At 57.4% G+C, this 56,189-nt stretch carries 54 protein-coding genes, 2 tRNA genes and 2 pseudogenes (1 of these 58 running past the window's edge); 27 read left to right on the top strand and 31 right to left on the bottom strand.

Annotation, left to right across the window (positions count from 1 at the left end):
* Both GTU67_RS00290 and GTU67_RS00285 read left to right on the top strand, forming a co-directional pair.
* Positions 1–182: the final stretch of a cupin domain-containing protein gene (locus tag GTU67_RS00290; RefSeq protein WP_185778207.1), read on the top strand. It extends 484 nt beyond the left edge of the window; only the last 182 of its 666 coding nucleotides appear in the window; its start codon lies off the left edge, out of view; its stop codon occupies positions 180–182.
* A complete protein-coding gene (locus GTU67_RS00285) occupies positions 179–1,018 on the top strand; it encodes a DMT family transporter (protein WP_185778206.1) in 840 nt (279 codons plus the stop codon). The genes GTU67_RS00290 and GTU67_RS00285 overlap by 4 nt, the downstream gene beginning before the upstream one ends.
* 115 nt (positions 1,019–1,133) lie before the next feature.
* Here GTU67_RS00285 and GTU67_RS00280 read toward each other — a convergent pair whose 3' ends face one another.
* From GTU67_RS00280 to GTU67_RS00265, 4 genes are all read right to left on the bottom strand, one after another.
* On the bottom strand, positions 1,134–1,538 hold the full coding sequence (locus GTU67_RS00280; RefSeq protein WP_185778205.1) for a group II truncated hemoglobin: 405 nt from the start codon (positions 1,536–1,538) through the stop codon (positions 1,134–1,136).
* 91 nt (positions 1,539–1,629) lie between these two features.
* Positions 1,630–1,977 (bottom strand): hypothetical protein, encoded by a 348-nt coding sequence (locus GTU67_RS00275; protein WP_185778204.1) that lies wholly within the window; start codon positions 1,975–1,977, stop codon positions 1,630–1,632.
* A gap of 233 nt (positions 1,978–2,210) precedes the next feature.
* Positions 2,211–2,420, bottom strand: a complete 210-nt coding sequence (locus GTU67_RS00270) for a cold-shock protein (protein WP_093970346.1) — start codon at positions 2,418–2,420, stop codon at positions 2,211–2,213.
* A 91-nt stretch (positions 2,421–2,511) separates the two neighbouring features.
* A complete protein-coding gene (locus GTU67_RS00265; RefSeq protein ID WP_185778203.1) occupies positions 2,512–3,216 on the bottom strand; it encodes an SDR family oxidoreductase in 705 nt (234 codons plus the stop codon).
* A gap of 111 nt (positions 3,217–3,327) precedes the next feature.
* Here GTU67_RS00265 and GTU67_RS00260 point away from each other — a divergent pair, with 111 nt between their 5' ends.
* Positions 3,328–4,197, top strand: a complete 870-nt coding sequence (locus GTU67_RS00260; protein WP_185778202.1) for a LysR substrate-binding domain-containing protein — start codon at positions 3,328–3,330, stop codon at positions 4,195–4,197.
* Here the strand turns inward: GTU67_RS00260 and GTU67_RS00255 are convergent, their stop codons facing one another.
* Entirely contained in the window at positions 4,198–5,196 is a 999-nt protein-coding gene (locus tag GTU67_RS00255) for a response regulator (protein ID WP_185778201.1), read from the bottom strand. It lies immediately after the preceding gene.
* Between the two features lie 2 nt (positions 5,197–5,198).
* Positions 5,199–8,099: an MHYT domain-containing protein gene (locus GTU67_RS00250; RefSeq protein ID WP_346726939.1), complete on the bottom strand. Its 2,901-nt coding sequence runs from the start codon at positions 8,097–8,099 to the stop codon at positions 5,199–5,201.
* 175 nt (positions 8,100–8,274) lie between these two features.
* Here GTU67_RS00250 and GTU67_RS00245 point away from each other — a divergent pair, with 175 nt between their 5' ends.
* The 5 genes from GTU67_RS00245 to GTU67_RS00225 all read left to right on the top strand — a co-directional run bounded on the left by GTU67_RS00245 (position 8,275) and on the right by GTU67_RS00225 (position 11,185).
* Complete coding sequence (locus tag GTU67_RS00245; RefSeq protein ID WP_185778200.1) at positions 8,275–8,583, top strand: hypothetical protein; 309 nt, start codon at positions 8,275–8,277, stop codon at positions 8,581–8,583.
* The gene (locus GTU67_RS00240; protein ID WP_185778199.1) at positions 8,567–9,382 is read left to right on the top strand and encodes a GAF domain-containing protein; all 816 of its coding nucleotides are present in this window, start codon (positions 8,567–8,569) and stop codon (positions 9,380–9,382) included. The genes GTU67_RS00245 and GTU67_RS00240 overlap by 17 nt, the downstream gene beginning before the upstream one ends.
* Before the next feature lie 166 nt (positions 9,383–9,548).
* Positions 9,549–9,923, top strand: a complete 375-nt coding sequence (locus tag GTU67_RS00235) for a COG4315 family predicted lipoprotein (RefSeq protein WP_185778198.1) — start codon at positions 9,549–9,551, stop codon at positions 9,921–9,923.
* Between the two features lie 3 nt (positions 9,924–9,926).
* Positions 9,927–10,433 (top strand): RNA polymerase sigma factor, encoded by a 507-nt coding sequence (locus GTU67_RS00230; protein WP_346726962.1) that lies wholly within the window; start codon positions 9,927–9,929, stop codon positions 10,431–10,433.
* Positions 10,430–11,185, top strand: coding sequence for an anti-sigma factor family protein (locus tag GTU67_RS00225; RefSeq protein WP_185778196.1), 756 nt, complete (start codon positions 10,430–10,432; stop codon positions 11,183–11,185). Before GTU67_RS00230 ends, GTU67_RS00225 begins: the two co-directional genes overlap by 4 nt.
* A 163-nt stretch (positions 11,186–11,348) precedes the next feature.
* Here the strand turns inward: GTU67_RS00225 and GTU67_RS00220 are convergent, their stop codons facing one another.
* Both GTU67_RS00220 and GTU67_RS00215 read right to left on the bottom strand, forming a co-directional pair.
* A complete protein-coding gene (locus GTU67_RS00220; protein WP_185778195.1) occupies positions 11,349–12,794 on the bottom strand; it encodes a heavy metal sensor histidine kinase in 1,446 nt (481 codons plus the stop codon).
* A 2-nt stretch (positions 12,795–12,796) separates the two neighbouring features.
* Positions 12,797–13,480: a heavy metal response regulator transcription factor gene (locus GTU67_RS00215; RefSeq protein WP_093971880.1), complete on the bottom strand. Its 684-nt coding sequence runs from the start codon at positions 13,478–13,480 to the stop codon at positions 12,797–12,799.
* A 267-nt stretch (positions 13,481–13,747) separates the two neighbouring features.
* On the opposite strand from GTU67_RS00215, the gene GTU67_RS00210 reads away from it, so the two are divergent.
* Genes GTU67_RS00210 through GTU67_RS00200 form a run of 3 tightly spaced genes read left to right on the top strand, consistent with a single transcriptional unit; the run spans position 13,748 to position 17,001 of the window.
* Positions 13,748–15,502 (top strand): copper resistance system multicopper oxidase, encoded by a 1,755-nt coding sequence (locus tag GTU67_RS00210; RefSeq protein ID WP_185778194.1) that lies wholly within the window; start codon positions 13,748–13,750, stop codon positions 15,500–15,502.
* Positions 15,499–16,461: a copper resistance protein B gene (locus tag GTU67_RS00205; RefSeq protein ID WP_185778193.1), complete on the top strand. Its 963-nt coding sequence runs from the start codon at positions 15,499–15,501 to the stop codon at positions 16,459–16,461. The genes GTU67_RS00210 and GTU67_RS00205 overlap by 4 nt, the downstream gene beginning before the upstream one ends.
* A 27-nt stretch (positions 16,462–16,488) precedes the next feature.
* Entirely contained in the window at positions 16,489–17,001 is a 513-nt protein-coding gene (locus GTU67_RS00200; protein ID WP_185778192.1) for a cupredoxin domain-containing protein, read from the top strand.
* A gap of 114 nt (positions 17,002–17,115) precedes the next feature.
* On the opposite strand, the gene GTU67_RS00195 is transcribed toward GTU67_RS00200, so the two are convergent.
* Both GTU67_RS00195 and GTU67_RS00190 read right to left on the bottom strand, forming a co-directional pair.
* A complete protein-coding gene (locus GTU67_RS00195; protein WP_185778191.1) occupies positions 17,116–18,477 on the bottom strand; it encodes an HD-GYP domain-containing protein in 1,362 nt (453 codons plus the stop codon).
* A gap of 438 nt (positions 18,478–18,915) precedes the next feature.
* A tRNA-Leu gene (locus GTU67_RS00190) sits at positions 18,916–19,000 on the bottom strand.
* 153 nt (positions 19,001–19,153) lie between these two features.
* On the opposite strand from GTU67_RS00190, the gene rnr reads away from it, so the two are divergent.
* The 6 genes from rnr (at position 19,154) to GTU67_RS00160 (ending at position 25,260) form a co-directional block, all read left to right on the top strand.
* Positions 19,154–21,607, top strand: coding sequence for a ribonuclease R (rnr, locus tag GTU67_RS00185; protein WP_221893210.1), 2,454 nt, complete (start codon positions 19,154–19,156; stop codon positions 21,605–21,607).
* A gap of 31 nt (positions 21,608–21,638) precedes the next feature.
* The gene (rlmB, locus tag GTU67_RS00180; protein WP_185778190.1) at positions 21,639–22,385 is read left to right on the top strand and encodes a 23S rRNA (guanosine(2251)-2'-O)-methyltransferase RlmB; all 747 of its coding nucleotides are present in this window, start codon (positions 21,639–21,641) and stop codon (positions 22,383–22,385) included.
* A 23-nt stretch (positions 22,386–22,408) separates the two neighbouring features.
* Positions 22,409–23,647, top strand: coding sequence for a cystathionine gamma-synthase family protein (locus GTU67_RS00175; RefSeq protein ID WP_185778189.1), 1,239 nt, complete (start codon positions 22,409–22,411; stop codon positions 23,645–23,647).
* A gap of 301 nt (positions 23,648–23,948) precedes the next feature.
* Positions 23,949–24,221 carry an HU family DNA-binding protein gene (locus GTU67_RS00170; protein ID WP_093970339.1) on the top strand — a complete coding sequence of 91 codons (273 nt, stop codon included), beginning with the start codon at positions 23,949–23,951 and terminating at the stop codon, positions 24,219–24,221.
* A gap of 138 nt (positions 24,222–24,359) precedes the next feature.
* Positions 24,360–24,435, top strand: a tRNA-Val gene (locus tag GTU67_RS00165).
* 126 nt (positions 24,436–24,561) lie between these two features.
* The gene (locus tag GTU67_RS00160) at positions 24,562–25,260 is read left to right on the top strand and encodes a potassium channel family protein (protein WP_249417470.1); all 699 of its coding nucleotides are present in this window, start codon (positions 24,562–24,564) and stop codon (positions 25,258–25,260) included.
* A 130-nt stretch (positions 25,261–25,390) separates the two neighbouring features.
* Here the strand turns inward: GTU67_RS00160 and GTU67_RS00155 are convergent, their stop codons facing one another.
* Entirely contained in the window at positions 25,391–26,536 is a 1,146-nt protein-coding gene (locus GTU67_RS00155; protein WP_185778188.1) for an ABC transporter substrate-binding protein, read from the bottom strand.
* Positions 26,537–26,706: 170 nt separating this feature from the next.
* Here GTU67_RS00155 and GTU67_RS00150 point away from each other — a divergent pair, with 170 nt between their 5' ends.
* The 7 genes from GTU67_RS00150 (at position 26,707) to GTU67_RS00120 (ending at position 33,253) form a co-directional block, all read left to right on the top strand.
* Entirely contained in the window at positions 26,707–27,165 is a 459-nt protein-coding gene (locus tag GTU67_RS00150; protein ID WP_185778187.1) for a MarR family winged helix-turn-helix transcriptional regulator, read from the top strand.
* A 271-nt stretch (positions 27,166–27,436) separates the two neighbouring features.
* Entirely contained in the window at positions 27,437–28,249 is an 813-nt protein-coding gene (locus GTU67_RS00145) for an energy transducer TonB (RefSeq protein ID WP_249417469.1), read from the top strand.
* A gap of 8 nt (positions 28,250–28,257) precedes the next feature.
* Positions 28,258–29,109: a MotA/TolQ/ExbB proton channel family protein gene (locus GTU67_RS00140; protein WP_185778186.1), complete on the top strand. Its 852-nt coding sequence runs from the start codon at positions 28,258–28,260 to the stop codon at positions 29,107–29,109.
* 46 nt (positions 29,110–29,155) lie between these two features.
* Positions 29,156–29,608: an ExbD/TolR family protein gene (locus tag GTU67_RS00135; protein ID WP_185778185.1), complete on the top strand. Its 453-nt coding sequence runs from the start codon at positions 29,156–29,158 to the stop codon at positions 29,606–29,608.
* Positions 29,589–30,260 carry a response regulator transcription factor gene (locus GTU67_RS00130; RefSeq protein ID WP_185778184.1) on the top strand — a complete coding sequence of 224 codons (672 nt, stop codon included), beginning with the start codon at positions 29,589–29,591 and terminating at the stop codon, positions 30,258–30,260. The genes GTU67_RS00135 and GTU67_RS00130 overlap by 20 nt, the downstream gene beginning before the upstream one ends.
* 76 nt (positions 30,261–30,336) lie before the next feature.
* Positions 30,337–31,341: a sensor histidine kinase gene (locus GTU67_RS00125; RefSeq protein WP_249417468.1), complete on the top strand. Its 1,005-nt coding sequence runs from the start codon at positions 30,337–30,339 to the stop codon at positions 31,339–31,341.
* Positions 31,342–31,351: 10 nt separating this feature from the next.
* A complete protein-coding gene (locus GTU67_RS00120; protein WP_185778182.1) occupies positions 31,352–33,253 on the top strand; it encodes a potassium transporter Kup in 1,902 nt (633 codons plus the stop codon).
* A gap of 108 nt (positions 33,254–33,361) precedes the next feature.
* Here the strand turns inward: GTU67_RS00120 and GTU67_RS00115 are convergent, their stop codons facing one another.
* The 12 genes and pseudogenes from GTU67_RS00115 to soxC all read right to left on the bottom strand — a co-directional run bounded on the left by GTU67_RS00115 (position 33,362) and on the right by soxC (position 45,824).
* Positions 33,362–33,811, bottom strand: a complete 450-nt coding sequence (locus tag GTU67_RS00115; RefSeq protein ID WP_185778181.1) for a hypothetical protein — start codon at positions 33,809–33,811, stop codon at positions 33,362–33,364.
* 115 nt (positions 33,812–33,926) lie between these two features.
* Complete coding sequence (gene mnhG / locus GTU67_RS00110) at positions 33,927–34,250, bottom strand: monovalent cation/H(+) antiporter subunit G (RefSeq protein WP_093970330.1); 324 nt, start codon at positions 34,248–34,250, stop codon at positions 33,927–33,929.
* Positions 34,247–34,531, bottom strand: coding sequence for a K+/H+ antiporter subunit F (locus tag GTU67_RS00105; RefSeq protein ID WP_185778180.1), 285 nt, complete (start codon positions 34,529–34,531; stop codon positions 34,247–34,249). The genes mnhG and GTU67_RS00105 overlap by 4 nt, the downstream gene beginning before the upstream one ends.
* Positions 34,528–35,022: a Na+/H+ antiporter subunit E gene (locus GTU67_RS00100; RefSeq protein WP_185778179.1), complete on the bottom strand. Its 495-nt coding sequence runs from the start codon at positions 35,020–35,022 to the stop codon at positions 34,528–34,530. The genes GTU67_RS00105 and GTU67_RS00100 overlap by 4 nt, the downstream gene beginning before the upstream one ends.
* Entirely contained in the window at positions 35,019–36,653 is a 1,635-nt protein-coding gene (locus GTU67_RS00095; protein ID WP_185778178.1) for a monovalent cation/H+ antiporter subunit D, read from the bottom strand. Before GTU67_RS00095 ends, GTU67_RS00100 begins: the two co-directional genes overlap by 4 nt.
* Positions 36,650–36,994 carry a Na+/H+ antiporter subunit C gene (locus GTU67_RS00090; protein WP_093970327.1) on the bottom strand — a complete coding sequence of 115 codons (345 nt, stop codon included), beginning with the start codon at positions 36,992–36,994 and terminating at the stop codon, positions 36,650–36,652. Before GTU67_RS00090 ends, GTU67_RS00095 begins: the two co-directional genes overlap by 4 nt.
* On the bottom strand, positions 36,994–39,936 hold the full coding sequence (locus GTU67_RS00085) for a monovalent cation/H+ antiporter subunit A (RefSeq protein WP_185778177.1): 2,943 nt from the start codon (positions 39,934–39,936) through the stop codon (positions 36,994–36,996). Before GTU67_RS00085 ends, GTU67_RS00090 begins: the two co-directional genes overlap by 1 nt.
* A gap of 253 nt (positions 39,937–40,189) precedes the next feature.
* Positions 40,190–40,900: pseudogene (locus GTU67_RS00080) on the bottom strand (sulfate/molybdate ABC transporter ATP-binding protein); the annotation flags it as partial.
* Between the two features lie 149 nt (positions 40,901–41,049).
* On the bottom strand, positions 41,050–41,610 hold the full coding sequence (locus tag GTU67_RS00075; protein ID WP_185778175.1) for a YcbK family protein: 561 nt from the start codon (positions 41,608–41,610) through the stop codon (positions 41,050–41,052).
* Between the two features lie 249 nt (positions 41,611–41,859).
* A complete protein-coding gene (locus GTU67_RS00070; protein WP_221893209.1) occupies positions 41,860–43,788 on the bottom strand; it encodes a L,D-transpeptidase family protein in 1,929 nt (642 codons plus the stop codon).
* A gap of 94 nt (positions 43,789–43,882) precedes the next feature.
* Positions 43,883–44,437 carry a c-type cytochrome gene (locus tag GTU67_RS00065; RefSeq protein WP_185778174.1) on the bottom strand — a complete coding sequence of 185 codons (555 nt, stop codon included), beginning with the start codon at positions 44,435–44,437 and terminating at the stop codon, positions 43,883–43,885.
* Positions 44,421–45,824 carry a sulfite dehydrogenase gene (gene soxC / locus GTU67_RS00060; RefSeq protein WP_185778173.1) on the bottom strand — a complete coding sequence of 468 codons (1,404 nt, stop codon included), beginning with the start codon at positions 45,822–45,824 and terminating at the stop codon, positions 44,421–44,423. Before soxC ends, GTU67_RS00065 begins: the two co-directional genes overlap by 17 nt.
* A gap of 200 nt (positions 45,825–46,024) precedes the next feature.
* Between soxC and GTU67_RS00055 the strand changes: the two genes are divergently transcribed.
* Both GTU67_RS00055 and GTU67_RS00050 read left to right on the top strand, forming a co-directional pair.
* Positions 46,025–46,411, top strand: a complete 387-nt coding sequence (locus GTU67_RS00055; RefSeq protein ID WP_185778172.1) for a DUF4870 family protein — start codon at positions 46,025–46,027, stop codon at positions 46,409–46,411.
* The gene (locus GTU67_RS00050) at positions 46,404–46,922 is read left to right on the top strand and encodes a flagellar protein FlhE (protein WP_185778171.1); all 519 of its coding nucleotides are present in this window, start codon (positions 46,404–46,406) and stop codon (positions 46,920–46,922) included. Before GTU67_RS00055 ends, GTU67_RS00050 begins: the two co-directional genes overlap by 8 nt.
* A 49-nt stretch (positions 46,923–46,971) precedes the next feature.
* On the opposite strand, the gene GTU67_RS00045 is transcribed toward GTU67_RS00050, so the two are convergent.
* The 6 genes from GTU67_RS00045 to GTU67_RS00020 form a co-directional block, all read right to left on the bottom strand.
* Entirely contained in the window at positions 46,972–47,970 is a 999-nt protein-coding gene (locus GTU67_RS00045; protein WP_221893208.1) for an OmpA/MotB family protein, read from the bottom strand.
* Positions 47,970–48,824, bottom strand: a complete 855-nt coding sequence (locus GTU67_RS00040) for a motility protein A (protein ID WP_185778170.1) — start codon at positions 48,822–48,824, stop codon at positions 47,970–47,972. The genes GTU67_RS00045 and GTU67_RS00040 overlap by 1 nt, the downstream gene beginning before the upstream one ends.
* A gap of 55 nt (positions 48,825–48,879) precedes the next feature.
* Positions 48,880–50,664, bottom strand: a complete 1,785-nt coding sequence (locus GTU67_RS00035) for a Na/Pi cotransporter family protein (RefSeq protein WP_185778169.1) — start codon at positions 50,662–50,664, stop codon at positions 48,880–48,882.
* A 45-nt stretch (positions 50,665–50,709) separates the two neighbouring features.
* Complete coding sequence (locus GTU67_RS00030; RefSeq protein WP_185778168.1) at positions 50,710–50,934, bottom strand: hypothetical protein; 225 nt, start codon at positions 50,932–50,934, stop codon at positions 50,710–50,712.
* Between the two features lie 356 nt (positions 50,935–51,290).
* The gene (locus GTU67_RS00025) at positions 51,291–52,271 is read right to left on the bottom strand and encodes an RpnC/YadD family protein (protein ID WP_185778167.1); all 981 of its coding nucleotides are present in this window, start codon (positions 52,269–52,271) and stop codon (positions 51,291–51,293) included.
* A gap of 586 nt (positions 52,272–52,857) precedes the next feature.
* Positions 52,858–53,535: a hypothetical protein gene (locus tag GTU67_RS00020; protein WP_185778166.1), complete on the bottom strand. Its 678-nt coding sequence runs from the start codon at positions 53,533–53,535 to the stop codon at positions 52,858–52,860.
* Between the two features lie 97 nt (positions 53,536–53,632).
* On the opposite strand from GTU67_RS00020, the gene GTU67_RS00015 reads away from it, so the two are divergent.
* Entirely contained in the window at positions 53,633–54,952 is a 1,320-nt protein-coding gene (locus tag GTU67_RS00015) for an IS1380 family transposase (RefSeq protein WP_185778165.1), read from the top strand.
* Positions 54,953–55,097: 145 nt separating this feature from the next.
* On the opposite strand, the gene GTU67_RS00010 is transcribed toward GTU67_RS00015, so the two are convergent.
* Both GTU67_RS00010 and GTU67_RS00005 read right to left on the bottom strand, forming a co-directional pair.
* The gene (locus GTU67_RS00010; protein WP_185778164.1) at positions 55,098–55,436 is read right to left on the bottom strand and encodes a hypothetical protein; all 339 of its coding nucleotides are present in this window, start codon (positions 55,434–55,436) and stop codon (positions 55,098–55,100) included.
* A gap of 154 nt (positions 55,437–55,590) precedes the next feature.
* A pseudogene (locus tag GTU67_RS00005) lies at positions 55,591–56,189 on the bottom strand (hypothetical protein); the annotation flags it as partial.

Below are 56,189 nucleotides of genomic sequence, written 5' to 3'. Positions count from 1 at the left end.
CCGAAATCGAAGGCGCGGAGGCTCTGGTGCTGAAGGGTGAACTGGCTGAAGGCGCGCAAATGTATCTTGAAAACACCTGGTTGCGGCTGCCGGCAGGGCGCTATCCCAATATTGTTGCGGGCCCTAAGGGGGCGACGGTCTACCTTAAAACAGGCCCCCATCTGGTGACCTTACCCACATGACGCCGCTGGTGTGGGCGTTTACCTTGTTGGCTATGCTGGCTTTTTCGGCCAATTCGTTGCTGGCACGAGCAGCTTTTTCCACAACGACGATCGACCCGGCATCATTTACGGCTATACGTTTGGCGGCAGGCGCCTTGACGCTATTTGTTATTTTGCGATGTCAGGGGGGTAAACCCACATCGCTTAAAGCGGGCGGTTGGTCCGCTTTTATGCTGTTTGTTTATGCCGCTGCGTTCTCTTTTGCCTATCGTGACATCAGTACGGGTGCAGGTGCGTTGGTCCTGTTTGCATCGGCGCAATTACTCATGATCTCTTATGGGCTGTTTAAGGGCGAACGCGCCAGTATTTTGGGTTTATTGTGCGCTTTGGGTGGGTTGGCGGCTTTTCTGGCGCCGTCCGCATCGGCTCCGCCCGTGTCTGCCGCCGCGCTTATGGCGGTTGCCGGCTTTGCCTGGGGCGCTTTCTCGTTGTTGGGGCGCTCACAAGGGGCTCCTATCGTCAGTACAACCAGCAGCTTTATATGGGCTTTGCCCTTGGTGGCCGTACTGATATTGACCCAATTGCCGCACTTGAACACGGATGCCTTTGGTGTGACGTATGCTCTTTTGTCTGGTTGCGTGGCCTCTGGCTTGGGCTACGCCGTTTGGTATTGGGTTCGCGTGCGAATGACGGCGATAGGCGCAGGCGCGGTGCAGTTATCTGTCCCTGTTATTAGCGCCTTGATGGGTTTGGCCTTACTAGACGAAAGTATGAGTGTGCAGAGTGCTGTCGCGGCCTTGGTGACCTTGGGCGGTGTGGCCTGGGTCACCCTGACAATCAGGAGGCCAGAGCGCTAAACAGCACGGGCTGAGCGAAAGGTTGTGCCGGGTGCCTTGGTGTGGCCCGACAAGTGTGCTGCCAAAGTCGCATAACAATGCGCAGTTAAAGGCAACAAACACGGGCGATCTGTTGTTATTCTGGCCGGTTGCGCATCCAGTCTGCGGTATTCATGAACGCGTCTTTCAGGGGGGCGTGCAGTGTTTCGGGAACGCCGACGTCTTTCATGGCCTGAGCCATGCAAGCTACCCATTGGTCGCGCTCGACAATACCGATAGAAAACGGCAGGTGCCGGGCACGCAGCATGGGGTGGCCGACCTTTTCCATGTAATAGGCCGGGCCGCCCAGCCACCCGCATAAAAACCAGAACAGGCGCTCGCGTGCTTGTGCCAGGCTGGGGCCATGTGTGGCGCGCAACTGCACGTAATCGGGCGCCAGATCCATCAGGTCGTAAAAGCGGTCGACCAGTTCGCGTACTTTGGCCTCCCCGCCTAGCTGGTCGTAGGGGCTAAGTTGGGTCGATGACGTATCTGCAGACATAAACGATTAAGGGGTCGTATGCACCGGCGCAGCTTTTGGCAGCATGCAGACGCCGCTCCGGTAAGGTTGGCGGGTTGACGTGCGGGTAAGTTTAATGGGTTGGCGTGCCTTGACTGCGGTCAAGCAGCTTTTTAAGCGCCTGCTTTAGGCCCGGCGAAAACAACGGAACCCATTGCGGTTCCGATTGCGACGTGCTGACGAGTTTGATTTCGATAGACTGGCCAGTGAAGGCCGTTGTCTTTCGGGCGTTGTTCTCGTAAGCCTTAAGCAGCTTGTTGGCCGTGGCCTGGGCCTGCAACACACGTGTTTCGGGCGTGCCCGACGTTTGCATGTAATGGTCGAGCACGCGCTGAACATCATCGATGAACAAGGCCAGGGCATGATCGCCGATGCAGTCCGGGCGCTCGTAGCCCCACGATGGTGTGTCCATAAAACTCAAGAGTAGCGCCTTCTACAGGCAGGTTAATCGGGCCAAGCCTTATTATACTGGCTTGCCACTATGCGGGCATAATGCAAAACGCATGGTGCTGGCGGAGCTGCCGGCCACAATACGGCCGATACCTGGGCGCTTGGTGGCGCAATAAAATCAAAAGGCCGGCCCGATTGTTTCAATCGGGCCGGCCTGGTGTTCTGCATAACTACCGCAATGCGCCTGTTAAGGCGCGGGGGTAATTAGAGAATCTGGATGTTTGAAGCTTGCGGACCTTTTTGGCCCTGCGTTGCAACAAAAGACACGCGCTGGTTCTCTTCGAGCGATTTGTGTCCTGAACCCTGGATTTCGCTGTAATGAGCGAACAGGTCCTTGCCACCGGATTCAGGCATGATGAAGCCGAACCCTTTCTCGTTGTTGAACCATTTCACGATACCGATTTCTGTAGTCAATTGAATTTCCTAGTTAAAAGGGAAAAGTATCCCCACAGACACTGTGGACTGTATGACGGCATAAAGCCACTTAAGTTACTTTGTGTTTCAATTAAACCGAGCGTGCGATGCCGCCGTCGACGCGGATGTTCTGACCGGTAATGTAGCCTGCGCCGTCGGATAGCAAGAATGCAATGGTGGCAGCGATTTCTTCGGCCTTGCCATAGCGTTGCATGGGTACGCTGGCCCGCCGCGCTTCGGTGGTGGGCAGGCTGTCGATCCATCCGGGCAGTACATTGTTCATACGCACATTCTGGGCGGCGTAGGTATCGGCAAAAATTTTTGTGAAACTGGCTAGCCCGGCTCGAAAGACCGTTGACGTCGGGAACATGTCGGCGGGCTCAAATGCCCAGGTCGTCGAAATATTGACGATGGCGCCACCCCCTTGCGCCGCCATGATTGGAGCCACCCGTCGGGCGGGTCTGACGGCGCTTAAAAAGTAAACCTCCATGCCGCTGTGCCAGTCTACATCGGAGATGTCGAGAATGGGGCCGCGGGGGCCATGCCCGGCGGAGTTGACCAAGGCGTCGATGCGCCCCCAGCGCGCCATGGCCTGGTCGACGATACGTTGCACGTCGTCATCGTTCTGGTTCGAGCCGGTAACACCGATACCGCCCAGTTCCTGGGCCAGGGCCTCGCCCTTGCCGGAGGACGACAGTATGGCCACCCGATAGCCGTCTTGGGCCAGCTTGCAGGCTGCTGCGGCGCCCATGCCCGAGCCGCCGGCTGTGATTAAAGCTACTTTTTCTACAGACATTTTTTTCTCCATTAATGCGTTTTGACCAATGTATTATGTGGATAATTTGGCTTAATTGCGCGCGACAAATAAACGCAATAAAGTGTAGAAAAACTACTGTCAAAAGGTGTCATGCAGTCTCGTCGTAAATTGCCGCCGCTTAACGCGTTACGTGCCTTCGAAGTCTCGGGCCGTCGGCTGAGTTTTCGCGCCGCGGCCGACGAGCTGGGGGTGACGCAGGGCGCGGTGGCGCAACAGGTGCGGGCCCTCGAGGCGCATTTGGGTGTTGGGCTGTTTCGGCGGTTGCCGCGGGGTTTGGCGCTGACGCCGTCGGGGGCAAGTTATCTGGCCGATATCACACGGGCTTTCGATACGCTGGCCGAATCAACCCACCAGTTGCAGGCCAAGCCCGACATGGTCACCATCAGCGTTACCCCCACTGTGGCCACCAAACTGCTTATCCCGCGTTTGGCCGATCTTAATTTAGCCCTGCCGGGTATTGATTTGCGTACGCTGGCCACAGAGTCATTATCTGACTTCGATCGCGATCAGGTTGATTTGGCCGTACGTTTGACAAGGCCGCCATTTGCGCCCGACCTCGAGGCCAGGTTGCTGTTTCGACAGGCGCTGGTGGCGGTGGCCAGCCCGCACCTGGCCACAGGGCTGCGCTTGCCGCTCGCGCCCGAGCAATTGCGGGCGCTTCCCTTGTTGCACGACGCGCATAATCATTGGCCGAAATTTCTGGGGGTTTCGGGCAAGCTGCCTGGCCTGGTATTTAACCAGACCACGCTGGCGCTGGATGCAGCCATGGCGGGGCAGGGTGTGGCGCTGGCGTGTCGGGCATTTGTCGCCGCCGACCTGGCGGCAGGCCGATTGCTGCAAATAACAGATATCAGCAAAGTTGTTGAGCCCGACTTTTACCTGGTGCGCAAGCGCGGCACATTTGTAAACAGCGCCGCCAACGCCGTGTGGGAGTGGTGTGCCACACATCTAGGTCAATAGTCAGGCCGTATCTGCCCAGCGCTGTTGTATGGCCAGAATTTCCGGCAAATTCTCGATAAAGACATCGACCACGGTTGGGTCGAAGTGTTGACCGCTTTGCGCCCGGATCAAGTCCAGGGCCTCGTCGACGGACCATGCGTTTTTGTATGGCCTTTCGCTGGTCAGGGCATCGAAAACGTCGGCGACGGCAACAATGCGTGCCGCCACCGGGATATCCTCACCCTTCAGGCCATCGGGGTAGCCTGTGCCGTCCCAGCGTTCGTGATGACTGCGTGCAATGGTGGCCGCCAGGTTAAGCAGGCCCGAAGGGTGCTGACCCAGAATTTCGGCGCCAATGACAGTGTGCTGCTTCATGACGACCCATTCGTCGTCCGACAGCTTCCCGGGCTTGGTCAAAATGGCGTCCGGGATGCCGATTTTGCCAACGTCGTGCATGGGCGCGGCGTGTAGTAGTTCGTCGGCTACCTGGTCGGAAAAGCCCATGGCTATTGCCAGGGTGCGCGCATAATGGCTCATCCGGACAACATGCATACCGGTTTCGTTGTCTTTATATTCGGCGGCACGCCCCAGGCATTGCACAATTTGCAGGCGCGTGGTCATCACTTCGTGGGCTTGAACCAAAGACAGATGGGTACGAACCCGGGCACGCACGACAGAAGGGTTAAACGGCTTGCTGATGTAGTCGACGGCGCCGATGTCCAGGCCGTTATGTTCATTTTCTGCATCGGCCAGCGCAGTCACAAAAATGACAGGTATGTTTGCCGTCCAGGGGTCTTGTTTAAGCGTTGTACACACTTCATAGCCCGTCATCCCGGGCATCATGACGTCAAGCAAAACAAGATCTGGGCGGTCGGCGTGCACGCGCTCAAGGGCGGCTTGACCGTCGCGGGCAAATAAAAGCCGGTAATCGGCCTGCAGGGTATGGCGCAAAACTTGCAGATTGGCCGGTTCATCGTCAACCAGAAGCAGGGTGGGGCGTTGGTCTGGGCTGTCTTGCATACTTATGTTTCCGCTGTGTTCTTGTCGTCGAGGGACGATGCGCCAAGGTGTCTTTGGATAATTTCGGTGGCTTGTGTAAATTCGAAGGCGTTCATGGCATCTCGCAATGCGCCGGCATCGTCGCGGGCACCGCGCTGTTCAAGGTGCAAGCAGACTGAGCTTAGCAGGGCATCGTCGAACTCGCAGCGCATTGCAACACCGTGCAAACGCTTGAGGGCCTGTTGAATGTCTGTTGGCGATGCGGTTTGGCTGGGTTTGTCGTTGGCCTGCAGGGAGGCTTTGGGTGATTGCGCCCGCACTTTTTCAAGTGCGATGTGGATCTCTGGAAAGCGCTCCCGAACAACCGCATGTTGTTGCTGAAGAATCAGGTCTTCGAGTTGACCGTACAGGGTAGACAACACTGGTAGCGCAAGATTGCCGGCGACGCCGCGCAGGCGATGCAGTTGGAACCGTAGTGCGTCCCAGTCGGCTTTTTCGGGGACTTCTTTCGGCAGCGGTTCGGTTTGAGTCAGGGTGTGTATAAAGTCTTGAAGCGCTTGTTCGTAGGCCGCTTGCGTACCCCACAGCCTTAGCCCGGCTTGAGTGTCAATAATGGCTTCTGTGGCCGCTTGCTGTGGCGGAGTACCGGTGGCGTCTTGCGTTGGTTTGATGTCGAGCACCCGCGCCATTTCGGCAAACAAACGTGGCGGGTCAAGTGGCTTTAGTGCGAAACCGTCCATGCCGGCCTTGATGGCTGCGTCCCGGTCATTGGCCATGACACTGGCCGTCAGGGCAATGATGGGTGTTTTGGTTTGGCCGGTTTCGCGTTCGTGCTGGCGAATCAGGCACGTGGCCTGAAGACCGTCGACGCCGGGCATGTGAACATCCATCAATACGATGTCGAATGCATTGCGCCGGTACTGGTCGACGGCGTCGTTGCCGTCGACGGCCCGAAGTACGCTATGCCCGGCATTTTCAAGAACCAGGCCTAGCAGCTGGAGGTTTTGCGGTACATCGTCGGCAATAAGGACGCGCAGTTTGGGCAGCGCCGGCGCCGGACGGGCTTCGTCGGCAGCATGCGGAGCTTGCCCGACAGGCAAGGGAAGCATGACGCGGAATGTGCTGCCCTTGCCTGGTGCACTTTCGACGTCGATGGTCCCGTTCATCAGTTCAACCAATTGTCGCGAAATTGCCGTCCCCAGACCGGTGCCGCCAAAGCGACGGCTGATAGAGGCATCGGCCTGTGTGAACGGCTGGAAGAGTCGTCCGACCTGTTCTGGCGTCATGCCAATGCCGGTATCGCTGACCCTGATATGCACCTGTCCGGCGCACCATTCAAATTTCATGACGACCTCGCCGCTTTCAGTGAACTTGATGGCGTTGCCGACAAGGTTGGTCAGGATTTGCACGACACGCAGCGGATCGCCGCGAAAGTATTCAGGCATGTCGTCTGAAAACACAGTGCGCAGGGCCAGGTGTTTTGCACTGGCGCTTAGTCGCAACGATGACTCGATCTGCATGGCGACAGCCCGCAGCGAAAAGTCGGTTTGCTCCAGCTCGAGCCGGCCTTTCTCCATTTTGGTGGTATCAAGAATGTCGTTAAGCAGCCGCAGGAGCGAGCGCGACGATTCGCGAACTGTGTTCAGGTGACTGCGTTGTACCGCATCGAGATTGGTTTGCAGCAGCAGATCGGTGAACCCGATAATGGCATTCATGGGCGTGCGGATCTCGTGGCTCATGGTGGCCAGAAACGTGCTTTTTGCCGCAGCGGCTTGTTCGGCGCGTTGCGCCGCTTCGCGCAACGACGACTCAAGCGTGTGACGATCGCTGATGTCGGTGACAAAACCCACAAAAAGCAACTGGCCGGGCAGGTCGACGCGACCGACGGCAAGGCGCAACGGCACGTGCGAGCCGTCGCGGCGCAAGCCCACCACTTCGCGCCCCACACCGATAACTTTGGCTTGCCCGGTAGTTTGATAATTTTGCAGGTAGCCGTCGTGGGCAGACTGATAGGGCTCGGGCATCAACATTTTGATGTTGCGGCCGATGACCTCGTCGGCGTGCCAGCCAAACAGACGTTCGGCCGAATGATTGAAGTCGTGAATAATGCCTTTGCTGTCGATGGTGATGATGCCGTCGACGGCGGTGTCGAGCGTGGCTTGCAGGCGGGAGCTGCCTTCTTGGATGCGGCGGTTGAGATCGTACGCACGAATGAGGCCGTTGACCGCGACAACCATGACGGTCACGGTCACGGTAAATGACGACAAGGCCAACGAGGCATAGGTCGTGTTGATAAGCAGGCCGGCTTGTGTAGGCGCCGGGTCGCCAATAAAACGCACGGCCACCATACCCGTAAAGTGCATGGCCGCAATGGCCAGCCCCATGACCAGGCCGCTAATTAACAGACGCGGGGTAGGGCCAAACGGGGTATGCCGCAAACCATACCTGACCCATAACGCCAGCATGGCCATGCCTACAGCCACAATGATGGACAGCCCGAACATGGCCGGGTCGTAGCGCATTTGCAGTGGCGTTTGCATGGCTGCCATACCGGTGTAATGCATGGCGCCAATGCCTGCCCCGACCAGTACGCCGCCGGCGATCAGCCGCAGGCGTGAAACGTGCGACTGGCCCAGCAGGTGCAGTGCCCACCACGACGCGAGCAGTGCGGGCACGACTGAAAACAAAGTAATGGTGGTGTCGTAGCGTACCGGCGCAGGCAATTCGAAAGCCAGCATGCCAATGAAGTGCATGGTCCAGATCCCGCCGCCCAGGGCGATGGCGCCCGCGCCCAGGCCAATGTGTCGGTACAGCCGGCTTTGTGTGCTGGCCGACATGCTGGCGGTTTGTAGCGCCATGGTGGCTGAAAAGACAGAAACCACAATAGCCAGCAGCACCAGGCCACTATCGTGGGTACCATGCACAAAGGCCTGATGCGGGGTGTCGGGATCAAGGAAAAAAATGGGGAGCTCCGGTGAACTGGGAAACTGGCGATGATGTGTTTTTGCTATTGATTGTCTTACCGATACAAACTACAAAGCATTTTAAGCCTATGAATGAATTACCATCGGGCTTTTGCCAAAAACCGAAGGAAGTGACATGGAAAAGGAAGTAGAGCGTTTCGCAGGTAAGGTCAGTGACATCAATGCCGTGCTTGAGGGGCTTCAGGCCGCAAACCAGGTCACGCTCGATGCCCTGGTTTTGGCCATGCTGACCACCAACCCGCAAATTATCGGGCCTATGCGTGGGCTTATTGCCAAAATGGAACGCGAAGTTCTGGGCAGCGTTGCCGATGCCGGCGAGCTTGCCACCATTAGCTACAGCAATCGTATTGCCGATGTTTATGGGCTGATAGACCGCGCCGAAAAAGCTGCGCTGGGAGAGGCCGAAGGTGGTGCGTCTGAATAACGGCAACGTCGACCCAGAGTTTGTCACACTCTGCGCCTGGACCCGAACCGTCTGGTTCGAGGGTGAGTGGATGGATGTCGAAACTTATTTGGCGCGGCGGTACGGCGTTGTCGTCAGTCATGGCATGTCGCCTGCGGCGCAACAGCAAATGGCTGAAGAGGAAACTCCCCCTGTTGCCCAAAAGCAATCGGTCGCAAAAGAAACTCCCCCGGTGGCTCAACAGCAAGTGGCTGCAAAAGAACCCCCTGCGGCGCCCCTGCAGCAGGGGCTTGCGGCATCAGCGTCCGCTTTGCGCAATCCCCGACGACTTGCGGCGGTCAAGGCCACCGGTCTTCTCGACACCAGCTCGAATAAAAGTTTCGATCGCCTTACCAAGATCGGGTCGCGCCTGATCGGCGCGCCGGCGACATTCATTTCTCTGGTCGATGGCTACAGAGACTTTTATCTGAGCCACTGTGGCTTTGGGGAGCCCCTTGCTTCCGGGCGCCAGCTTACGGGTCAGACCTTCTGCCACTTTACGATCGAACGTGAGGCACCGCTGGTTATCCCCGATACCCGGGCACACCCGCTATATCGCGATGTCCCGACCGTCGAGTCACTCGGTGTGGCGGCGTATCTTGGCGCGCCGCTGGTCCTGCTTTCGGGTGAAGTCATCGGCGCATTTTGTGCAATCGACTTTGTGCCTCGTGCATGGACCGATGCGCAGATACAAGACGCAGTCGACCTTGCCAGTCTTGTCATCACCGAAATCGAGGCGCGCCAGATGGCGATTGATATTCAAAAGATGCGCCTGGGCTGATGGGTGCCGCCACGGTTACTGAGCCAAAAGGCTGAATCGCGTAACGACTATTAGTCATGACCAGGGAAAGTTGCCAATGCGAGGTACTTTCACGCGATGGAATAAACGGACATCGTTATCCGTATACCTAATACAACAACCCTAAACGCTCATCGGAGAATCCTCAATGAAAGTCCGTTCATTTTTTGCAGGCCTGATTGTCGCCGCATTTGCTGCCCCTGTCTTAGCCAATGGTCTCCCTGTAAAGGCAGCCGATGGTGTCTTGACGGGTTCAAATGGTATGACCTTATACACTTTTGATAAAGATGTGGCTGGCACTGGCAAGAGTGTATGTAATGGCCCCTGCGCGGTTAACTGGCCCCCGTTGGTCGCCGAGGCCGGTGCTTCGGCTTCGGGTGACTACACCATCATCACCCGTGATGATGGTGCAAAGCAGTGGGCTTACAAAGGCAAGCCACTTTATTTCTGGGTGAAAGACAAGAGCCCGGGCGATAAAACCGGCGAAGGCGTCAATGGCGTTTGGCAGTTAGCCAAACCCTGATGCATCGTGGGTAGTCGCGATCTCATCATTGCCGAGATCCCCCGTCTGCGTCGCTATGCTAGGGCGCTGACGGGCAGTATGGATGCCGCCGATGATTTGGTGCAAGAGACCTTGGAGCGAGCCCTGGAAAAATGGCTGTTCTGGAAGAGAGAGCGTGACTTGCGGCCTTGGCTGTTTTCGATAATGCACAACCTGCACATCGACCATCTGCGCAAGGCAAAACACATCGATTATTTTCCCCAAGACGAACTGCCCGAAGTACTGTACCGTCCAGACCAGTTAGATGGTCTGGAAATTCGTGATCTTGACAGAGCGCTGGCGCAGTTGCCGATTGATCAGCGTCAGGTCTTGTTGTTGATTACCCTTGAAGGGCTTTCATATAAAGAAGTGGCTAAAACACTAAGGATACCCGTTGGTTCGGTAATGTCCCGCCTGTCTCGTGCACGAACGCGTTTACGAGCGTTGCTCGAAGAAGATGCCGCGCCCCTGCTGCGCGTGGTCAAGTCATGAAAAGACATATTTCTGAAGCAGACCTGCACGCCTATGCCGACAATCAGCTTGATGTGGCGCGATCCATTCAGGTAGAGGCCTGGCTTGTTTCGCATCCAGAGGAGCAAAAACGTATTGAACAATGGCGTGCGCACTCGACAAAGTTTCATCGAGCTTATGATGCCGTGCTTGATTGTCCTGTGCCGACTAATCTGGTGCCATCCGAGCCTATTGCCCATCGGTTTCAGTTCCGGCGTCTTGCTTTTCTGGTTTGGTTGATTGTGGGTTGTTTCGCTGGATACGTCTTTCGAGGTACAGAGGCCTCGCCCGATAGCGTTACGCTGGCACAGGGGTCTTTGCCGCGCATGGCCGCCGTTGCGCACGCGGTCTACACGCCCGAGGTGCGCCATCCTGTCGAGGTTCCTGCTGAACAAGAAGCGCATTTGATTGCCTGGCTGTCAAAGCGTCTTGGTAGCACCCTGACGTTGCCAGAGCTTACCAGTGCCGGATACGCGTTGGTTGGCGGCCGACTGTTGCCTGGCACGAAAGGTAGTGTTGCCCAGTTTATGTACGAAGACAATCAACATCAACGGCTTACACTTTACATACAGCCCAAGCTACCCACGGCTCAGGCTGCGGCGTTCCGTTATGCCCAAGAGGAAGGTATTGATGTTTTCTATTGGGTAGAAGGAGATTTTGGATATGCGCTTTCGGGTAATGTCGGGCGCGAGAACATGTTGCGGCTGGCGACACTCGTTTATAAGCAGCTATAGGTTCGCACGATAAAAATTACGTTTAAAGGTTTGTCGGTGTGGTCACTTGTGGGTCAAAGAACGGTACTCCTCTGTAGACAGCGCTGGTCAACAGTGGGTTTTGCACCTACTTATCCACGGATGTTGTGGATAAGTAGGTAGCGAACTGTCCTGCCTAATATTATTAAGGTGCTGCTGATGAACGCAGTGCTTGATGCCGGTGATGTTTCAGACGCACTTCAAAGCGCGTGATTCCGTTATCAGACGATGCAGTGACTTGGCCGCCATGTGCCAGAACAATTGATTTCACTATGGCTAATCCAAGCCCGGCGCCTTCGCCATTGCGATGCCGTGAGGCATCCGGTCGATAAAAGCGCTCGAACAGGTGTGCCAGGTGTTCAGCGGGAATAATGGGCCCAGGGTTTGTGACGCGGATTTTGACGGCGTCGTTGTCATCATGAACGCTGGCCCTTACGGTACCGCCTTCCGGGGTGTACCGGATGGCGTTCGACAGTAGATTGGATAGTGCCCTGCGCAGCATTGCCCGGTCTGCGGTAGCTGTTACTTTTTCGTCGCCGGAAACGACAATCGCTACTTTGCGTTCTTCACACCATGCCTCGAAAAAGTCGGCCAGCTCGCTCAGCTCGGCCATCAGCGGTACCGCTGAATGCTCCGGGACAATAAGGCCATTGTCGGCCTTGGCCAAAAAAAGCATGTCGCCAATCATCTTGGTCATGCGCTCGTACTCTTCTAGGTTGGAATAGAGTATTTCGCGGTATTCCTGGGCGGTTCGTGCCCGGGATAATGCAACCTGCGTTTGAGTGGTCAGGTTCGTAATGGGGGTGCGCAGTTCGTGGGCGATGTCTCCTGAAAAATTCGATAGCCGCCTGAAGCCGTCCTCCAGTCTGTCGATCATTTCGTTAAAGGCAGTGGCCATGGGCGCAAGCTCTGCCGGAACGCCAGTTTCGTCCAGTCGAAGATGCAGTTGCTCTGAGTTAACCTGGCTTATTTGCTGACTGATGCGTCGTATGGGCGCATGGCCCTGGTGCACCGCCAGCCAGGTGGCGCCAATGGCGATCAGGCAGGCCACTGCCGTCAGCCACCATAGGTACCGGTGAAAGCTGTCCAGAAAATGTAAATGAAAGTCGATGTTGGTGGCCAAAACGACGGAAAATGGCTCATCCCCCTGGCTAGTGCCAACGGCCAGGCGTACCAGCGCGCTGCGGAATGTTTTACCTTGATGCTGCCAAGACGAGACGGTTTTTTCGTTGATGACCTCTACGGGGCGCAGTTGTGCAAGCGCAGCTTCCAGATTTGTGCCCAGGGTGCTGTAGAGCAGGCGTCCATTGCCGTCAGCTATCAGGAATTCTGCGTTGTGGTGGCCCGACAACGTGGCGTTGAAATGCGCCTTTAATGCGTTGCCGGCTGTTTTGTTGTCAAGTTGCCGTAATTTGGCTTGAATTGAAGTTTTGGCGGCATTCAGCTCATGGGTGTCTTGGGCCACGAAGTGGGCATTGATCGAGCGCCCGACCAGCCAACCAAAACACAACAGCAAGGCGATAATTCCCGCCCCAATGGACAGCGTCAGTCGCAGGGCCAGCGATGGTGGTGATCTGAGTAGTGCACGCATGTTCAAATGGTTTCGGGAACGTCGAGCATGTAGCCCATGCCGCGCACTGTGTGGATTAACTTCGGCTCGAAGGGTTCGTCGATCTTGGCGCGCAGCCGGCGAACAGCCACATCAATCACGTTCGTGTCACTGTCGAAATTCATGTCCCACACCTGGGATGCAATAAGCGACCGTGGAAGCACCTCGCCTTGTCGGCGAACGAGCAATTCAAGCAAAGCGAACTCTTTGTTGGTCAGGGTGATACGTACGTTACCCCGCATGGCGCGGCGACGTGGAATGTCCAGCACCAGGTTGGCTACTTGTATTTGTTCGCTCATGACAGCCATGGCGCCCCGTCTTAGTAATGTGCGGACCCGCGCCAGCAGTTCGGAAAAAGCAAACGGCTTGACCAGGTAGTCGTCGGCGCCGAGCTCCAGACCTTTTACGCGGTCCTCTACACTGTCGCGCGCGGTAAGAAACAACACGGGTGTGGCGGACTGCGCGTCGCGTAGCGCCTGTACGATGCGCCAGCCGTCCACGTCGGGAAGCATGACGTCCAGAATGATCAGGTCGTAAGGCTCGGTAAGCGCCCGATGATGGCCGTCGAGGCCTGTTTGTACCCAGTCCACCTGAAAGCCCGCCTCGGTAAGGCCTTGCCGAAGATAATCCCCGGTTTTGACCTCATCCTCAACAATGAGTAGTTTCATAGGCGCGCGTCCTGGCAATCGAGAGTGATGAGTGATTAAGCAAACGATTTGATTCAAGTGCCCAATGTAACGCGGTCAACATGACGCAACCATTGCCCGTGAATGACAAAAATGTAATGCAGGCGTCATCCCCGTGACAGCCCGCGCTCGCTACAGTGTAGTCCGGTCAAAAAAGTACTGAATCTTTCCCTTTTGCGTAACGGTTCAGGCCAATTTTTAAAGGATTCATTTCACGTGAGACATTCAGGCAGAGGTCTTTCCCCCTATATGCCCCGTCGCCGTTTCGTGCAAGGGTTGGCTGCAGGCGGCGTTATGCTGGGGTTGTCACCGTTTGCCCATGCGGCCGGAATTGTTTCTTCGCAAGCCCGCACAGGTACCGCGCCCGTGCTGACGGGTACCGAGTTCAACCTGGAAGTGGGGCAGTCGCCGGTGAACTTTACCGGCAACCCGCGCATGGCGTTTACCATCAACGGGTCGGTACCTGCCCCCACTTTGCGTTGGCGCGAGGGTGATACGGTAACAATAAGGGTAAAGAACACGCTGAAGGAAGACACATCCATTCATTGGCACGGCATTATTCTGCCGTATCAGATGGACGGGGTGCCGGGCATCAGCTTCCCGGGTATTCCTCCTGGCGAAACCTTTGTATACCAGTTCAAGCTTGAGCAAAGCGGTACGTATTGGTACCACTCACATTCGGGCATGCAGGAAGCGCAGGGCATGTATGGTGCCATTATCGTTGAGCCGCGCGATGCCGACCCTATCCGTGTGGACCGTGATCACATCATTCAATTTTCCGACTGGACGGACGAACACCCGATGCGGGTGTTGTCCAAGCTGAAAGCACAGGGCGATTACTACAACTACAACAAGCCCACCGTCGTCGACTTTTTTCGTGATGTGTCCGAGCATGGCATGCGAGCCGCCATGGATAAGCGGCAAATGTGGAACGAGATGCGCATGAGCCCGACGGATCTTGCAGACTTGTCCGCCGATGTGCTGACCTACCTGATGAACGGGACAACGCCTGCCGGCAATTGGACGGGGCTGTTTCGGCCCGGCGAACGTGTTCGCCTGCGCTTTGTGAATGGGGCAGCCAACACCTTCTACGACGTGCGTATCCCGGGCTTGAAGATGACTGTAGTGCAGGCCGATGGCCAGAATGTCGAACCGGTGACGGTCGATGAGTTCCGCTTTGGGCCCGGGCAAACCTATGACGTTGTGGTGCAGCCCAAGGACGATGCTTACACCGTGTTCGCCCAGTCGATGGATCGAACGGGCTACGCCCGCGGCACTCTGGCGGTGCGCGAGGGGCTGACCGCACCCGTTCCCCCTTTGGACCCGGTGGAGTGGCTGACCATGACCGACATGATGGGGGATATGGGCGGCATGGATCATGGTGCGATGAACCATGGCGCTGCAGGCGCAGCTGCCATGAGTCATGACGGTATTGATCACGCAGCCATGGGGCACGGTTTGTCGGCCCCTTTGGGGCCAAGCAAAACTGTGCGGCATGCGCGCACCGAGTACGGGCCCAGTGTAGACATGCGTGTGGACACACCGCGAACTAACCTGGATGATCCCGGCATCGGTCTACGTAACAATGGCCGCCGGGTGTTGACCTTGGCCGATCTGCACACCTTGGGCGGTCCAATGGACCCGCGCGGCGCAGAGCGCGAGATTGAACTGCACCTGACAGGTCACATGGAACGCTACAGCTGGTCTTTTGACGGTGTGGAGTTCGGTCAGTCAACGCCAGTGCATTTTCGTTATGGGGAGCGTGTTCGGGTCATTCTGCACAACGACACCATGATGACACACCCCATGCACTTGCATGGCGTATGGAGCGAACTTGAAACCTCCGACGGCGAATTTCAGGCGCGACTGCATACGATTCCCGTTCAGCCTGCGCAACGTATCAGTTTTCTTGTCACGGCCGACGCCCTGGGGCGCTGGGCATGGCACTGCCACTTGATGTTCCACATGGATATGGGCATGTTCCGTGAAGTGGTGATTGCATGAGAACAACTGAAATTTCGAAAGGTATCGCAACCATGGCCGCTCAAGTCAAACGTACAGCGTTGGTCTTCTTCACTGCGGGGCTTTTGCCTTTCGGCGCCCTGGCACAGTCCCATGATGCGCATGCCGGCCATGGCGTCCAGCCCGCTGGCAATCAGGCCGTCACGTTTTCGCCCGCCAATCAAGCGCCAATGGACCACAGTGATATGCAGATGCAGGGGGGGACTGCGCCCGACGATGCCCGTGATCCGGATTTGTACTCCGGAGGCTTCAAGCGTAATGAGGGCCAGTTCGCGCTGAACCCGCGCCACCGTTTGCAGATGTCCGACGAGCACCTGTTTGCCAGTTTGCGCATGGACAAGCTGGAGTACGTTCGGGCCAAGGGTGAAGAATGGGGCGCCTATGAAGGTCAGGCCTGGTTCGGCAGCACATTTAACCGCCTCGTCCTTAAGGGCGAAGGGGAGTTCGCGGACGGCAAGATGCACGAATCACGCACCGAAGTGCTCTGGGGGCATGCCGTCAGTCCGTTCTGGGATACCCAACTGGGTGCGCGCTTCGATTACGGTCGCGGGGAGCCCTCGCGTCAGTGGCTGGCGGCCGGTTTACAAGGGCTGGCCCCTTACTGGTTCGAACTTGATGCCACGGCCTATGTCGGGTCTGGTGGCCGCACCGCCTTGCGGTTCAGCGCCGAATATGACTTGCTGCTGACGCAAAAACTGTATTTGCAGCCGGCCCTGGAAGTGAATTTCTATGGGAAAGACGACCCCGAGCGTGACATTGGGCGGGGGTTGTCGGATGGCAAGGTAGGCCTGCGTTTGAAGTACGAAGTGAACCGTCAGCTTGTGCCCTACATTGGTGTGGAGTGGTCAAGCAAGTTCGGTAAAACGGCTGACATCGCACGCGATGCCGGTTCGGCACGACAGGAAACCCGTTTCGTGGCGGGGTTGAGTTTCTGGTTCTAGGTTTATTTATTTTTAGGGATAGGCAGCATGAAAAAACTTGTATCGATTCTGGTTCTGGCGTGTGCGCCTGCATTGGCTTTTGCGGCCGGCGAACATTCGGGTGGTCACGGTGCGGCAGGGCATTCCATGGGCAGTCACAGCATGGGTGGTCACACCATGTCCGGTATGTCCAGTGTGGGCAAACCGGGTGACCCGGCCAAGGTCAGTCGCACCATCGAGGTGGTGATGGATGACGCGATGCGGTTCACCCCTGCGCAAATTGATGTCAAGGCGGGCGAAACCATTCGATTCTTCATCAAAAACTCAGGAAAAGTTCCTCATGAAATGGTGATTGGTTCACTGGCTGATCTGAAAGCCCATGCCGAGGAAATGAAGAAAATGCCCGGGATGCAGCATGTAGAGCCCAACATGATCACCCTTAAAGGTGGCCAACGTGGCGGCCTGGTCTGGACATTCGACCAGGCAGGCACGGTGGATTTTGCCTGCCTGATTCCGGGCCATATGGAGGCTGGCATGGTGGGCAAGGTGAACGTGAACTGACGGATCTGCGGGTTTAGTTCGGGGGCGAAGGTTATTACAAAAAAGTAGTGTAGGTGACGGACAATGTCTTACGGTTTGCGTGCACCGTTCATATGCTTAGGCATGTCTGCCTGTTTATGCCGCCAAGTTGCCGTGTTTGCCGGCGCTTGCACACAAGGCATCAAAGCATACCGGGTCAAGTGCAGTTCCCACAGTTTTTCGCATCATTTCAAGGGCTTGGTCGAGCGGTATTGCGCCACGGTACGGGCGCTCGGCCGTTATGGCGTCGAAAATATCGGCGGTGGTGATAATGCGGGTTTCCAGCGCTATGGCATCGGCCGTTATGCCGCGCGGGTACCCCGCACCGTCAAGGCGCTCGTGGTGGGCTCCGGCAATACGGGCCAGTTCTGCAAATCCGCTAAAACGCCCCAAGATCGACTCTGTGTATTCGGCATGTCGCCTTACCGCGTCCCACTCGGCGGCATCCAGGCTACCCGCCTTGTCGAGTACGCTGTTGCTAACCCCTAGCTTGCCCACGTCGTGCAGCAGAGCCCCGCGGTGCAGCCAGCGTCGGGTGGGGGCGTCTATACCCAGCCTGCCGGCGATGGCATCAGTGTATTGGGCTACCCGTGTGCTGTGACCGCTTGTGTAGGGGCTTTTGGCATCAACTACTTGGCCAAACGCTGCTGCAATATCATCCAGATAATCATCATCGAGCACCACTTGGCGGACCTGCGGTTCGATGGCATGCACGCGGGCGGCCAGATCGTCGGCTGCCAGCCCTTCCCAAAAGTCAGGTTTGGTCGCGATGGTTTCAAAGGCTTTGACCAGCTCCGGGTCGAACCAGCGGCCCGAGCGTAGCCGAGCCTCGTCTAGCGCGGCCTGTGGTCCGCCCTGGGTGTGGAATACATCGATAACTTGCGCCAGCAGGGCAATGCGGGAATATAGCGGGATGGTGGGCCCGGCCAAGCCCTCAGGTCGGCCCTTTCCATTGAAATGCTCGTCGAGGCTGAGAATGCCGTCGGCCACGCCCTGCGGAAAACGCAACATCAAGGCGATTTCTGCACCTCTGTGACAGCGGGTGGCAATCAGTTCTTGTGCCAGGGCGTCGGCATCGCGCACCACGGAGAAAATGCGACGGAAGCGATCGGCCAGCCCAGCTTTCAGGCCAGTATGTGTTAGTACGAACGAAAGGGCTCTGGGTAGGCTGTCGCCGACTGTCTTGTAGTTGCGTTTGAACTGAAGATCGTCTGTGAGGTAGAGCTCGCAAATCCTGGCAGCATTGCTGCTGCAACCGAGATCTTTCAGGAGCAGTGTGTAGTACAGCTCCCACAGTGAGGCGTCGTCGAGTCCAATCGCTTGGCCAAGGTGCATGCCTATCCAGCAGCAGCGAACGCAGTGGCCGGGCGGTTGACCTTCGGTGATATCGAGTGCGTGGCTAAACGCCCCCATGAGTTCGGACAACCGGATGCGTTCGGGTAAGGGCGCTATCTGCATGGGATGGCCTTTGTAGGAATGAGATGACCCGGGGGCTGACTAAAGTGCCGTTGCGGTCGGCCGGGCTTTTGTCTGCATTTTGGTGGCATGCAAATGGCGACAAGCGGCTTGCGTAGCTGCATCAGTGCGGGTATTTTTGTCGAATGCCCAAAGCGCACGGATTTTGGGTGTTGCCCCGCCGATAGCGGTCTAACATGGTTGTTTTGATCTTAGCACGGAATTTCGGCGCTTCACGCGCGAGTCTTGGCCATGGTCCAGTGGGGAAGGCCTGGTGAAAAAGCGTGATTTTGGGGTAAGGCTGAACGGTGCGATTAACCGGAGCTGATGGGTGTGTGCCCCCGTTAATGAGGAGGAGCCGAAGAGCCAGCCAGAGCCCGCCGCCCAAAAACAAAAAACCCAGCTAAACAAAAATGCTTAGCTGGGTATTCTGTAAAGCGGTGGTGCCCAGAAGAGGACTCGAACCTCCACACCTTGCGGCACATGGACCTGAACCATGCGCGTCTACCAATTCCGCCATCTGGGCTTAACAGTTGTATGCTAACGTACTTGGGTTCGTTACTGCAAGTCAGGAGCTGTTAACCTTACGGTGTGCAGCGCTTTGCGGTACCAAGTGGTTAGTTGTCATCAACTAAGACCAAAATTATATCTCAAAAATTTTAAAAAGGGAAATTTTCCTTTGAGTAAACGAAAAAAAATCGAAAGTCCGGATACCGTCGTCACCCCGAGCGGGGTGGGCGATGCGCCAGAGCTGCCGCCGGATTTTGATCCCGAAGTACCTAGTCGTGAAGAAATTCTTAAATATTTACGCGGGGTTGCAAGACCCGTTGGTCTGGAAGACCTGGCGCGAGGGATGGGGGTGCAGGTCCCAGTGTCTACCGGTTTCGACAGGCGTATTCGCGCCATGGAGCGCGATGGTCAGGTACTGTACAACGCCCGCGGGAAGTTGCTGGTAAACAACGAAATGGATTTTATTGCCGGGCGAGTGCAGGGGCACCGCGATGGCTTTGGCTTTTTGTTACGCGACGACGGCGGCCCAGACTTGTTCCTGTCGCCGCGCGAAATGCTTAAAGTGTTGCATGGCGACCGCGTTTTGGCCAAAACCGATGGCGAATTTCGCGGCCGTCCGCAGGCCAGCATTGTCGAGGTTGTCGAACGCCGCACCAACCGTTTGGTGGGCCGCTTTTTGTACGAGCGGGGGGCGCATATTGTTGTACCCGAAGACCAGCGCATCAAACACGACGTGCTTATCCCGCCAGGCGAAACCGATGGTGCCGAATCGGGTCAGGTGGTTACAGTAGAAATCATGCAGCAACCTACGCGACACAGCCAGCCTTTGGGGCGCATTGTCGAGGTGCTTGGCGAAATCGACGACCCGGGCATGGAAATTGAAATTGCCGTGCGCAAGTTCGATGTGCCACACGAATTTTCTGAAGCTACCTTGAAGCAGGCGAGCAATTTGCCCGCGACCGTGCAGCGCAACGAACTTAAAGGTCGCGTCGATTTACGCGATGTACCCTTTATTACTATTGATGGCGAAGACGCCCGCGATTTTGACGATGCGGTGTATTGCGAACCCGTCAACCTGGGCACTGAAAAGCGTCGCAAGCCGGGCTGGCGTTTGTTGGTGGCTATTGCCGATGTCAGTCATTATGTGCGCCCGGGCGATGCGCTCGACGACGACGCGCTCGAACGGGGGACCAGCGTTTATTTCCCGCGGCGCGTAATACCCATGCTGCCCGAGTCGCTCTCTAATGGCATTTGTTCGCTTAACCCGCATGTAGATCGCCTGGTGCTGGTTTGCGATATGGTCATTGTGGCCAGCGGGGCCAAAGCGGGTACGGTATCGGCGTATCAGTTTTACGATGCCGTTATTCACTCGCACGCCCGAACCACCTACACCAATATCTGGGAGTCGTTGCAGCAGCCCTCGGGGCCGGCGGCGCAGGCGTTAGGCGACATTTACCCTCATGTGCGCCATTTGTACGATCTTTATCATTTGCTGTCCGATTCTCGCGTCAAGCGGGGCGCTATCGATTTTGACACTGTCGAGACCAAGATCATTTGCAACCCGCTGGGCCGCATCGAAAAAATTGTGGCCTACGAGCGCAACGATGCGCACAAATTGATTGAAGAATGCATGCTGGCGGCCAATACCTGCGCGGCCGATTTCATCAAGCGCAACAAGCGTATTGGCTTGTACCGTGTACACGAAGGCCCGACGCCCGAAAAGCTCCAGGCCTTGCGCGATTATTTACGCAACATCGGCCTGACGCTTGACGGGGGCAGCGACCCTTCAACCAATGATTACGCGCGGTTACTGGTTGCCGCGCGGGGGCGCCCCGACTACGAAGTCATTCAGACCATGTGTTTGCGCTCAATGCAGCAGGCCATCTACAGCCCAGAAGAATCCGGGCACTTTGGCCTGGCTTACGAGCACTACGCACACTTTACCTCGCCTATTCGCCGTTACCCCGACCTGCTGACGCACCGGGTCATCAAATCGATCATGCAGGGCAAGCGTTATGTTCCCGACCTTGACGATGTGGCCGCAGTGGTTTCGTTGCCGCAAAAAGATCGCGAATACGGTATCTGGGAAAAACTCGGTGTTTTGTTGTCAGCGCGCGAACGTCGGGCCGATGAAGCCTCTCGCGATGTCGAAGCATGGCTAAAATGCTGGTTTGTCAAAGAACATGTTGGCGAAGTTTTCAGCGGTCGTATTACTGGTGTGGCGACTTTTGGGGTGTTCATTACGCTCGACACCTTGTTTGTCGAGGGTTTGGTGCATGTCTCCGAGTTAGGGTCCGACTACTTCCAGTACAACGAGGCCATGCACGAGTTGCGGGGAGAGCGCACCGGAATCCGGTATCGTTTGACCGACGCGGTGCAGGTGCAGGTGGCGCGGGTCGATCTCGAAGCGCGACGCATTGAGTTTCGTCTGGTTAAAGGCACGACGTTCAAAGAGCTGCAGAAAGCGGCCGAACCACGTACCGAAACCCGGCGTGCCAAAAAGGCAGCACCGGCAAAGCCTGTCGAGTTGCGCGGTACAACGTCTCGCCAGCGCCGCGACGCCGCTAAACGAAATGCGCGTAAAGCGGCTGCCCCGGCCAAAAAAACCGGTCGCCGGCGCTGACATGTTCTGAGTCGCTAACTCAAGGAATACTATGGCGTCCCATCAGGTTTTGGCGGGTTTTCACGCAGTCGTGGCGCGGTTGCGCCACGCGCCCGCCACCATCAAAGAAATCTACATCGAGGCGTCTCGGCGCGACAAGCGCATGCAGTCATTTATCGATCAGGTGCAAGCTGCAAAAATCAAGCTGGTGTCTGTGCCTGCCGAGCGTCTTGATGGCCTGGCCAAAGGCACGCGGCATCAGGGTGTTGTGGCGCTAGCCGAAGACAACCCGTTGGCCGTCGATGTCGACGAAGTACTCGACATTCTTGAAGACCGCGGAGAAACGCCGTTGTTTCTGGTGCTCGATGGGGTGACCGACCCGCATAACCTGGGGGCGTGTCTGCGCACAGCCGATGCGGCAGGCGTTCATGCCGTCATTGCACCCAAAGATCGCGCGGTCGGGCTCAATGCAACGGTACAGCGGGTGGCTTGTGGCGGTGCAGAAACGGTGCCGTACTTGATGGTGACTAATCTTGCTCGTACGCTTCGGCAATTAAAAGACCGTGATATCTGGGTTGTGGGTACCGATGATCAGGCCAGCAGCAATTTATATGCTGTCGATGCGCGTCGGCCCATGGCCTGGGTCATGGGCGCCGAAGGCGAGGGTATGCGCCGTCTGACGCGTGAAACCTGCGACGAACTGGTCACCATACCGATGGCCGGTTCGGTAGAAAGCCTTAACGTCAGTGTGGCCAGCGCGGTCTGCCTTTACGAAACCGTACGCCAGCGCACCGCATAATTTTTTATTTTTTAGTGTTTTTCATGTCTAGCAACGGATTCACCACCACCATATTGCACTCCGACCGACGCGGTGGCGTCGAGCACGGCGGGGTGCACAAGCCGCTACACCCGTCGTCCGAATACGCCTATGCCGATTCACGCGAGTTGGCGGCTGTGTTTCAGGGCAAACCCGGCTTTACCTATGCCCGACAAGGCACCCCCACCACTGCGGCGCTTGAATCCAAAGTGACGCAAATGGAAGGGGGCGTCAACAGCGTCTCTTTTGCCACGGGTATGGCCGCGCTGGCGGCCACGTTTTTTACGTTGCTTAAACAAGGCGATCACCTGATCTCCAGTCAGTATATTTTTGGCAATACCAACAGCTTGCTGGGGACGCTGTCCGACCTTGGCGTGGCGGTCACGCTGGTTGACGCAACCGACATTGAACAGGTCAAGGCGGCGCGTCGGCCCGAGACCCGTATGGTGTTCACTGAGTCTATTGCCAATCCGGGCACGCAAATTGCCGACCTTAAGGGTATTGGCCAGTGGTGTCGTGAACAAGGCCTGGTTTATGTGCTCGACAGCACCTTGTCAACGCCCTGGTTGTGCCGTGGTATTGATGTCGGCGCGTCGCTGGTGGTCAACTCTTTGTCCAAGTACACGGGCGGGCACGGCAACGCACTAGGCGGTGCCGTCACCGACACGGGTTTGTATGACTGGTCTGCCTACCCCAACATCGCCGAGCCCTATCGCAAGGGCAACCCCACATCGTGGGGCCTGACGCAAATCAAGAAAAAGGGTTTGCGCGACATGGGGGCGACATTGTCGTCCGATGCGGCGCACCGTATCGCGGTGGGCGCCGAGACCCTGGCGTTGCGTATGGAAAAAGCCAGTGCCAATGCCATGGCGCTGGCGTCCTATTTAGAAGGACATGCGCTTGTCAATCGCGTGCAATACCCTGGGCTGGCCTCGCATGCCCAGCATAATCGGGCCGCTGACCTATTCGGTGGCAAGCACTTTGGGGCCTTGCTTGCCGTCGAATTGTCAGATGATCTGGATGTGTTCGAGTTTTTGAACAGGTTGCGTGTGCTGGTCCTGGCGACCCACTTGGGCGATACCCGTACGCTGGTTTTGCCCGTGGCGCACACCATTTACTACGAGATGGGGCCGGAGCGGCGCGCCTTGATGGGCATCGCAGACAACCTGTTGCGTATTTCGGTGGGTATTGAAGACACTGCCGACCTGATTCAGGATTTCGAACAGGCATTGGCCGGCAAGTAACTGCGAAAATTTTTATGCGTATGGGCCGTTTCAGGTCTTGTATTTGGCGAAGGCTGGTTTTATATTACGGTGCATAAATACTGTCCTGAAAGTCAATGTCCGTGCGGGTTTTCGGGTATTCTCTTCTTGACATGCCTATTTTTCAAAGGCCTAATGCAGTTTGGCCTTGCCAAAGCCTTGTGCTTTGGTGTCTGGCAGTACGCAGATGCGGTAAACAGCGCCCAGGTGCTGTCTTCTTCAACGGGGTGTCGGGCAGGGCATTTTGCCGCCCGGCGATAATAATTTTCAGGGGTACTCCTTAATGAACAAAACAGAGCTTATCGAGCACATTTCCACCAAAGCCGACCTGTCCAAAGCCGACGCCGGCCGCGCCCTCGAGGCCTTTATTGGTGCGGTAAAAACCACGCTCAAAAAGAAGGGCACCGTTACATTGGTTGGTTTCGGTACTTTTGCTGTTTCCGAGCGCGCTGCGCGCACAGGTCGCAACCCCCGCACTGGCGAAGCCATCAAAATCAAGAAAGCACGTGTGCCTAAGTTCCGTCCTGGTAAAGCGCTTAAAGACGCCGTCAACTAATTGTTGAAAATAGCCAGCAAAGTCATTTGCAAAACAAAAAATAGTTGGCTATAATTCTTTTCGCGTTACACGAAGTGAAGTGGCCCCAAGGCCAGCAGGTTCAGGCAGTAAAGTTTGAGCAGGTTGGCAGGCACAAAGGGGTGCTTAGCTCAGTTGGTAGAGCGGCGCCCTTACAAGGCGTAGGTCACAGGTTCGACCCCTGTAGCACCCACCAATGCTTCGTTGTAAAAAATAAAACCACTTGGGTTACCAAGTGGTTTTTTTATGCCCGTTTAATTTGCAACAAAGCCATGGGCTGTTTTTCGGTTTGGCTTGTTTTGCGCTTGAAATTTATCTTGCCATGAACGTCACAGAACCTCGCTGGAAAACCGTCATGACCAAGGTGTTGAATTTACTGGGCGTAGCGGCCTCGCTGGTCTTGATTACCAGTATTTCGTTCGAGGCGCTGACCAATGCCACCTTCTCGGGGGAGACTATTTACACCCGTATTCAGTTGGGGGTGTGTCTTTACTTCCTGCTTGATTTTTTATTATTGCTGGTCACGGCACGCGATCGGTGGCGGTTTTTCTCCAGAAATTTCATACTTATCTTGTTGTCGGTGCCTTATGCCTGGCTGGTGGATTACTTTGCGTTCGATTTTTCGAGCGAAACCCTGTATGTGATTCACTTCTTGCCGATAGTGCGGGGCGGGATTGCGCTGGCGGTGTTGGTGAAAATGGTGGTCAGCAACCGCATTTCTGGCCTGTTCATTGTGTACTTGGCCTTGTTCTTCGCCATCAGCTACTTCCAGACGCTTATATTTTATGTGTTCGAGGTCAGGGTTAACCCCTTGGTCAAGTCGTATCCTGACGCCTTGTGGTGGGCGTCTATGACCGTGACCACGGTGGGCTCAAATATTATTCCGGTCACAACGATAGGCAAGATTTGCACTGCCGTGTTGGCGGTCGTGGGCATGACGACGTTTCCGATCTTTACGGCCTATATTACGGCGTTGGTGCACAACTTCAACGAACGTGAAAAGAAACGCGTGAGGCCATGAAAAACCCCATAAGCTATTACGCTTATGGGGTGGTTAGGCGGCGCGAAGCACGCCTTTTAAAGCCGGGCGGTTTTAACTACCGCCCGGCAAGTTGCCAGGTTTGATTCCGGCCTTGCAAAGCCAGCGTGCCTTACTTGGCTGCGGCATAGGCGCCGTCTTTGATGGTCAGCATCATTTGGGCTTTGTCGTCAAAGCCAAAGTGGTCGTCTTTGGTGTAAGTAAGTACACCTTGAGTAACCGGGATGCTGCCGTAGTTTTCAAGGGCGTCTTTTAGTGCCGTACGGAACTCTGGCGTGCCTGGTTTGGCCGTTTTCATTGCAACGGGTACGACTTTATCCAGGACAAGGTAAGCGTCGTAGGCGTGCGCTGCAAACTGGTTGCGTGTGCCGGGGCCGTTTTTGGCCTCGTAGGCGTTGACAAAGTCAGTGGCCAATTTTTTGGACGGGTGGTCTGCGGGCAAGCCTTCGGGCAGTACCGCCAAGCCCGACACTACGAAAGAGCCTTCGACGGCTTTACCGCCCAGGCGAATCAGGTCGCGCGAGGCCGCGCTGTGGGTTTGGTAGACCTTGCCTTTAAAGCCGCGGTCGACCACAGTGGTGTGGGGCATGGCTGCACCGCTACCCGAGGCCACAATAAGAATGGCGTCGGGTTTAGTGCCAATAGCTTTAAGTGCTTGCGCGGTAACGCTGGTGTCGGCGCGGGCGTAGCGCTCGGCTGTGGTGATTTTGATGCCGGCTTGTTCGGCCAGGCGGCTTAAGTCGCGCAGCCACAGGTCGCCATAAGCGTCGTTGTAGCCAATGAACGCAAATGATTTAACGCCATTGGCTTTCATGTGCTCGATGACGCCACCCGCCATGACGGAGGTTGATTGGGGCAGGCGGAATGTCCAGCTGCCTTTGCCTTCGGGGAATTCGGCAGGGGCAGCTGCCAGCTGAACCGTTTTGCCGGCTGCAGCGACTTCGCCCATGGCAATAGCTGGTGTGGTTGTGCTGGAGCCGATGATCAGGTCGACTTTATCTTCGGTGATGAGTTTTTCGGCATTTTTTTGGGCCCTGGCCGGGTCGCTGCCGTCGTCCAGGGTGATAAAGGTGATTTTTTCGCCGGCAATGTTGTCGGGCCAGAGCGCAAAGCCCGTATTTACGGGGATGCCCAGGCCAGAGGCTGGGCCTGTGAGCGACAATACGACGCCAATTTTAATGTCGGCCAGTGCGGGGCCAGTGGCCAATGCCATACCCAGTGCGGTAGCCAGCAGGGTGCCTTTAAGCATACGTTTCATGTTGTGTCTCCTCGAGGATGAGCAGGGTTGTCCCTGTGCTTTATGATGTCTTGCCAACTGATTTTTAGTGCGTAAACCAGTTGGCGGTATATCAGATTACCTGACATAGGTCTTATACTACATTTTGTTAATCCAACCGGCAACTCTCATTAACCAGCAGAAGAACAATAATGAGTACAAATAAATTGGGGGCTGCAGAGCGGCCCACCGGCATTGCTTATTTAATCGGTCGTCTCGATCGGATGCTAAGCCGTAAAATTCGCGAGCGTCTGGCAGACCATGGCATAACAGCTGCTCAATATACGGCGCTTTCCGTGTTTCGCACTCATGGCCATTTGTCCAATGCGCAGTTGGCCGAGCGGTCGCTGGTCTCGCCGCAGTCGGCTAACGAAATGGTCAATGTCATGGTTAATAAAGGCTGGATCGCGCGCCAGGCCGAAGCCGTGCAGGGGCGGGTGATACCTATAGGCCTGACCGACGCTGGGTTAGCCTTAATGCGGCAGTGCGACCATGATGTAGCGCGTATCGAGGCCGAGATGTTGGGTGGTTTCAGCGATGAAGAGGTCGAGCATCTGCAAACGCAACTGAAGGGCTTAGTGCGTGTGTTGAAGACGACGTCAAGCGGTTGACCGGGTTGGTTCAATAGGGCGGTGCAGGTTTCGTGTTTGGCGCGTTAAGAGACGCGCGCATGGGTTTGCCTTGGTCTTCAGCGCAAGATGTCGCCACGTCAAAGATGAATTGAAATAGTTGATGACCACAGGAATTTGGCGATATTTTTATTGCGAATAATTCGCATTTTTGTTATTGTTATTGGCTTGTGTGCGAATCGTCCTGTTTTCGTCGATTTAACCTGTTGTACTTTTTAGGTTGTTCCCATTTCGTTTACCGTTGTTGTCGCCAATGCCGCTGCGTTCCGCTGGTCCTGAATATCACTCTGCCTTTCTGAAAGTTGCTGCCATTGGCGGTATGGTGGGGGTGCATTTGGCTGTTGCTGCGGCCATATGGCTGTCATCCGATCACGAGCCCGACATCGAGCTGCCTGATACGGCAGCGATTCAGTTTGTTGAAATTGCCGAAGAGTTTGTCGAGCCTGCACCCACAGACGTCGCTATGACCGAACCGGTACTAGAGCCCGTTGTAGAGCCAGAGCCCGAGCCTATTCCGGAACCAGAACCAGAACCGGAGCCTATTCCAGAACCGGAGCCAGAGCCTATTCCAGAACCGGAGCCCGAGCCGGTTCCTGAGCCTGAAATGGTCGTGCCCGAACCTAAACCAAAGCCCAAGCCTAAACCCGAGCCCAAGCCGCAACCTAAGCCACGGCCCAAGCCTAAGCCTAAGCCGGCGGCAGAGCCCGCAACGCCTGCGCCTGCCACAGGCAAAGCGCCCGATGCCGCAGCCCCCAAAGCGCCTGTCGCACCTGTCGATCCAGATCGTCCCCGCTTTGTCAGCCAGGTCGATTACGCCGGGCGCAGGCCTGTCCCTGACTACCCGCGCCTTTCTGTGCGGCGGGGTGAAACGGGGCGCGTCATTGTGCGGGTACTGATTTCGCCATCCGGCAGTGTCGATCAGGTAAGTGTGCGGAAATCCTCCGGTCATAGCCGGCTTGACGATGCTGCCTTGCAGGCCGCCAAGTCGGCACGCTTTAAACCTTACAAAGAAAACGGCGTTGCCTTGCCGGCGCTGGCCGATATCCCCTTTGATTTTGTCTTATAGGAACGAGTATGTCTGATTTACTGCAAACCGCATGGATATTGCTTGCGCAGGTGACGCAAGATGCTGCGACCGTGACCGGGGTGGGGCAGTTAGTGCAAGAGGGGACCGCTATTATTGAGGGGTCTGCACAACTTTTGCAAAGTGGTGCGGCCGCCGCGCCCGCAGCTGCCGAGCCCCCAGGCGTGCTGCATTTTGTCGCGCAAACCGATGTGGTCGGTAAGACGTTGTTTGCCATTCTGGTGTTGATGTCCCTGGTCAGCTGGTATCTTATTTTTGTGAAGTCGCTGTCTAATTGGCGCATTCGTCGGTTGTCCAGCCGGTTTTTGCAACAATTCTGGGCCGCCAGTTCGCTGGAGCAAGTCGAAAACGAGATCGCCACGCATGGTGCAGCCGAACCGTTTTCGCATTTGGCCAGCCATGCCATTCATGCACGTAATCACCACGTCAAATACGGCGCGGTTAGACTCGAAGAAAAGGGTTCGACTAGCGCGTTTGTCACGCGCACCATACGCAAAGTCATCGATGAAGAAACAGCCAGGCTGGAAAATGGTCTGACGGTGCTGGCCTCAATTGGCTCAACAGCACCGTTTGTTGGTCTGTTTGGTACGGTGTGGGGCGTGTACCACGCTTTGATTGGCATTGGCTTGTCTGATGGCGTGTCGGTGAATCGTATCGCGGGCCCGGTGGGCGAGGCGCTGGTCATGACCGGCCTGGGCCTGGCGGTGGCGATCCCCGCTGTGCTGGCTTATAACGCATTTGTGCGCACTAATCGGGTGTATCTGGCACAACTCGACGCTTTCGCACATGATCTGTTTACGTTCCTGTCGACCGGGCAGCAGGTCAAGGGCAAGGGCATTTAAGCATGGCGTTCGTCAGTTCTAACTCTGGTCACCAAGGAGCCTGATCATGGCGTTTGGGAGTTTCGACAACAAGGGCGGCGGGCAAACGCTGTCCGAAATCAATATGGTGCCGTTGATCGACGTGATGCTGGTATTGCTGGTGATTTTTATCGTGACGGCGCCGCTGCTCAGTCATTCGATCAAAATCAATGTGCCGCAGGCGTCATCTCAGCCGGTAGAGCAGCGTCCCGACGCAATCGACCTTGCGATTGACGGCACCGGGCAGGTGTTCTGGAACGAGTCGCCGGTTGGCCTCGAGGCCCTGCCCGAACTGATGGCCGAGCAGGCACGTAAAGATCCGCAGCCCAACCTGCACATTCGTGCCGACCTCGATACCCGCTACGAGGTGTTGGCCAAAGTGATGGCGGGCGCCAAGCAAGCGGGTCTTCAAAAGGTCGGTTTCGTTACCCGTCCCTCCGAAAAAGGGCTAGAATCTGCGCATGCGAGTTCTGGTAATTGAAGACGACACCACATTAGGTCATGCCCTGCACGAGTTTCTGGCAGGGCAGGGATACGCCGTTGACTGGCTTTCGGCCGGCGGTACGGTACTCGAAACCCTCGACAAGCAAGACTACGACTTGCTGCTGCTTGACCTGAATTTGCCCGATATCAGCGGGCTCGACGTTTTGCGTCAGTTAAGGGCGCGCGGCAACCAGGTATCGGTGCTTATCTTGACGGCCCGAGACGGCGTTGAAGACCGGGTTGCCGGGCTGGACGCGGGTGCCGACGATTACGTCACCAAACCTTTCGAGCTGGCTGAACTGGCCGCACGCGTCAGGGCTTTTGCGCGGCGTCGTACCGGGCAGGCACAGCCTCAGCTCGAGGTTGGGCCAATGACGTTCGATACGGTGGGGCGTGAAGTGCGTATCCGTGGCGATCGCATCAACCTGTCGGTACGCGAGCTTTCCGTACTCGAAATGCTGATGGCGCGTGCCGGCCGTGTTGTTACCAAGCGCCAGATCGTCAATTCGCTGTCGGCCTGGGATGCCGATTTCAGCGAAAATGCTGTCGAAGTCTATATTTACCGTCTGCGTAAGCGCTTCGAGGGTACAGGCGTCAGTATCCAGACGGTACGCGGCTTCGGCTATCTGCTCGACGTTGAAGCGGCCTGAACAGCTTCTCTTTCGTCGTATTTTGCCGCGCGGTTCGCTGGCGCGGCACCTTACTCTCAGGCTGCTCCCGCCTATTATGGCGCTGGTCGCCGTCGACCTTACCGTAACCTGGGTGATTACCAGCCGCATCAATCTGGCGGTATGGGTCTTGCGCGACATTTTCTGGATGATGCTGGCCGGCCAGGTGCTGCTGGTTGCACTGATTGCCTGGGTGCTGGTGTCGGGTGTCCGAAGCGGGCTGCGCTCATTCAACGCGTTGTCCGAAGAAATTCGGGAGCGTTCGATAGACGATTTGCAGCCCCTGCGGGTTGATGGGGTAGCTACCGAAATTGTCCCGGTCGTCAACCACATCAATGACTTGCTGTTGCGCCTGAATGCGTCAATGCAGGCGCAAAAGCGGTTCATTGGTTCTGCCGCGCATCAGTTGCGCACGCCCCTTAGCGGCCTGAAGCTTGAGTGCGAGCTGATGCTGGCGGGCGAATTGCCGCCTGATGTTCGCCAGCGCGCTGAACGCATCAAAGCCGTTACAGACCGTATGATCCGGTTGGGTCAACAATTGCTGGTGCTCGCGCGAGCCGATTCGACGCTGGCTGTGCGCGAGTCTTTTCAGCGCATTAACCTGGCCGAGTGGGTGCGGGAAACGGCGGGCGAATGGGTTCCTGCTGCACTGCAACATAAAATTGAATTACACTTGCACGCGCCGGATAGTCCGGTATGGATTGATGGTGACCCGTTGTTGCTTGAAGAGCTGCTGGGGAATCTGATCGATAATGCCTTACGGTATGGCAAAGGGGCAACCCAGATTACTTTGCACGTTACGGCAAACCCACCGTCTTTTTCTGTCGAAGACGACGGCCCCGGGATCGCCCTCGTCGATCAGGCCAGAGTGTTCGAGGCGTTTTATCGGTCTGATAGTGCCACCACCGAGGGCTCCGGCCTGGGGTTGGCCATCGTGCGAGAAATTGCTTCTGCGCACGGCGCCTGGCTGAGTCTGAGCAGTCGCCCCGACTTTGAGGGCACGCGGATCGGGGTCGTCTTTCCTGGGCCGCGCAAAGGGGCCAACTTAAGCCGTCACGACTAGTTTTTAATTTATGACTCAGCCAGTTCAAGAAGAAAGTTTGTCTCCAGGCAAGCAGACACCCGGCGCGGCGTTGCTTATCGGCGCCCTTGGGGTTGTCTATGGTGATATTGGCACCAGCCCGTTGTACACCATCCGCGAATCGGTATCGCGCTTTGACCATTTTGGCGCTACTGAAGTCCTGGGTGTTCTGTCGCTGCTGTTCTGGCTGCTGATGTTCGTGGTGTCGCTCAAGTATGTCACGCTGATACTACGAGCCGATAACCGGGGTGAGGGCGGCACCCTGGCCCTGATGGAACTGGCCTTGCGCGGCGCCACCGGGCGAAAGCGCTGGGTATTGACGGTCATGGGTTTGTTCGGCGCCTGTCTTTTTTATGGCGATAGCATCGTCACGCCTGCCATTTCGGTGCTTTCCGCTATCGAAGGCGTGGGGGTTGTGTCACACACACTCGACGATTGGGTTGTGCCCATTTCTGTCGGCCTTATTGTGGGCCTGTTCATGGTGCAGCGTCGCGGCACTGGGGCCATCGGCAAGTTTTTCGGGCCCATCATGCTGTTCTGGTTTGCGGTATTGGGCACGATGGGCGCCTGGCGTATTGCACAAACTCCCGAAATATTACTGGCTATCAACCCGATCTATGCCTGGAACTTGATCGGTGAAGCGCCTTTGGCTACCTATTTGCTGCTGGGGGCTGTTGTTCTAGCCCTGACGGGATCCGAAACCCTGTACGCAGACATGGGCCACTATGGGCGGCCTGCTATACGGCGCGCCTGGTTTATGGTGGTGTTACCCGGACTTTTGCTGTGCTACTTCGGGCAAGGCGCCTTGCTTATTGACCAGCCCGAAGCCATTCGTAATCCGTTCTTCCTGATGGCGCCATCCTGGGCGCTGATTCCGTTAGTGGTGTTGGCAACGGCGGCGACCGTCATTGCTTCGCAGGCAGTGATTTCGGGTGCTTTTTCTGTCACGCGCCAGGCGATTCAGCTGGGTTTCTGGCCTCGCATGGAAATCTTGCACACCTCGGCCCGTGAAGAAGGGCAGATTTATCTGCCGCGTGTTAATCAGGCCTTGTTCGTGGCGGTACTGGTGCTGGTCATCGGGTTTGGTTCGTCGGCCAACCTGGCCAGCGCATACGGTTTTGCGGTCACTGCCACCATGCTGATGACTTCGTTGCTGGCCTTCGCGGTGTTGCCGGGCAAAACCAGCGGTGGTCGGCGTGTGTTATGGCTTGCATTGTTGACGTTGTTCTTGTTGCTCGATATTTTACTGCTTACGTCTAACACCCAAAAGATTCTGGACGGTGGTTGGCTGCCGTTGGGCGTTGCGCTGGCGTTGCTGACCTTGATGCTGACCTGGAAAACCGGACGCGACCAGATTCATCGCACCTTGGCCGGCGACCAGCAGCCCCTGAAAGCGTTTATGGAAGGGTTGGAAGCGTATCCGCCCACGCGTGTGCCGGGTACTGCTGTGTTCATGAGCATGATTGTGAACACCGTGCCCCCGGCGCTCTTGCATAACCTTAAACACAATAAAGTGCTGCACGAACAAGTGCTGTTTGTTACCGTTGCCGCAGCCGATGTGCCTTATGTGCCTTACACCGAACGTTATACCTTGAACAAGCTTAGCCGCAGTGCTTACGAGGTGATTGCCCGTTGGGGCTTCAAGCAAGAGCCTAATATGCCCCAGCTACTGGCGCAATTGGCCGGCGAGCATCCGGAAATCCAGCTCGAGCCCATGCTGACGTCATACTTTTTGTCGCGTCAAACCGTCATTGTTGTGCGCAAGCAAGCCTTGTATGCGCGCTGGCGCCAGCTGCTGTTTGCATTCATGGCGCGCAACGCCGCGCGCAGTACCCGCTTTTATAAAATCCCGCCTAACCAGGTGGTTGAGATGGGCATGCAACTAGAGCTTTAGGGGCCTGCGCATGCAGCCCCCATTGGGGATGTTGGCGCTGTCTTGGGCTCGTATTAATAAGGGCCTGCGCACGCAAACGTCACTTCGTTTATTCGGGGGTATGTTGTGTCAGGGCCGGATAGGGCTGGGGGTGGCCGCTTCGGGCGAAGCGGGTATGGGCGCCTGTGCGGGTGCCGACGGCTGCGCGGGGATGGTAATCGTGGTCTCTCGTAGCACGCCGCCCTGAGTCACGCTGCCTTTCACCTGAGTGTTTTGGCCGGACAACAGCAGCAGGCAGTCTGCGCGCTGGTCTTCGGGCAGGGCCATGCAGCGGGCCCGTTCGTTAGCCTGGTAGTTGGCTCCCTGACCATTACCCAATGCATTGGTTTTTGTGGCTTGCAATGCCGCCCCGGCTTCTTTTTTGCAGGCTTCTATATCAACCAGAGACTGCTCTTGCTCGCAACGCAGCAAATCTTGCTGGTATTGCGCTTCGGGGCTGAGGCCCTGGGCCATTACCGGATTAAGGACGCCAGCGGCGCCGGTTGCCAGCACAGTCAGCAAAAAGCGTTTGATACGCATGGTGATCTCCGCAAGTTGAACACGTTGTTGATCTTTACACAGGGCCTGTGCCACGTAAAGCAGAAATGTAACTGAACGTGGGCGCGCGGCATGCCAGGGCAGGTTCGCCGCCGCACTATTCTTCGGACACCGGTTGGCGTGGATCGCGTCGCACCCCGGCCTGCATGAGCACGATAGCGGTAATGGGTGAGGTGACGATGAGGAAGAAGGTAATTAACAATTCGTGAATAACCGGACGCTGTTGTAACGCACTGGACACAAGTGCCGAGGCGCACAATACAAACGTAATGCCAAGCGTATTACCCAGCGTGGGTGCATGCATACGTGAATAAAAGCGCTTGAAGCGAAGCAGGCCCAACGACCCGGATAGCGTAAGTACACCGCTGACTATCAATAACAAGGTGGCCGGGATAGAGGCCCATAAAGGTAAGGAATTCATGGCTGGATGACCTCGCCTTTAAACAAGAACTTGGCCATAACGGTTGAGCTGATGAAACCGAACAGGGCCATGAGCAGGGCGATATCGAAATACACGCCGGTGGCAAAGTTGACCCCCAGTACCAGCACAATTGAAATCCCGTTAATGAACATGGTGTCGACGGCCAGCACGCGGTCTTGCGGTGTCGGTCCAAGCATGAGACGCAAGGTGGCGGCGGCAAAGGCCAGTGCAAAACAGAACAGGGCAAATGTGCCCGCCCAAATCAGTATGGTGTCCATCATTCGAAAATCTCCATGAGAGGGCGTTCGTAGCGGTTTTTAACCAGGTCGATCCAGTGTTGTGTGTCTTCAAGGTCAAGCACATGAAGCGTCAGTATGCCGCTTTCGTCGGAATACCCGGCCCACACGGTACCGGGGGTGTACGTCAGGATGCAGGCCAGCGCGGCCAGACCGTGCGGGTCTTTCATGTCGAGGGGGATGCGAATAAACCCCGGCGTATGGCTTTGCGGCTTGAACCAGATGATTTTGAAGACTTGAAGGTTGGACAGGGTGATGTCGGCGATGCAGCTGAAGAAAAGCCGGATGATGGTTAAGGGCTTTTTGGGACGTGACCGCAGCGGGCGCAGACGCATGGCCGCCCAGGCCAGCAAAAGCGATACGACCGCACCCAACAAGATTTGCGACGGTGCAATTGTTTGGTTAAGTATCAGCCACAGTACCAGCAGCAGGGCCGGCAGCATCAACCAGTTGATGACGCGTTTGATTCGGGTCATGGCTTGCCTCCGTTGCCCAACGTGCGCACGGTGTCGTGGTTAAGCACGGCATTAATGTAGGTATCCGGGAAGCTGAGCGACAGTGCCGTGTCGTTCATGAAATCAAGCACTGGGCCAGCCCAGATGGCAAGCCCTACACAGGCCAGAATAAGTGCGGCAACCGGGGCCGCTTCGCTGATGCGTAGCCGTGGCGTTTGGGTTTCGTTGGCCCAAAATAGGCGGATACCCGTACGGCCCAGCGCAATAATGCCCGCCAGGCTAGACAGCAACACGACCGACATCAACAGCCAGGCTTCGATATCGGGGGTGGTTTCAGAGGTTTGCAGCGCGGCCGACAGCAACGAGAACTTGGCGACAAAGCCCGACAGTGGAGGCAGCCCGGTAATGAGCAGGGCGCAGGCAATAAAACTCATGCCTAAAAAAGCCATGGCGGCGGGGATAGCCACGCCAACCGGCGTCTGTGTTTCGGTAAACGATTCGTCTGGGTCGTCCAGGTCGAAGAGGTCCATACTGACGGCAAGTACGTCGGCGCCAAAGCTGCGGGTGCGTTCAACCATTTCGATAAGCAAAAAGAACGCGCCGGTGGCCAGTACCGAATTGACCAGATAAAACAGGGCGGGGCCGGTCATGGTGACGCCAGGCATGCCCAGGGCGGACAGCAGCGTGCCGGACGAAATGATGACGCAATAGGCAACGATGCGTTCGGTTTGGTAGGCAGCGAGCAGGGCGATGGTGCCAAACAGCAAGGTAGCCAGCCCGACCGGGAACATCCAGTCGCCACCGAATGCGGCAGGGGCGCCCGTGGGCAGTAGCAGCGAGCCCAGCCGTACCAGCGCGTAGATGCCGACCTTGGTCATGATGGCGAACACAGCGGCAACGGGCGGGCAGGCGTTGGAATAAGCCGGCGCCAGCCAGAAGTTAAGCGGCCAGGCGGCGGCTTTGATAAGAAACGCAACGCCCAGAATGGCGGCTGCCGCTTCAAACAGGCGACGGTCGCCGCCACCCAGGTCGCCCGCGCGCGCGGCCAGGTCGGCCATGTTCAGTGTGCCGGTTACACCGTAAATAAGTGCAATGGCAACAAGCAACAGCAGTGAAGCCACCAGGTTGACCGCAATGTAGTGCATGCCGGACGTAACGCGGTTTTCGCCCGAGCCATGTAGCATGAGCCCGTAGGATGCGGCCAGCAAGACTTCGAAGAACACGAAGAGGTTGAACAGGTCGCCGGTCAGGAAGGCGCCGTTCAGCCCCATAAGCAGGAACTGGAACAGGGGCAAAAAGTAGACGCCGGCGCGCTCCCATCGTGCGGTCGAATACATGAGGGTGGTCAGACCCAGAAAAGCACTGAGCGTGAGCATGATGGCTGAAAGCCGGTCGGCTACGGCAACGATGCCGAAGGGGGCCGGCCAGTCGCCCAACAGGTACACGGCAATCTGGCTGGGCCAGCGGTCGGGTTCGGCGCCCGCGGTAACCGACAACAATTTGACCGCGACAAACAGTTGCAGCAATACCGAAGCGAAGGCAATGGCCAACCGAAGACGGCGGTGCGAGTCTTTGATGAGGATGAGCAGACCGCCCGCAAAAAGCGGGATGACGACTGGCAAAATAGGCAGGTGGACCATCCAGTCAATCACAGGTCAGCCTCCCGCCCATCGACGTGGTCATTGCCAGCCAGCCCGCGTGATGCGAGCAGAACCACCAGAAACAGCGCCGTAGTGGCAAAGCTGATGACAATAGCGGTAAGCACCAATGCTTGCGGGACCGGGTCGGCGTAAAGTGAGGGGTCGGAACCTTTGGCTGCGTCGATGACCGGTGGCGCCCCGATGGTTAGACGGCCCATGGAAAAAATAAACAAATTGACGGCGTACGCCAGTAATGACAGGCCCATGATGACCTGGAAGGTGCGCGGACGCAGCAGCAGCCAGATACCTGAGCCCGCCAGTACGCCGATGGCCAGAGACAACACGATTTCCATCAGAGAGCTCCTTCGGTGGCGGGTTCAGTGCGTTGCGCTGCCGGTTTACGACGGAAGCGCAGCGATTGGTGAGCCAGCGCGACCAGAATCAGAACAGTTGAGCCAATAACCAGCATGTAAACGCCAATATCGAAAATCAGGACGGTAGACAGTTTGATCGTGCCCAACAAAGGCAGGGCGACTTCAAATTTAAAGGCGGCCAAGAAGGGGCGTGACATCCACCAGGCGGCCAGCGCGGCGGCGCCGGCAATAAGCATGCCCAGGGCCAGCCAGTACTGGGGCTTGATGTTTTGACGCGCCTCGACCCACAAGACCCCCCCCACGACGTACTGCAATATGATGGCGGTGGCAAAAATAAGCCCCGCAATAAAGCCCCCGCCCGGCAGGTTATGCCCGCGCAGCAAGAAAAACACCGAGACCAGCGCGGCCATGGGGAGCAGCAAGCGTGCCAGTACTGCGGGTACTTTGAAGGCTCCGGTGGGCACCAGCGCGGCTTTCGGGTCGGGGGGCTCGACATCGGCGGGGATATTGGGGCCGGCGCCCTTTTGCCGGCGCAGCGGGCCGTCTTTGATGGTTTCTGGTGGGGGACGAAAGCGCCGCAGCAGGGCAAACACTGTAAGTGCCACAATGCCAAGCACGACGACCTCGCCCAGGGTATCGAAGGCCCGAAAGTCGACCAGAATAACGTTGACCACATTGCTGCCGTCGCCTTCGGGCAGGGCGTTTTCAACAAAAAAGCGTGCAATTTCGTTGTCGAAGCCGCGCGTCATGACGGCGTAGGACAGCGCCGTCATGCCCAGCCCGCCCAGTATGGCCACGATCAGGTCGCGGGAGCGCCTTGCCGTGGCTTTGAATTTGTCGATGACGTAGTTTTCTTCGGCACGGATGCGTGGCGGCAGCCAGCGCAGGCCAAGCAGGATGAGAACCACAGTGACGACTTCGACCGCCAATTGCGTTAAGGCCAGGTCGGGCGCGGAGAACCAGGCGAAGGTCATGGCAGTGGTAAGCCCGGCGCCGCCCGACATGGCCAGGGCAGCCGGCCGGTGATACTTGGCCTGGATGGCCGTGCCAATGGCGCAAGCCCCACCTGCTACCCAAAGCATTAAAAAGAACAGGTTAAGGGGAGTGGACAGTTGCGGGTCGAACCAGCCGGGGGCCATAAGCGGCAGGGCGGCAACGGCAATGGATACGGTCACAATCAGCAGCATTTGACGTTGCAGCCGGGTCGTTGCAATCCATTCCATGGCGTATGCGGCGCCGGCATCCAGCTTTTCGAGCAAAGTTTCGAAGGTGTGGCGGCCGTTAAGGCGGAAGATAAGCGGCTTTTGCTCGACGCTGTCGGGGTCGACGGGCTTGTTGTGGCTGGGCCCAAGCAAATGCCACAACAATACCCCCCCGGCCAAGGCCACCAGGCTCATGACCAGAGGCATGTTGAACCCGTGCCAGATTTTCAGGCTGTACTCGGGGGTATTTGGCCCCAGTAACGACAGGCTGGCCGATTGCAGCAGCGGCCCCAAGGTATAACGCGGAAAAATACCCACAACCAAACAGGTAAGCACCAGCAAACCGCTGGGGACGAGCATCCAGAACGGGGGCTCGTGCGGTTTTTGCGGCAGGTCGGTGGCCGGTGGGCCAAAAAATACAGTCATGACCAACCGCAGCGAATAGGCAACGGCGAGCGCGCCGGCCATAACGGCGGCCAGCGGCAGCACAATTTCAACAAAGCGATCCTGGTCGGCCACAACGGCTTCGGCAAAGAACATTTCTTTGGACAAAAAGCCGTTAAGCAACGGCACGCCGGCCATTGAGGCCGCCGCGACAATGGCCAATGTGGTGGTGATGGGCATGGCATGCCGCAACCCCGACAGCCGGCTCATGTCGCGCGTGCCGGTTTCGTGGTCGACAATGCCCGCCGCCATAAATAACGAGGCCTTGAATGTGGCGTGGTTCATCATGTGGAACACGGCGGCCACCAGGGCCAGGGCGCTGTTCATCCCCAGCAGTAATGTAATTAGCCCCAGATGGCCAATGGTGGAATAGGCCAGAACCCCTTTGAGGTCTTGCTGGAAAATTGCGGCGTATGACCCGAGTATGAGCGTAATAAGGCCGGCCGAGCTGATGATCCAGAACCATTCTTCGGTGCCCGACAGCACGGGCCAGAAGCGCGCCAGCAAGAACACGCCGGCCTTGACCATGGTGGCCGAATGCAGGTAGGCCGATACCGGCGTTGGCGCTGCCATGGCGTTAGGCAGCCAGATATGAAAGGGGAACTGCGCGCTTTTGGTCAGGGCGCCCAACGCAATAAGCACCAGCGTGGCGGTGTACCAGGGGTGATTGCGAATGATTTCGCCCGAGCGCAGGACGTCGTCAATGTCGTAGCTGCCGGCAATGTGGCCCATCATGAGCATCCCCGCCAGCAGGCACAGGCCGCCGGCCCCGGTAATGGTAAAGGCCATGCGTGCCCCGCGCCGTGCATCGAGCCGGTGGTTCCAGTAGGCGATCAGCATGAACGACGACAGGCTGGTCAGTTCCCAGAAGACGACCAGTTGCACCAGATTGCCCGACATGACAACACCCAGCATCGAACCCATGAACAGCTGGAAGAACGAGAAAAAGCGCGGTACCGGGTCTTGGGGAGACATGTAGTACCGTGCGTACAGCACAACCAGGGCACCCATGACGGACACCAGCATGGCAAACAGCCAGGCATAGCCGTCGATGCGCAAGGTGAAGTCAATTTCCATGGCCGCCGGGATCCAGGGCATGACTTCTTTGATGACCAGCCCCGAACTGATGGCGGGGTAGTACGACGCCAGCATGACCGCACAGCCAAGCGCAACCAGCCCGGCCAGCCAGGCTTCAAGGTTACGCGCGTTACTGGGCAGCAGTGCTGCAACAATGCTTCCAACAAACGGTAGGGCTAGGATCAGGAGAAGCGACATCAAGTCTGGCCAAAGTGTTGTTTTATTGCATTAAATAATACGATACTTTGTGTCGCTTTTTGGGACAGAAACGCAAAAAAGGCCGAACTTAGCGGCCTTTTTGTGTAAAAAAATGAACAAGGCGTGGCAAGGTTTCAGGCCGTTGCTGCTGTTGCGGGGCGCCGGGTTTGCGTGCCCGCTTGCGGCCCCCCGGCCGGCCATGTGGTGATTATGCAGGCCAAACCTGACTAAAACCTTAAATAAATCAGGCGGCTAGAAAGCCGTACACAAATTCGGTGGCCGGCTGCGCCCTGACTTCAGCAGGGCTGCCCACTTGCTCAACCCGACCTCGGTTCATGACGACGATATTGTCCGAGACTTCCAGCGCTTCGTCTTGGTCGTGGGTGACGAAAACGCTGGTGACGTCCAGTTCGGCATGTAACTGACGCAGCCACTGACGCAGTTCTTTGCGTACTTTGGCGTCCAGCGCCCCGAAGGGCTCGTCGAGCAGCAATATTTTCGGTTCAATGGCCAAGGCCCGGGCCAGCGCAATGCGCTGGCGCTGGCCACCGCTAAGCGTGTCGGGGTATTGGTCGGCCAGCCACGACAACTGCACGCGCTCGAGCAATTGGTAAACCCGTTCACGGATTTCGGTTTCGGAGGGGCGTGTTTTGCGCGGGCGGACACGCAGCCCGAAGGCAACGTTTTCGAACACAGTCATGTGGCGAAACAGCACGTAGTGCTGGAAGACAAAGCCAACATTGCGGGCGCGGGCGTCGATATGGGTGGCATCGCGGCCTTGCAAAATGACGTTGCCGCTATCGGCAGATTCCAGGCCCGCAATAATGCGCAGCAAGGTTGTTTTGCCGCAGCCCGAGGGGCCCAGCAGCGCGGTCAGCCCGCCGCCCTGAAATTTCAGCGAAATATTGTCGAGGGCCGCGAACGCGCCGAACCGTTTGGTAATGTTTTTGACTTCGATGCTCAAGAGGGGCTCCTGCCGCGGGGCCCCGTGTTGCCTGGGTGCGCCGCATAGTGTTCAACATGCGTTGAATGGTCGCACGCGTGGCAGGCGTCGGGAACGAAGAATTTTGTATGTCTTTAGATCGGCGCGATATATGCGGCATTCTTGTCTTTCTACCAGCTGCGGACGCGCCCGGTGTCGATATGGACGAACTGGTCACGCGGGTAGAAGCCGACCCCGCCCGCATTAAGCGACAACGCGGCGTCGCGAACTTCGGCCAGCGGGATGCCGGGCAGGCGGATGTCGATGGCCTTGCCGTCCATGTGCAGGCTGCGTTTGGCCACACCACCCCCGCGCGTTGTGCGCAGGCGCTCGTTGGTTTGCGGGTCGCGGTAGGCCGAAATCACGTCGTAGGGGATGTCGGTGTTCAGCAGTTTGCGGATGCGGTCAAGCTGGTCGTACAGCAGCGGATCCATGGTGCCAATGGCCTGCGTGTAGTGGTCGCGTAAAAATACGTTCAGGCGGTCAAGGGCAGGGGGCAAGTAGCGATCGCCGTGGGCATAGACCAGCGACAGCCGGTCGTCGCGGTGGGTATGGTTGAAGGCAACGTGGCGGGGGTAGATACGGATGCCGGCCAGTGCGGGGGCCGATAAAACGGGCAGGCCGGCGGCCAGCGTAATGGAAGCGGCGCGACGCAAAAAGCTGCGGCGCGCGGGGTGTGGCGGTGTGGACATAGGCAAAAACCTGAAACTGGGACGCGATAATGCGCCCTATATAAAAGTAAACGACCGGGTTGACACTTTGGTTCGACGTACTGGTACGGCCTAAGCCGGGACCTTGGCACTGCAAAACGGATTGTTTAACAGGGGACGACCATTTGATAACAAGCAAAATCAGTTCACCCGTTTTAGTTAACGCAGTCGTCCAAAAATTACCTAAATTTTAGGCAATTTAAGTTAAATCCGTTTAACTGGGTTCTATTTTTACATCATTTTTAATGCTTTTGCCAGCGTCTTGTCGTGCCCGTATATATCGTCATAAAAATAGACGGTGTCTTCAAGCACGACCACGGTGGCGTAGGCCAGCACCACCGGAATAGGTGCAGCCAGCCGGATGGTTTGCGATTTTCCGGCGGTCATGGCTGCTTCTATGCGCGATTGCGTCCATTGGGGCTCGTTTTTAAGCACAAACTGCGCCAGCGCCACCGGCGCCTCGACGCGAATACAGCCATGGCTGAAGTCGCGACGGCTCCGTTCAAATAACTGGGGCGATGGCGTGTGATGCAGATAGATGTTGGTGTTATTGGGGAAGATAAACTTGATGTCGCCCAGCGCATTTTGCGGGCCGGGGCGTTGCCGAATACGCGCGGCGCCTTTTTGCACGGCCTCGAGGTTGGCCGGCGTCAGTTGGGTGGATACAGAACCGTCTTTCAAGACAAATTCAAACCCCTGGCGGTCGAAGTACGCGGGGTCGCGACGCAGGCGCGGCAGTGTTTCGCCGCGTGCAATCGACGGCGGTATATTCCAGTAAGGGCTGAATTCAATAAATCGCATGTCTTCATCGAACAGCGGGGTACTGGTGTCGAGCGCGCGGCCCACAATGACCCGCATTTGCAGGCTGATATCAATATTGCCATCGGGCATGACGTCGTAGGCACGCAGCATGAACTCGGGGATATTGACCACGATCATGCGTGGTGCACTGACCAGCGGTGTCCAGCGCAGCCGTTCAAGCGTCAGCGCCATTTGCTTGACGCGCTGGGCCGGTGTGACATTAAGTTGCGCCAGTGTTGCCGGCCCGATGATGCCGTCTTCGGTCAGCCCATGACGCTTCTGAAAAGCCTTGACCCCGGCCTCAAGCGCCGCGTCGTATACGGCGGGTGTATTGGACATGGTGGTTGTCGTGCCCGAGCCCGACAACGCGCTGGAAGCTGACGCGTTGCTTATGGCTTGAGGAGCTTGCGTCGCAGCAATATTGCCCGCGGGTGTATCGCCGGACGGTGCGATGTGAGCGGGAATATCGCCTAATAATATTAAGCGCTGTGCCAGTTGCGTGGCGCCTGCCCACGGTTGGCCGACTTCCAGTTTGCGCCCGGGCAATGCGGGCAGCGGGCTGGCCCAGGCCGGGTTGTTTTGCAACTGACGATACTGGGCCATGGCCTTGACGACGGCATCGTACATGGGGACGCGCGGGCGGGCGTCGTGTAACGCTTTGGCGACAGTATTGTTTTGCAAGGCGCTAAACAAATACTGCCTGGCATCAAAGGCGGGTTTTGGTGGCACGTCGAACTTTTGATGCACCCGGTGCGGGTCTACCCGGCCGTCGCGCAGGTCGCTTAAGTATTGCACCAGGTTCTGGTTTAGTCGGGCATTCAGCTCGGTACGTTGTTGCTGTGTGGCCATTGGTGCATCGGGCTGCGCCAGGCGTGCAAATTGCTCGATCAGCGTGGTTGCTTCGTAGGTTTCGGGGTTAAGGCCGTGCGTATCAGCTGCCGCCAACACCTGCAGTGCCCCGGCCACCTGCGGGTGTGGGCTGCCGTCGGCCATAAACCAGACCGGGTCGGCACTGATGGTTAACGATGCGGTGGGCGCCGGCACGGTGCTTTGGGTGTTTGGCCCTGGTGTTGTTGCCTGGCCCGCTTGTGCCTGGGCTGATGCCGGTGTCGTGGCCGGGTTAATTGATGCGGCCGCTGCTGTAGCCGTCTGGGTGCTGCCCAAACCCGGTGCAAGCCCACATAGAAGCACTGCAGCCAGACGTGCGGCAAAGCGGGCTTTAGGCCGTTTGAAACAGCGCGATTTTTGGTCGGCCAACGCTGCGATGCGAAGCGACTTTTGGCCGGCAAAAAGATCTGCGCGTTGCGGGGTGTCGGCGTTTGTGGCCGAGGGTGAGACGACTGTATTGAATTGGGCCATAGCGACTAGGGGCTTGTAACAAGATGATGACCATAGTGCCATGGTTCATCGGCCTGTCACAAGCCCCGCTTGCCGCCTTGTGGCCTGGATGTTGCTAACGGCCTGCAGGCTTGAAGCCGTTTTTGTTGGGCATGTCGACCTTGGCCAGGTTGTCTTGGTTCAGTTCGGCGTTGGCATCGACGATATTGGCCTTGTGCAAAATATAGGCCGAAACGGCATAGACGTCGTCGTTGCTTAAGCTGCCGGGTTGGGTAAAGGGCATTGACCGTTTGATGTAGTCGAACAGGGTAGTGGCGTAGGGCCAATAACTTTCGACGGTTTTAACCGGCGCCTTGGTCGGGTCGTTGTTGACCAGGGTGCTGCGCCCACCCGTCAGCCGGTCGCCAATACCGCCTTCCAGGTTGGCGCCATGGCAGGCCAGGCAGTGCTGGGTGTAGACCTTTTCACCTTGCATGACCGTGCCCGACCCTTTGGGCAAGCCTCGCCCGTCGGGTAGCGGTGACACAAACTGCGAGAGCTCTTCGGGGGTGGCCGTGTGCCCAAAGCCAAACTTTTTGCCGTGATTGTCGGCGACGGCGCCGCCGGCCAGGCCAAGTGCCAGCGCAATGCCGCCGACCCCACCCAGTACATAGTTAGTAATGATGGACATTTGACACCTCCCCCGTAGCGGCGACTTTCCAACTTTGGATGCCGTTCAGATGGTAAATGGACGCCAGCGGCCCGTTGGTGCCGCGCTGGGCAACCAATTCTTTGATGGTGGGCTGTACATAGCCGGTTTCGTCGGTGCAGCGGCTTTGCAAAATAGCTTCTTTGCCGTCCCATTCCCAGGGGATGGAGAACCGAGTGTGACACATGGGCAAGATGGGCCCATGCAATTTGGCCTCGCGCCAGTTTTTACCGCTATCGACCGAGACCTCGACTTTTTTGACCAGCCCCTTGCCCGACCAGGCCAAGCCCGTAATTTCGTAAAACCCCGGGCGCTGGAGCAGCATTTCGCCTGAGGGGTAGGTGATGACCGATTTGGCTTCCATGGTGAATGAAAACTGCAAAGCGCTGCCATCGGGCATGAGGTCGGTGTATTTTGAAGTCTCTTCGCGCGTCATGAAAGGCGTGTCGGAGATTTCGATACGCCGGATCCATTTGATGCACATATTGCCTTCGTAGCCGGGAACGACCAGTCGCAAGGGGTAGCCTTGTTCGGGGCGTATGGCTTCGCCGTTCTGGCCGTAGGCCAGGAAGCAGTCGGCCATGGCTTTTTCAAGCGGGATACTACGCGTCATGACGGCGGCATCGCCGCCTTCGGCCAGCAGCCACTTGCCACCAGATTTGACGCCTACTTCGTTAAGCAAGGTCGACAGCGGAACTCCGGTCCATTCGGACGTGGACGTCAGCCCGTGAGTGCCCTGAACCGTTTTGAGTGTGGGCTTGATCCACTCGGTCAGGCCATTGCCGGAGCATTCAAGAAAGCAGATGCGCGACATAAACGGGAAGCGCCGGATGTCTTGCATGTTGAATTTCTTGGCCTCGTCGACCATGCCGTGGATATACAGCATATGTTTGGTGGGGTCGATTGTGGCGATACCGCCGTGGTGCCTTTCGTAGTGCAGGCCCGAGGGGGTGATGATGCCCTGACTCTTTTCAAGCGGCGTCATGCTCCAGGATGATTCGGTAGTTTTGGTACCGAAGCGCCAGCGCACTTCGGTTTCAAACTGCGACCGGAAGCCATAGCCGCCATCGTCTACGCCAACGCCTACGCCTTGCGCTTTGGTCGGGTCAGGAAAGACGGTGCGTTCGATGGCGCCGGGAGGGGCCTTGGCGTGGGCCGCCCCTGTTTTGGCCAGCGCAGCTGCGCCCAGCGCGGCAACACTGCCCAATAAAAAACGCCGTCGCTGTCGGGCAGGGTCGGCGTCGCCATGGTAGTAGGGGGATTCGGGGTTGCGTCTTTCGTTTTCAAGAAAGAGCGCTTCTTGGGCCTGCAGCTTTTGATGCAAGGCAGTGGTGCCGGCAGGAAGCTCGGGTAATGGTCTTGTTTTCATATGTGCACTCCGTTTGCTGGTATTGCAAGGTGTTGCGATCACTGAAAAACCACCGCTATTGCTGTTTACAATAGGGCTCAGGTATTTACACCCTGACGGCCAGCATAGGCCTACGGTACCCGGGCGTCAACGGACAAACGGGTAGGTTATCCGTAACAGTCGCAAAACCCGTCGCAAACGCAAACCTTTAGGAAGCTTCAATGACTGTAGATTTCACGAACCCCGGCAACAACTTGCAGCCCGGTAATGGCGGTAACCCCGAAAAGGTCGCTTCACTTAAAACCATAACCACGGTCATTTATGCGTTGCAGGCGCTGTCTTTTTTCGTGGGCATCACCAGTCTGGTGGCCATCATCATTAATTACGTCAAGTTATCCGACGCCAAAGGCACCTGGCTCGAATCGCACTTCAGATGGCAAATTCGTACGTTCTGGTATGGCATTTTGTGGTGCGTCGTGGCCTTCTTGCTAACGTTTGTCATGGTCGGGTATTTGGTGTTCGGGGTCGTGGTTGTTTGGTTTATTTACCGTATTGTTAAAGGCTGGTTGCGCCTGGCCGACAACAAGCCCATGTATACCGATGCCTGATATTGATGAAGACGGCGCGCGTCTGGTTTTAGTGGGTGGCCTGAGCCGCACGTTTTCTGGTTGGCTGGCGGGTTTTATGTTGGCCGCGGTGGCAGGCCATGCGGCGGCGCAGGGCGGGCAGGTCTGGTCACAAGAAGCCGTTAGCCCGGCCATTAACCAAAAAGGGTTGTCGGTCACGCAAACGTTTACGGCGCCCCAGCCCGTACACCCGCGGGCGGTAATTACATCGGTTCGGGTGCAGCGCCAAACGCGCACGGTGGGGCAGTTGGGCAGCGTGTTGTGCACGTCGCCCGGTGCGGGGCGTTGCGTGGTTTTGTTTGGCAGCCATACATCAACACAGGTCTTTAACGGCTTGCCGGCCGACCAAACGTTTTATTTAACCCATACGTTGGTAGGGAAGGGGCCGCAAACGCCCCCGGCGTTTGTCAGGTCGGGGTTGAGCGTTTGGTATTCGGTCGGGCCGGGCTTGCAAGGTCAGCGCAGAAAATCTGCAACCCCAGAAACCCCTTAGCTGCGCAGGCCTGCTGGCCAATTCGTGCAGGCTTCGCCGCGGCCAGCCCTCATTCTTCCACGGTTTCCATCAGCAGCTCAACGCGTCGGTTAAGCGCCCGGTTTTCGGGGGTGTCGTTGGTGGCCAGGGGCTTGGTGTCGGCATACCCAACGGCGCGCAAGCGCGTGCTGGCAATGCCGTTGGCCTCGAAGTAGCGCACTACGCTGCCGGCCCGGGCGCTAGACAGTTCCCAGTTTGACGGAAAGCGCACGCTTCGGATGGGGATCGCGTCGGTGTGGCCTTCGATGGTGACGTTATGCGGGCTGTCTTTAAGTACTTTAATTAAGCGTTGCAAAACGGCCAGGCCGTCGCGGCTGAGTTCGGCTTGCCCGGAGCTGAACAGGATTTCGCTGTTGATGCGGAAGCTGACCGACTTTTCGTTGACGACGACATCGATATCGCTGCCCAGGTTGGCCAGGTCAAGGCCCTGCAGGGGGGCGGGGCGGGTACCGTCGTCGGCCGAGGGTTGCAGGGGGATGGGCGTTGACCCACCGGCCTGCATGGTTGGGGCTTTGCCTGCGGAAGACGCCGAGGTGTCGGGCGGAGGCGTGCTGCGCTCGCGCGCAAAAATACCCAGGTTACCCGGCATAATGCCTTCGCGGATATTAAAGCCCTCGCCCTTGCCGGCCAGCATCAGCATGACGAGCATGAACACCAGCAACAGGGTGATGGTGTCGAGGTAAGTCATTAGCCAGCTGTCGGTCTCTTCTTCCGATTGCGGCTCAAAATACCACTTGTCGAAGCGCTGCGGGTTGGCAGCGGCGGGCGCCGACTGGGCGGCCTGTGCGGCGGCCAATGCGCCGGGGGTTGGCTGGGCCCGCAGATTGGGCGACATACCGGGTTTGGGGCCGTAGGGCGAAGCGGCAGTCGATACGGACGGCCCAAGGCCAGGCGTTGCGGGCCCGTTGGCAATGCCGTAAGACCCGGCTTCCTGTTGGCGCTGAAATTCGCGCCGACGCAGTTTGGCGATTTCTTCGAGGGTGAGGTTGCTGGTGTTGCGCGGTGGCATTACGACCCCGTCTGGCCTGCCGGCTGGCTGTCGTCGGCCTTGTCTGCACCTTTGCCGTTTTCACCAAACAGGCGGCGGCTTTCGTCGTCGTTCAGTTCGTCGTCGTACTCGGCCATGAAGGTGTTCAGCGTTTCGCGCATGAAAGCGGGGCGACGTTTCTGGCTCATCATGGATATGCCTTGCATGACCATATTCATCAGCGCCACGCGCTGTTCGGTACGGCGCTCGAGCTTGACGGCGACGGGCTTGAAGATAAGGTTGGCCAGCAAAATACCGTAAAACGTGGTCATGAGGGCCAGCGACATTTGCTGGCCAATAGACGCCATGTCGCCGTCGCCAATCATGAACATGAGGTTGACTAGGCCAATCAGCGTGCCGATCATGCCGAAGGCCGGGGCAAAGGCCGCCATGGTACGAAACAACTGGGCTTCGGCGTGTTCTTTGGCGCGCAGGCGCGCAATGCGCCAGTGCATAAGCTTGACGACGTCTTCTTCGGGGGTGTGGTCAATAATGAGCTGGACGCCGGTTTTAAGAAACGGGTTGTGTACTTTTTCCAGTGCCTGTTCTACCTGGCGGATACTGCCGGACATCCATAGTTTGGAGATAGCGACCAGTTCTTCGATGTCGTCTTGGGTGTACAGGCGCTCGTTGCGCATGACGGTGCCTAGCAGGCCGAAAATGCGAACGACTTCGCGCAGGGGGTAGCTGATGAAGGTGGCGGCCAGCGTACCAATAAGCACAATGCCCAGCCCGGGCAGGTCGATGAAAAGGGTTGGGTCGTCGGCCGAGAAGAACAAGACGACCCCCAGCAACAGAATACTGGCGACGATACCGATGAGGGTGGATGGATTCATGAGCTGCTTTTAAAGGGATGTCTTACCGGGTTAACGACTGTAACCCCCCGGTAGTTTAACGTTGCTGTGTTTCAGTTGTCGGCGGGGCATCGCTGGTTTCTGGTGCGGTTGGTTGGATGCTTGCGGCCGATTCTGTGGCCGGTGATGTTGCTGGTTGTTCGCCAGGCGCGTGCTCGATGCCGGCATCGGCTTGAGCTGCAGCCTGCGTTTCGGTTACGGCGGGTGGCGTTTCTTCAATAACCGGTTCAGCAACGGGGTGGCCGTTGACCCGGCTTTCGGTCAGGTAGTGGCAGATACGCCAAATATGATGCCCGCTGCGTTCAAGCCAGCGGATGGCGTCGGTGGTGTGCAGTAACTGGGCAGCCGCCGCGTGGCGCCGGCCGCCACCTTGAAGGATATCGTGCCGCAACTGGCGCGAGAGGCCTTCCAGTGTGCCGGCTTCACGGCCAATTTCTTCAATGGTGTCTTGGGTGGCGTCGCGTTGTGTGCTGGCGCGGGCCAATTCCAGCATGCGTAGGTTGTGCTCAAGCGCCCATTGATAGTCGGGGCCGGCAAAGTCGATGGGTTGTGTGGTGAGTTCGAACAGCCGTTGCCGAAAACGGATGAGGTGGTCGGCGGCATGCAATTGAGCGATGCGTTGCTCGGCCAGTTTGTTCTGGTCGCTTTCAAGGGGAACACGGCTGATGAAGTCGTAGGCCCGGTCAAGCGCAATACGGGTGCGGTCAAGCAGTGTGGCGTCAATGGCCGTGCCGGGCTGTTTGCAGGCGTCTTCGTAGGTGGAAAAGAGCAGCGTTGCGATTTTTTCCAGGGCACGTTGTGAGGCCTCCAGGGCGACTTCGGGGACACCCAGGGTACTGTTGTCGAGGTTGCCGGCGATGTCTTCCTCCTTTTCGGGCAACAGGCGTTCGACGAACCGGGCAAATTGGGTGGTAAAGGGCATGAAGAGGACGACGCCCAGGCCGATGAACAGGGTGTGGAAGAGGACGAGGCCGATGGTGCCGGGCTCTATTTCGACGTTTTGGCTTAAAAACTTGGTGGCGGCCAGCAAGCCAGGGAAAAGAATGATGGCGATGACGCCGGCGACGAGGTTGAAGACGATGTTGGCGACGGCGGTGCGCTTGGCGGCCACGGTGGCGCCAATGGTGACGAGAATGCCGGTGACGGTGGTGCCAATAGACGCGCCGATGACGAGGGCGCCGGCTTGTTCGAAGTTGATGGTTTGGGTGTACAGGGCGGTGAGGGTGGTGGCGATGGCGGCCGACGATGACTGCAGGATGATGGTGAGCACAAGGCCAAAGAGCATGACGACGATATGCGCCCAGAAGCCGCCGACGGGCAATGAGGCGAAGTCAACAAGGGATGACAGTTCGCGCATGCTGTCTTGCAGGGTGGTAAGGCCCAGGAAGAGCATGCCGAAGCCGGCCAGGGCAACGCCCAGGTCGCGGATGCGGCCCCGGCCCAGCAGTTTGAGCAGGGCGCCGATGCCGATAAGGGGCAGGGTGTAAAAGCCGAATTTTATTTTCAGGCCGATGACGGCAACGATCCAGCCGGTGGCGGTGTTGCCCAGGCTGGTGCCGATGACAAAGCCGACGGCCTGAGTGAAGGTGATGAGCCCGGCGCTGACAAAGCCAATGATGGTGACGGTGGTGGCGCTGGATGACTGAACCAGTGCGGTGGTAAGCGTGCCCGACAGGAAGGCTTTGAAGGGGGTGCCGGTGAAGCGGATGAGGGCGCTGCGCAGGGCAGGACCGGCAAACGAGACCAGGCCTTCGGACAGCAGCATCATGCCAATAAGAAACAGGCCGATGCCGCCGATGAACGGGAACAGGATGTCTGACATTGAGTTTTGGGGCGCTTGGCGTTGTGTTGCGGGTAAAAGGGGAGTTTACCCGCCGAGGGGTGGGTTGTTTTGCTTGAGCATGTCGAGAAGTTCGGCGTGGTATCGGCGCTGGTCGGCGATGGCGGTGTTTAATATGCTGTGCAACCGCTCGTAGTCGTCGATCATGTGCTCGTTCATGCCGGAGTCTTCGAAGGCGTCGAGTAGTTTTAAGGTGTTGCGGATGACGGTTTGGAGTTCGTCGATGAGTTTGCGGTAGTCGGATTCGTGCATGGGGGACTTTTTTGTATTGGTTTTGGGTGATGTTAGCGCATGCCGATGCAGGGTGTGGCTCCAGGCGGGCGATCGCGTGGCCCCTGCGGAACTCGCGAGATCGACCAGCCCCCGGCTGGTCGAAAACGATTCGCTCGAACAGCCGCGCCCTTGCACCCACGGCCAAGGCCCGTCCGCCGGCACGCTCAAAGCCCGCCCGGCGCCGCACCCCGCATCAGCCGGGGCGGTTGGCGTTTAGCTAGCTATTTTTGGGTGGGGTGCGGGTTGTGTCAGGGTGTTGCAGCGTTGTTTTAGGCCCCAGAACAGCGGTGTGTGCCATTGCTGAGGGGGTTTTGTGCGCTACTGGGCGCCGAGAATTACTGCTCGAAAACGGCTTGCAGGGTCTGGGCGTTCAAGACGTTGACGGCCCAGCGTTGCAGGGTGCTGGTGTCGGCCTGGTGGATTTGGTCGGCAGCCCAGTCGGGGAGTGGGCCGAACTTTTGTTGCAAAAGAGTTTGCAGTACGTTGGCAGCGCCTTTGGTTGAACCTTCGTCAAACCACCCCTGCTTGCGCTCGTCGATATGACGTTGCCAATAGATACGCTCGATGCTGGTAATGTAGGCCATGGTCTGTTCGTCCTCTATCAGGGTCAGGGTATTGAAGAAATTGTTGTCGAGCTCTTCGGGCAGTAGCAGCAAAGAGTCAATGATGCGCAACAAGCCGGTGCGCTGATCGACGTCATAACCCCAATATTTCAGTAGTTTAGCCAATTCCAGCTTGCTCACCAAGCGAGATTCGGCGGATGCTTGCGTGGCCCGACAGGCCAGTTGGGCCAATACAACCACGGCGAAAGGATTGTTAGGGGCGATGTCACGCAGTTCGTCAGTCCTTGCTGCCCATTTAGCCAGGTTAATAACCGGAAATGTAAACAGCAATTCGTTGCTACCCACTGCCGCTCGGTAGCTTTCGGTGTCGGCGCCATCGGCTCTGTCGAGCAAAATAGCGCAAGAAAAGTGGCTGTGGTGCGGGTGTTTTTCCATTAGCCGAAATCGATACACCAACATGCGCTGGGCAAGGTCGAGGCTGACTTTGCCGGCCTGCACTTCGATATGGATAAGCAATAAGGCCACGCTGCCACCGAGCAATTGCAACTGGGCCAAGTGGTCTACATAGCGCACGCTGCGTTTGTTGATTTTACGCAAGCTTTGCAGTTCTTTATCTAGCAATACCGGCGCGATGTGCCAGTCAACCTGGGCATGCACCTCGGGCCAGAATAGTTCGATGCAATCGGGCAGCCAGCGGGTTAAAGCGTCTTTCCAGATGCCGTCAAAGTCGGGGTTGACGGCGGTGTTGAACATGACGGCATTCCTTAAGGCTGCAGCGGCAAAGGCTGCGGAATGCTGACTGTATCGGCCCGGGGCGAATCAAAATAGTCGCAGATGTACGCGGGACGAAAAAATCCAGCTTCGGTTTACCGGAATATTAACTAGCCGGTTGCGGTGTGTCGGAAGGCTGATTAGCGGTCTGTGAGTTGCCGAGGAATGTAAATTGCATTTGCGCGTACCTGGCGAATGCGTGACGTCGGCGCATGCCGATGCGGGGTGTGGCGCCGGGCGGGCGATCGCGTGGCCCCTGCGGGGCTGCCCGGCGTCCAGGCCTTGGCCGTGGCGGACGCGGAACTCGCGAGATCGACCAGCCCCCGGCTGGTCGAAAACGATTCGCTCGAACAGCCGCGCCCTTGCACCCACGGCCAAGGCCGGCCCGCCGGCACGCTCAAAGCCCGCCCGGCGCCACACCCCGCATCGGCTGGGGCGGTTGGTGTTCATCGAGCTATTTTTGGGTGGGGTGCGGGTTGTGTCAGGGTGTTGCAGCGTTGTTTTAGGCCACGGAACAGCGGTGTGTGCCATTGCTGAGGGGGTTTTGTGCGCTACTGGGCGCCGAGGATTACTGCTCGAAAACGGCTTGCAGTGTTTGGGCGCTCAAGACGTTGATGGCCCAGCGTTGCAGGGTGCTGGTGTCGGCCTGGTGGATTTGGTCAGTCGCCCAGTCGGGTAGCGTGCCAAATTTTTGCTGCAAAAGAGTTTGCAGTACATCGGCGGCGCCATGGCGCTCGCCTTTGCTGAGCCCCTCTTCCAGCCACCCCTGCTTGTTCTCATCGATGTGGCGCTGCCAGTAGTAGCGCTCGATGTTACTGATGAATGACATGGCTTGCGGCTCCTCGATATGCGTCGTCAGGGTTGTCATGAAAGTATCTTCCATGGCTTTGGGCAGTATCAGTAATGAATCGATGATGCGCAACAGGTTAATGCGTTGCCCAACGTCATAACCCCAATATTTCAATAGTTTAGCCAATTCCAGCTTGCTCACCAAGCGGGATTCGGCGGATGCCTGTGTGGCCCGACAGGCCAGTTGCGCCAGGATTACGACGGCAAAGGGGTTTTTGGGTGCAATGCGGTGCAGCTCGTCGGCTCTTGCGGCCCATTTAGCCAGGTTAATTACCGGGAAGGTAAACAGCAATTCGTTGCTACCCACTGCCGCTCGGTAGCTCTCAGTGTCGGCGCCATGCGCCCTGTCGAGCAAAATAGTGCAAGAAAAGTGACTGTGGCGCGGGTGCTTTTCCATAAGCCTAACCCGGAAATTTCACCAAAAGGAATCGGCGCATACCTTTAAGCCCGCATAAAATCGAGGTGCGAAACAAGATTTCGGGAAGGTAGCGCCGATGCCAAATCGTACCACTGAACAACTGAACTTTGGGCGCCTTGGACGCAGTCATTTGCAGGCCAATTTCCAGGGTGGTGACCTCAGTTCCGATGGCGGGCTGATGCTGTTGCGACAGATTGATGCGCGCACCGGTTTGTCGCGTCTGGCCGCCAAGGCGTTGACCGATCGACGTGCCGGGGGTCGGATTCGCCACCGCCTGCGCGATCTCATCGCCCAGCGCCTGTATGGCCTGTGCTGCGGCTACGAAGACCTGAACGATCACGACACGCTGCGCTCGGACCTGTTGATGCAAACGGCCGTCGGGCGCGATCAGGCACTGGCCAGTTCGCCCACACTCAGTCGGCTCGAGACCGGTGCCAGCCGCGCCGATGCCTGGGCGCTGCATCAGGTTCTGGTCGAGCACTTCATTGCCAGCTTTGCCAGCCCACCCCAAGAGTTGATTCTGAATGTCGACGCCTCGGATATCCCGTTACATGGTGAACAGGAACTCAAGCAGTTCCACGCCTATTACGACCACCACTGCTACCTGCCGCTGTACGTGTTCTGCGGCCAGTCGATGCTGGCCTGCCTGCTGCGACCCAGCCGCATTGACGGTGCCCGGCATGCAGCGGCCGTGCTGCGGCTGCTGGTGACACGGCTGCGTCAGACCTGGCCGGATGTGAAGATCATCATCCGGGGCGACTCCGGATTCTGTCGTCAGCGTCTGCTGCGCTGGTGCGAGCGGGCCAACGTGCGGTACATCATCGGCCTAGCCCGCAACACGCGCCTTCAGGCGCGTGTGAAACTGGCCGAACAGGTGCTCGAACGTGACTACCGACGCACCGGATCCAAGCAGCGCCTGGTCAGCCAATTCAGTTATGCGGCCGCGTCCTGGAACCGACCGCGACGCGTACTCACCCGCCTGGAATACGGTGCCCAGGGCGCGAACCCGCGCTTCGTCGTCACCAACATTGCCAGTTCTGAGGCCGATGCGGTACAGCTGTACGATCAGCTGTATTGTGCCCGGGGTGAAGCCGAGAACCGCATCAAGGAAGCGCAGCTCGACCTGTTCGGCACCCGCGCCAGTTGCCACCGATTTGCGGCAAACCAGTTCCGGCTGCTGCTGGCCGCGCTGGCCTACACCCTGATGCAACGGCTGCGTGAATTGGCCCTGCGCGGCACAGAACTGGAACGGGCCAGTGCCGCCACCATCCGCGTGCGACTGCTCAAGATCGGGGCGGCCATCGTGCGCAATACCCGACGCGTTCGTATCCTGTTGGCCTCACACCATCCCTTGCGTCATGTGTTCGCCCACGCGGCACACGCCATGGCCCCGTAGCGCTGAAAAAGTGCTGTCCCCGGCACGCTATAAAGCAACGGGGGTTGGGGTAATTGCGCCTGTTGCATCAATAAAATGACATCCGCGCCGTCGTCTTGCCTTCGCTGCGAACGGCTTCAGCTAAATCGGCCGAAAAACGTTCGAATCACTTTGCTGATGAAAAGTCCGGGCTAAACCGATACACCAACATGCGCTGGGCCAGGTCATGGCTGACGCTACCGGCCTGCACTTCGATATGGATAAGCAATAAGGCCGCGCCGCCGCCACACAATTGCACCTGCGCCAGGTGGTCTACATATCTTACGCCCCGCTTGTTAATCTTACGCAAGCTTTGCAGTTCTTTATCCAGCAGCACCGGCGCTATACGCCAGTCGACCTGGGCATGCACCTCGGGCCAGAATAACGCCATGCAGCCAGGCAGCCAGCGGGTTAAGGCGTCTTTCCAGATGCCGTCAAAGTCGGGGTTGACGGCGGTGTTGAACATGACGGCATTCCTTAAGGCTGCAGCGGCAAAGGCTGCGGAATGCTGACTGTATCGGCCCGGGGCGAATCAAAATAGTCGCAGATGTACGCGGGATGGAAATAGCCGGCTGCTGCGTGACGGAAACTGAACTAGTCGGCTGCTATTGCGCCAAAGGTTACTGCTCGAAAACGGCTTGCAGGGTCTGGGCGTTTAAGACGTTGATGGCCCAGCGCTGCAAGGTGCTGGTATCGGCCTGGTGGATTTGGTCAGTCGCCCAGTCGGGTAGCGTGCCGAATTTTTGCTGCAAAAGGGTTTGCAGTACGTTGGCAGCGCCGTGACGCTGGCCCAATTGCTCGCCCTTGCTCAACCCTTCTTCCAGCCACCCTTGCTTGTTCTCATCGATGTGGCGCTGCCAGTAAATACGTTCAATGCTGGTAATGTAGGCCATGGTTTGTTCGTCCTCGATTTGCGTCAGGGTGTTGAAGAAGTCATTGTCGAGCTCTTCGGGGAGCAGCAGCAAAGAGTCAATGATACGTAACAAGCCGGTGCGCTGGTCGACGTCATAACCCCAATATTTCAATAGTTTAGCCAATTCCAGCTTGCTGACCAAGCGGGATTGGGCCGATGCTTGCGTAGCCCGGCAAGCCAGTTGCGCCAGGATCACGACGGCAAAGGGGTTTGCGGGTGCAATGCGGTGTAGCTCGTCGGCCCTTGCAGCCCATTTAGCCAGGTTAATTACCGGAAATGTAAACAGCAATTCGTTGCTACCCACTG

The sequence above is a fragment of the Pusillimonas minor genome (assembly GCF_014237865.1).
Classification (GTDB): domain Bacteria; phylum Pseudomonadota; class Gammaproteobacteria; order Burkholderiales; family Burkholderiaceae_B; genus Neopusillimonas; species Neopusillimonas minor.
Note: the sequence above shows the minus strand (reverse complement) of the source record. Positions and strands in the feature narration are given on the sequence as shown.

Bases quoted from the DNA above. Each gene is read 5' to 3' on its own strand.
- GTU67_RS00285 (WP_185778206.1), top strand. From the start codon at position 179: ATGACGCCGCTGGTGTGGGCGTTTACCTTGTTGGCTATGCTGGCTTTT.
- GTU67_RS00280 (WP_185778205.1), bottom strand. From the start codon at position 1,538: ATGTCTGCAGATACGTCATCGACCCAACTTAGCCCCTACGACCAGCTA.
- GTU67_RS00265 (WP_185778203.1), bottom strand. From the start codon at position 3,216: ATGTCTGTAGAAAAAGTAGCTTTAATCACAGCCGGCGGCTCGGGCATG.
- GTU67_RS00260 (WP_185778202.1), top strand. From the start codon at position 3,328: ATGCAGTCTCGTCGTAAATTGCCGCCGCTTAACGCGTTACGTGCCTTC.
- GTU67_RS00255 (WP_185778201.1), bottom strand. From the start codon at position 5,196: ATGCAAGACAGCCCAGACCAACGCCCCACCCTGCTTCTGGTTGACGAT.
- GTU67_RS00245 (WP_185778200.1), top strand. From the start codon at position 8,275: ATGGAAAAGGAAGTAGAGCGTTTCGCAGGTAAGGTCAGTGACATCAAT.
- GTU67_RS00235 (WP_185778198.1), top strand. From the start codon at position 9,549: ATGAAAGTCCGTTCATTTTTTGCAGGCCTGATTGTCGCCGCATTTGCT.
- GTU67_RS00225 (WP_185778196.1), top strand. From the start codon at position 10,430: ATGAAAAGACATATTTCTGAAGCAGACCTGCACGCCTATGCCGACAAT.
- GTU67_RS00220 (WP_185778195.1), bottom strand. From the start codon at position 12,794: ATGCGTGCACTACTCAGATCACCACCATCGCTGGCCCTGCGACTGACG.
- GTU67_RS00215 (WP_093971880.1), bottom strand. From the start codon at position 13,480: ATGAAACTACTCATTGTTGAGGATGAGGTCAAAACCGGGGATTATCTT.
- GTU67_RS00210 (WP_185778194.1), top strand. From the start codon at position 13,748: ATGCCCCGTCGCCGTTTCGTGCAAGGGTTGGCTGCAGGCGGCGTTATG.
- GTU67_RS00205 (WP_185778193.1), top strand. From the start codon at position 15,499: ATGAGAACAACTGAAATTTCGAAAGGTATCGCAACCATGGCCGCTCAA.
- GTU67_RS00200 (WP_185778192.1), top strand. From the start codon at position 16,489: ATGAAAAAACTTGTATCGATTCTGGTTCTGGCGTGTGCGCCTGCATTG.
- GTU67_RS00195 (WP_185778191.1), bottom strand. From the start codon at position 18,477: ATGCAGATAGCGCCCTTACCCGAACGCATCCGGTTGTCCGAACTCATG.
- rlmB (WP_185778190.1), top strand. From the start codon at position 21,639: ATGGCGTCCCATCAGGTTTTGGCGGGTTTTCACGCAGTCGTGGCGCGG.
- GTU67_RS00175 (WP_185778189.1), top strand. From the start codon at position 22,409: ATGTCTAGCAACGGATTCACCACCACCATATTGCACTCCGACCGACGC.
- GTU67_RS00170 (WP_093970339.1), top strand. From the start codon at position 23,949: ATGAACAAAACAGAGCTTATCGAGCACATTTCCACCAAAGCCGACCTG.
- GTU67_RS00160 (WP_249417470.1), top strand. From the start codon at position 24,562: ATGAACGTCACAGAACCTCGCTGGAAAACCGTCATGACCAAGGTGTTG.
- GTU67_RS00155 (WP_185778188.1), bottom strand. From the start codon at position 26,536: ATGAAACGTATGCTTAAAGGCACCCTGCTGGCTACCGCACTGGGTATG.
- GTU67_RS00150 (WP_185778187.1), top strand. From the start codon at position 26,707: ATGAGTACAAATAAATTGGGGGCTGCAGAGCGGCCCACCGGCATTGCT.
- GTU67_RS00145 (WP_249417469.1), top strand. From the start codon at position 27,437: ATGCCGCTGCGTTCCGCTGGTCCTGAATATCACTCTGCCTTTCTGAAA.
- GTU67_RS00140 (WP_185778186.1), top strand. From the start codon at position 28,258: ATGTCTGATTTACTGCAAACCGCATGGATATTGCTTGCGCAGGTGACG.
- GTU67_RS00135 (WP_185778185.1), top strand. From the start codon at position 29,156: ATGGCGTTTGGGAGTTTCGACAACAAGGGCGGCGGGCAAACGCTGTCC.
- GTU67_RS00130 (WP_185778184.1), top strand. From the start codon at position 29,589: ATGCGAGTTCTGGTAATTGAAGACGACACCACATTAGGTCATGCCCTG.
- GTU67_RS00125 (WP_249417468.1), top strand. From the start codon at position 30,337: ATGGCGCTGGTCGCCGTCGACCTTACCGTAACCTGGGTGATTACCAGC.
- GTU67_RS00120 (WP_185778182.1), top strand. From the start codon at position 31,352: ATGACTCAGCCAGTTCAAGAAGAAAGTTTGTCTCCAGGCAAGCAGACA.
- GTU67_RS00115 (WP_185778181.1), bottom strand. From the start codon at position 33,811: ATGCGTATCAAACGCTTTTTGCTGACTGTGCTGGCAACCGGCGCCGCT.
- mnhG (WP_093970330.1), bottom strand. From the start codon at position 34,250: ATGAATTCCTTACCTTTATGGGCCTCTATCCCGGCCACCTTGTTATTG.
- GTU67_RS00105 (WP_185778180.1), bottom strand. From the start codon at position 34,531: ATGATGGACACCATACTGATTTGGGCGGGCACATTTGCCCTGTTCTGT.
- GTU67_RS00100 (WP_185778179.1), bottom strand. From the start codon at position 35,022: ATGACCCGAATCAAACGCGTCATCAACTGGTTGATGCTGCCGGCCCTG.
- GTU67_RS00090 (WP_093970327.1), bottom strand. From the start codon at position 36,994: ATGGAAATCGTGTTGTCTCTGGCCATCGGCGTACTGGCGGGCTCAGGT.
- GTU67_RS00085 (WP_185778177.1), bottom strand. From the start codon at position 39,936: ATGTCGCTTCTCCTGATCCTAGCCCTACCGTTTGTTGGAAGCATTGTT.
- GTU67_RS00075 (WP_185778175.1), bottom strand. From the start codon at position 41,610: ATGTCCACACCGCCACACCCCGCGCGCCGCAGCTTTTTGCGTCGCGCC.
- GTU67_RS00070 (WP_221893209.1), bottom strand. From the start codon at position 43,788: ATGGCCCAATTCAATACAGTCGTCTCACCCTCGGCCACAAACGCCGAC.
- GTU67_RS00065 (WP_185778174.1), bottom strand. From the start codon at position 44,437: ATGTCCATCATTACTAACTATGTACTGGGTGGGGTCGGCGGCATTGCG.
- soxC (WP_185778173.1), bottom strand. From the start codon at position 45,824: ATGAAAACAAGACCATTACCCGAGCTTCCTGCCGGCACCACTGCCTTG.
- GTU67_RS00055 (WP_185778172.1), top strand. From the start codon at position 46,025: ATGACTGTAGATTTCACGAACCCCGGCAACAACTTGCAGCCCGGTAAT.
- GTU67_RS00050 (WP_185778171.1), top strand. From the start codon at position 46,404: ATGCCTGATATTGATGAAGACGGCGCGCGTCTGGTTTTAGTGGGTGGC.
- GTU67_RS00045 (WP_221893208.1), bottom strand. From the start codon at position 47,970: ATGCCACCGCGCAACACCAGCAACCTCACCCTCGAAGAAATCGCCAAA.
- GTU67_RS00040 (WP_185778170.1), bottom strand. From the start codon at position 48,824: ATGAATCCATCCACCCTCATCGGTATCGTCGCCAGTATTCTGTTGCTG.
- GTU67_RS00035 (WP_185778169.1), bottom strand. From the start codon at position 50,664: ATGTCAGACATCCTGTTCCCGTTCATCGGCGGCATCGGCCTGTTTCTT.
- GTU67_RS00030 (WP_185778168.1), bottom strand. From the start codon at position 50,934: ATGCACGAATCCGACTACCGCAAACTCATCGACGAACTCCAAACCGTC.
- GTU67_RS00025 (WP_185778167.1), bottom strand. From the start codon at position 52,271: ATGTTCAACACCGCCGTCAACCCCGACTTTGACGGCATCTGGAAAGAC.
- GTU67_RS00020 (WP_185778166.1), bottom strand. From the start codon at position 53,535: ATGGAAAAGCACCCGCGCCACAGTCACTTTTCTTGCACTATTTTGCTC.
- GTU67_RS00015 (WP_185778165.1), top strand. From the start codon at position 53,633: ATGCCAAATCGTACCACTGAACAACTGAACTTTGGGCGCCTTGGACGC.
- GTU67_RS00010 (WP_185778164.1), bottom strand. From the start codon at position 55,436: ATGTTCAACACCGCCGTCAACCCCGACTTTGACGGCATCTGGAAAGAC.